Raw genomic sequence first — 56,836 nt, 5'->3', positions numbered from 1 at the left:
GACCTTCACCCTGTCCGAATACGCCAGCGGCAATATGGATGATGTGGCCGATGCCTGGGGCAAGCCGCTGGCCGCATACCAGGACATGCTGCGCCAGGTAGAAGGCTATCTGCCGGCGGTGCTGGACAAGGCACAACATAAGAAACCGTAATGTCGGGCCGGCTGCACGGTGATGATGCTGCGGTAACCGCGCCGCCAGCTGGGTTAGCTGGCTGGCCTGGCACCGGCGCCCGCTACTGCGCTGGCGCTCAGGCTTGTCGTGCCGCCGGCATGCCGGCTTCGGCCACCACGCCCCAGATGGCGAAGTCCTGCTCATAGCTGGGTTCGATCAGCGGGTAGTCCGGGTGGGCCGCCAGCAACTGCAGCCGGCTGCCACTGCGCTGCAGTCGCCGCACCAGCAGCTCGCCATCGACAGCGGCCACCACCAGGCAACCCTGCACCGGGCTGCCCTGGCCATCCACCGCCAGCAAACAGCCCGCCGCGATGCCGGCACCCGCCAGTGCCTGGTCTGGCATGGGCAGGCAAAACAGCTCGCTGCAGGCAGCGGCAGATGACACTGACGAGGGCAGGGCATGATGGGTGGCCGGGTGGGGGAGCATGGTGGTCATGGCGGTATTTTGAAATTGTACAAAATCAAATATAGCAGATGGCCAGCCGGACAGACAAGGCGGCCGTCCTGGGTATTTGGCGTGTTGTTGCAAATTTTCCTTGATACGGCAGGCTCTGGCTGGTTACCCTCAGGTTTTGTAGTCACCAGCCAACATTCCCGGCGCAGGAGCCATGCATGACCAAACAACAACTCATTGCCATCCTTTCCGAAAAAACCGGCAGCAGCAAAGTCGATGTACTGCGTTTCATGGACGCGCTGGAACAGACCATCCGCGAAGAACTGGTGAATGGCGGCGAACTGACCCTGGCCAGCACCGGCAAGTTCAAGGTGAAAGATACTGCGGCGCGTAATGGCCGCAACCCCAAGACCGGCGAGACCGTGCTGATTCCGGCCAAGCGCAAGGTGGTCTTTACCCCGATCAAGGCATTGAAGGACGCAGTGGCCAACTGACACTGCCCGATTTCCCGCAACTGCGGGATGGATTATCCAGGGACGCTGCGGCGTCCTTTTTTTATGCCTTCAGAATAAGTTTGCCAATGACTGGACTGTGCCGGAAATCTGTCCAATAAATAAAGAGCTGTAAGGCAAACTTGTCAACGACTGGCAGTTTTGCAATCCCTGGGATGAGTTTGGCGGCTTGCCTGCCAGTTAATGCCCGTTGATGACAGTATTCTTGAGGTTTTATTTTAAAATGCCCAATGAATTTGTAATGGTATTGACGAGCTTGGGTGAAGGTCGGAATATGGCGGCCTGCCTGTTGATTGTTTAATGTCTGCAAAAGCGCAACAGGCGGCAGTGTGCGGTTTTAAGCAATTATAAAAATAGGATCCTCCATGCGTACTCTACGTTCCAGAATGCTGGTGTTTGTATTGATGATGCTGGTGGCCATCTCGCTGCTGTTTTGCGGCGTGGCTTACTGGAAGATGAAGGAGGCCTTGCTGTCTTCCATCAGCGATCAAATCAGTCAGACCGCCAACAATAAAGTCAGCTTTATCACCGAATGGGTATCCACCCGCCAGAACATTGTCAGCTCGGCACTGCTGCACTTCACTGAAGGGGACATGAAGCCCATCCTCGACCAGTCGCAAGTGGCCGGCAAGCTGGATGACATGTATGTGGGTGAGCCCAGCAAGAAAATGACCCAGTTCACCGGGTCCACTCCGGTACCGCCGGGCTACGACCCGACCGGCCGTCCGTGGTATCTGGCAGCCAGCAACTCGCAGGATGCCATTGCCACGGCACCGTACATCGATGCTGCAACCAAGAAGCCCATCATCACCTTTGCCAAGGCGCTGCGTAATAACGGCCAGCTGGTGGCGGTGGCCGGTGGCGATGTATCGCTGCAGCGCGTGGCCGAGGAAGTGGTGTCGTCCAAGCTGCCGGGTGACGGCTTTGCCTTCCTGATTACCGCAGACGGTTCGGTGATTGCCCATCCGGTCAAGGATTCCGGCATGAAAAAAATCGGCGAAGTGATGCCCGGTTTTGATATGAACGGCATCAGCAAGGACGGTACCCTGCAAACGGTGAACATCAACGGCGAAGCCAGCATGACTGCGCTCTACCCGGTGGGCAAGACCGGCTGGCTGCTGGGTGTGGTGGTGCCGGTGGCTGCAGCCACGGTATCGGTCACCCATCTGATCGAGCTGATGATCGGCCTGTTGCTGGCCGGTGTGGTGGTGGTGGCACTGCTGGCCACTGTCGGCGTGTCCCGCATGTTGTCCGGCCTGACCGAGCTGCGCGATGCCATGCGCAATGTTGCCAGCGGCGATGGCGACCTCACCCTGCATCTGCCGGTGCACTCGCAGGATGAAGTGGGCCAGATTGCCGAGGCTTTCAACGCCTTCGTGCACAAGCTGCACGGCATGTTCGTGTCGGTTCGCAACGACGCCGAAGCCCTGGCACGCGACACGGCAGCCCTGCATCAGGCGGCCGAGAGCATTGCCTCCGATTCGCGTGTGCAGTCCAACGAGCTGTCGGCCACGGCGGCCACCATCGAGCAGATTACGGTCAGCATCAATCATATTGCCGACAATGCCGGTGAGACCGAAGTGCTGGTGGCCAGCACCCGCGAGAACTCGGAAGAGTCCTACCAGGCCATGGAGAAAGTGGCCAGCGAGGTGCAGTCCATCGTGCAGACCGTGGATGCCTTGCAAAACGCCATGGGCGACCTGTCTTCGCACTCCGAGCAGATTCGCGGCATCGTGGCGGTGATCCGTGACATTGCTGACCAGACCAACCTGCTGGCGCTGAATGCGGCCATCGAGGCGGCACGGGCCGGTGAACAGGGTCGTGGCTTTGCCGTGGTGGCGGATGAAGTACGCAAGCTGGCCGAGCGTACGGCTTCGGCCACGGTGGAAATCGCGCAGATGATCAATAGCGTGATGAGTCAGACCGAAGTGGCCATCGGCCATACCAGCAAGACCAATGAGCGGGTGGCCACCGGGGTGGCGCTGTCGCGTGAAGCGGCAGACAAGGTGGGCAAGATCAAGGCCAGCACCCACGATATCGCGGGGCGCATGTCGGAAATCACCAGCTCGACCAAGGAGCAGAGCACGGCTACCACCGTCATGGCGCAAAGTGCCGAACGCATCAATGCCAAGGCGCTGGAAAGCGATGAAAACGTGCAGCGCATTCTCAGCATCATCCAGGATCTGTCCCGCCGTGGCGGCGACCTGCGTGCGCTGGTGTCGCAGTTCAAGCTGTAAACGACGGGCAGTGTGGTTTGCTGCTGAACAAAACCCCCGCCACGGCGGGGGTTTTTCTTGCCGGCCTGCCTGGCATGACTCGGTAGTCATGTCCTTTTGCTGGTCACCCTTGATACCCGCTCGCCAGCTGCGGGAGCGGGCCGCCGCACCAGCGCAGTGACTGACGAAAAGTACAGTGTTTTGCTCGGAACTTTCAGCTTGCGACAAGGAAGTGTCAGCTGTCCGCCGCAGGAGGGAATGGCCAAGATAGCTGTCAGGGTGTGCTGAAGCTGTCTGACAATCTGTCTGGAGGTGTCGCGATGAAAGCCTATTTGCTGACTGTGGTGGAGCGGGATGGTCGTCGTTATACGCTGTGTGCGCTGGCTGGCAGTTGCGGCGAGGCCTGTCTTAATGTGCTGGAAATGCTGGGGCGGGTGGCCGGCATTAGCGGGAGGCGCATCAAGTGAGGGCCAGACTCTATCACTGGCTGGGTGGCGTCCTGCTGTCCAGCCTGTTCATCGCCGCCCTGGCACTGGCTCAGGCGCTGGAGTAGCCGGCCGGGCGCCCATGGCCGCGATGTTTATTCTTTGGCTGCGGCTGCGGCGGCACGCAGCTTGTCTTTCTTGCTCATGCGCTTGCCCTTGATGCCGCCATTGCTGTCGGGGTCGTGCCGGGCGGCGGGGCTGTTGTCCAGGGGCAGGCTTGGTGCAAAGCCCTCAATCTGCTCGCGCGGCAGCTGTTGCTGCTGACGTTTTTCGATCAGGCGGAAATGAGCAGCGTTGTCCGCAGAAACAAAGCTGATGGCAACACCGCTGGCGCCGGCACGGCCGGTGCGACCGATGCGGTGGGTGTAGTCGACTGCCGAGCGCGGCAGATCGTAATTCACCACCACCGGCAAGCCGGCAATGTCGATGCCGCGGGCGGCCAGGTCGGTGGCAATCAGCACTTGCAGCTGGCCGTTCTTGAGGTCGGCCAGTACCTGCCCGCGCTGGCTCTGGCTGCACTCGCCATACAAGGCCGCGGCCTTGATGCCGGCGCGCTGCAATTTGCCGGCCACGCGCTCGGCACTGTGGCGGCTGGCCACAAACACCAGTACCCGTTCCCAGTTTTCACTTTGCAGCAAATGACGCAGCAGCATGGTGCGCCGCTCGGCATCCACCTCGATGGCGCGTTGCCGGATGTCGGGTGCGCTGGTTTGGCTGAACGGGATGTCGATGCGCTGCGGCTGTTTGAGCAAGGCTTCGGCCAGCTGGCGTACGACCGGCGGGAAGGTGGCGGAGAACAGCAGGTTTTGCCGGTACGGTGGCAGCAGCGCCAGCAACTGCTTGATTTCCTCAGCAAAACCCAGATCCAGCAGGCGGTCGGCCTCATCCAGCACCAGGGTGCTGACACCCGACAGGCGCAGCGCATTGTGCTGCAGCAAATCCAGCAGCCGTCCCGGCGTGGCCACCACAATGTCGGCCCCGCCGCGCAAGGCCATCATCTGCGGATTGATCGACACCCCGCCATACACCACGGCCACCTTGATGGCCTGCGGCAGCTTGGCAGCCAGTGCGCGCAAGGTGGCGCCCACCTGTACCGCCAGTTCACGCGTGGGCAGCAGGATCAGGCTTTGCGTCTGGCGCGGAGAACCATGCTGGCCGGCCAGCCATTGCTGCAGCATGGGCAGGCAATAGGCAGCGGTTTTGCCAGAGCCGGTCTGGGCGGTGGCCAGCAGGTCGTGGCCTTGCAGAATGGCCGGAATGGCCGCTTGCTGGATGGCGGTGGGAGCGGCATAGCCTTGTGCGCTGGCGGAGGCGGCGAGGGCGGGCTGCAGGCCCAGGGAGGTGAATGGCATGTGTCGATGAAGCCCGGCAGAGGGTTGGGCGGCACCGCCGCCAGAGGCGCAGCAGTATCGTCCCGGCGGACGGCAGGGTCAAGGCTGCTGTCGATCGCTGCGGCGGGGCGGGGCAATTGCGAGTAAGATCGGGGCTTGCCACCAAGTAAAGCAATCTGCACATGCAAACAGAAGTCAAAGAGAAGCCCAGATACGCCATTGTGGCGTCAGTCCAGCTGCCGGATGTCAGCGATGTCGAATTCGAGGCCTCGCTCACCGAACTGAGCGAGCTGGCCAAGACCCTGGGTTTCCAGGTGGTGCATACCTTTGTTCAAAAGCGTAACAGCTTCGACCGCACCGCCTACCTGGGCGTGGGCAAGCTGGAAGAAATCCACATGTATGTCAATCGCGGCCTGCGCGCTGACGAACTGGAACAGGCACCGCCACAGCTGGACCCTTCCGCCATCGAGATCGACGTCTTGCTGGTGGATCATGAAATTTCCCCCTCGCAGGCACGCAATCTGGAACTGGCGGTTGGCTGCGAGGTGATGGACCGCACCATGGTCATCCTGGAGATTTTTCACCGCAATGCCCGCTCGCGTGCGGCCAAGGCGCAGGTGGAAATCGCCCGGCTGGGTTATATGGCGCCACGTTTGCGCGAAGCGGCCAAGCTGGCCGGGCCGCAAGGCCGCCAGCGTAGCGGCATGGGCGGGCGCGGTGCCGGCGAATCGCATACCGAGCTGGACCGGCGCAAGGTGCGCGACCGCATTGCCGAGCTGCAACGCGAAATCCTCGCCATGGAGCTGGAACGCAAGACCCAGCGCGCGCGCCGGCTGGAACGGCAGGGCCAGGGCCTGGCCGGGGTGTCGCTGGTGGGTTATACCAATGCCGGCAAATCCACGCTGATGCGGGCGCTGACCGGCAGCGAGGTGCTGGTGGCCAACAAGCTGTTTGCCACGCTGGATACCACGGTACGCGCCATTTACCCGGAAAGCGTGCCGCGGGTGCTGGTAAGCGACACCGTCGGTTTTATCAAGAACCTGCCACACGGTCTGGTGGCCTCGTTCAAGTCCACGCTGGAAGAGGCGCTGGATGCGGCGCTGTTGCTGCATGTGATCGACGCCAGCGATCCGGGCTTTGAACGCCAGCTGGAAGTGACCGACACGGTATTGCAGGAAATCGGTGCCGATGAAGTGCCGCGTATCCGCGTGTTCAACAAGATCGACCATGTCGGTGACGAAGCGGCCGCAGCCGCCTGGACCGCCGAGCTGCAACAGCGCTATCCCGGTTGCGTGGTGATGAGTGCGCGCCGGCCGGCCGACGTGGCGGCCTTGCGTGAGCGCATCGTGTCCTTCTTTCAGCAGGATCTGGTGGAAGATGAAGTGCTGCTGCCGTGGTCGGCCCAGCAATTGCGTGGCGAGCTGTTCAGCCAGTGCCAGGTACTGGAAGAGCGCGCCGAGGAAGAGGGCAGCTGGTTCCGCATACGGGGTGAGCCAGCGCAGTTGCGCCGGCTGCACGAGCAGCTGAATCCCGGCTCGCAAGGCCGGGAAAAGGAATACTGGGAAGTCTGACCGCCGGCCCGTCGTCGCATGAAAAACGCCATCCAGCCCGGATGGCGTTTTTCATGTACTCACGGCAGATTCCAGATCTGCAGCCGGCTTAGCCCGGCACCCCCAGGATCACGCTGGACGCCTTGAAGATGGCACAAGCCGGGCTGCCCAGTTGTAGCCCCAGCTGGCTGGCGCTGCCATTGGTGATGATGGCAGCGATGCTGCTGCCGGGGGCCAGTTCGATCACCACCTCGGTATTCACCGCGCCAGGCTGCAGCCGGCTGACCGTGCCGTGCAGCTGGTTGCGTGCCGACAGCCGCATGCCATCCTGGCCGCTGCCGACGATGACCGACGAAGCCTTGATCAGGGCAAAGGCGGTGGTGCCCGGAGCCAGCCCCAGGTTCTCGCTACTGTCATGGGTGACCACGGCCACCAGCCGCAGCCCGTCGGCCACTTCCAGCTCGACTTCGTCATTGACCGCGCCGGTACGGATGGCCACCACCTTGCCCAGAAACTGGTTGCGTGCACTGGTTTTCATGCTCATGCCTTTCAATAGCAGCAGATCGTCGGCCATGCTGCCGGCCTGACGCTGCAGATTACGCAGAAACTGCTGATGTTCCTGCGCGATGATCTGGTAATTGGCCACCAGTTGCCGGCCACGCGCCGTCAGCCGGGTGCCGCCGCCGCCCTTGCCACCGGACAGGCGCTCCACCAGCGGTTCGCCGGCCAGATTGTTCATGTGGTCGATGGCATCCCAGGCCGCCTTGTAACTGATACCGGTGGTGCGGGCTGCCTGGCTGATGGAGCCGCAGACATCAATTTGCGCCAGTAGGGCCAGATGTTGCGGGCTGCCAAACTTCTCGCCGGCCATGCTCAGCCACAGTGCGCCTTGCAGGGTGATGTCCTGTGGCTTCATGTCTGCTGCTCCGGCAGGGCGGGCAGGCAGGCTGCGTGTTCGTGGCAGCGCCCGCACTCCGGCGGCTTGAGCCCTGGCTGGCCCAGAAGCTCGCCCAGTTCGGCATACAAAAACCGCTTCCACTTGATGTCAGCCTGGTTGCGCGCATACAGCGGATACAGGTAGTACTGCAGCAGCTGGCTTACCTCATGCCGGCCGGACAAGCCCATGTCCTGCCACAGGTGACGGCTGCCCAGGCTGGCCACGGCCACCACATGGGCCAGCCAGCTGCCATGCAGCGGGTTCTCCGCTGCCGAACGGTTGGCCAGCAGCATGTCCAGCAGCGCACGGTGCAATGCGGGCTGCCGGGACAGCAGTTGCTGGTATTGCGCGTCGCTCAGCGCTTCCAGCTGGCCCAGTTCTGGCGCGCAGGCGGCCAGCACCTCCAGCAAGGCTGGCTGTGACAGGCCCAGCGTCCAGGCATAAAGCGGTAGTTCGCCATCCTGCGCATTGCGCAGCACGCCGAGCACGGCACGAGACAGCAGGCGGAAGGCTTGCTGCTGCTGGAAGTCATTCATGGACAATCTCCGTCAGGCCGGCGGGTGGCTCCACCAGCCGGCCATCCTGCAGATAAAGGGTTTGCTGGCCAAAGGCGCGCACGTCGGCAGCATCGTGGGTGATCAGCAGCATGGGAATGGACAGCCGTTGCAGCAGGTCGGCCAGCTCACCACGCAATTGCTGGCGCAGGGCCGGGTCCAGTGCCGAAAACGGCTCGTCCAGCAGCAGGGCGCGTGGCTCGGCCACCAGCGCGCGCGCCAGCGCGGTGCGCTGACGCTGGCCGCCAGACAGCGTGGCCGGCAGTTGATCGGCCAGCGCTTGCAGGCCGAAAGCCTCCAGCCAGTAATCGACCGCGGCCAGCTGACGCTTGCGCCCCGGGTTGAACCAGCCGCGTTGCAAACCAAAACCAATGTTCTGGCGCACGCTCAGGTGCGGAAACAGCGCGTAATCCTGAAACAGATAGCCCAGCTGTCTTTGTTGCGGGCTCAAGCAGATGCCTTGCGTGCTGTCGTACAGGCAGCGGCCATCCAGCCGGATATGGCCGGCATCCGGCCGGTGCAGGCCGGCAATGGCCTTGAGCAGCAGGCTTTTGCCCGCACCGGACGGCCCGTAAACCACCAGCTGCTGGCAACTGCTTTGCAATGCGATGTCCAGCGCAAAACTGCGGCTGCCGCTGCGCAAGGTGTGGCGGATGGCCAGATCAAAGCGGGGTGTTGTCATGTCAGCGCTCCGCCACCCGGCCCGGCGCCAGCTTGCCGGCCAGCAACAGCACCAGAACGCAGACCAGCGAAGTCACCAGCACCAGCCGGTTGGCGCTGTCGTCCTGTCCGGCCTGCACTGCTTCGTAAATGGCCACCGACAGGGTTTGTGTCTTGCCGGGAATGCTGCCCGCCACCATCAGCGTGGCACCGAATTCGCCCAGCGCGCGGGCAAAGGCCAGCAGCAGGCCGGCCAGAATGCCGCGCCAGGCCAAGGGCAGGGTGATGCGAAAGAAGATGCCGATTTCAGAAATGCCCAGCACGCGGCCGGCCTGCTCCAGCTGGCCGTCCACCGCTTCAAATGCCGCGCGGGCTGGTTTGTATACCAGGGGAAAAGCCACCAGCGCGGCGGCAATCACCGCGCCTTGCCAGGTAAAGATCAGGTTGATGCCAAACTGCGCCTGCAGCCAGCCGCCCAAGGGGCCGCGCCGGCCCAGCAAGGTCAGCAGGTAATAGCCCAGCACGGTGGGCGGCATCACCATGGGCAGGGTCAGCACGGTGTCCAGCAGATTGCGGCCGGGAAAGCGCCCGCGTGCCAGCAACAGGCCCACGCCCACGCCCAGCAGCAGGTTGAGCAGGGTGGCGCAGCCCGCCACCCGTAGCGACAGGCCCAGTGCGGTCCAGGCCGGATCAGTCATCCAGTCAGCCATGGTCAGGGCTTGTGGAAACCGTAGCGGCTCAGCACGGCTTGTGCCGCCGGCGACAGCAGATAATTGACAAAGCGTTGTGCCTCGGTGGCATTGGCTGCCGTGGCGGTACGGGCCACCGGGTAGCTGATGGTTTCATCCAGCGGCACGCTGAAAGCCACTTTCACCTTGTCCGGCATGATGGCGGCGTCGGTCTGATAGACAAAACCGGCTTCCACCTCGCCACGGGCCACGTAGTCCAGTGACTGGCGCACGTTCTGGGTATTGATGGCCTTGGCTGCTACCGCAGGCCACAGATGGGCGTTTTCCAGTGCGCGTTTGGCGTAACGGCCCACCGGTACGCTGGCCGGCACGCCCAGTGCCACATGCTTGATCCCGGCTTGCTGCAAATCGGCCAGCTGTTGCAGCTTCAACTGGCTGTCCGCCGGCACAATCACCACCAGTGCATTGCGGGCAAAGTCCTTGCGGTCCGCACTATTCACCAGCTTTTGCTTGACCGCGCTGTCCATGGTTTCCTGGTCGGCCGAGGCAAACACATCCACCGGGGCACCCTTGGCCATTTGCTGCAGCAGTGCGCCGGAAGCGGCAAAATTGAAGTTGACCTTGCTGCCCGGGTTTTTCGCTTCAAAGCCCTGGGCAATCTCCTTGAAGGCATTGGTCAGGCTGGCGGCGGCGGAGACGGTGATCTCCCCGGCCGCTGCCTGCTCGCCCAGCAGCAGGACGGTCAGCGTAAGGGTGAGGCCTAAAAGTTTGGTCAGCATCATGATTCCTTGGTATTGGCGTCCGGAAGCGTAATATACCGATATATATAGCGCTGGGAAAATAGTTCTGAAGTAGATGTTTCATCACATCCGAAGGCATATTTTCCGTCCTTCGGCATGTCACGGTAGCCGCGCAGCCCGGTGGACTGACAGCGTTGCGGCTAGAATGTGCCGATGCAACACCGACCCTTCCAACCCCTCCGCCAGCCCTGGCTGGCCAAACCAGTGCTAGCAATGCTTGCCGGTTTAGCGGGCGCGCTGGCTGCGCTACTGTTTCGTTTGCTGCTGGAGCAGGGCAGCATGCTGCTATGGGGAGGCAAGGGAGATGTGCTGGTACAGGCTGGCGTGCTGCCATGGTATGGCGTGTTGTTGCTAACCTGTGGCGGGGGGGCACTGGCCGGGGGCTTGCTGCAGCAAGCACAGCGGCGTTACCCCGATCAGCACGGTGATTACATGACCGTGCTGGCCAACGGCGGCCATCAACTCCGCCCCGGACGCAGTATGTGGCATGCCGCATCTGCTGCGGCCTCTATCATCAGCGGCTGCGCCATCGGTCGTGAGGGTGCCATGATTCAACTGGCTGCACAGGCGGGTAGTCAGCTGGGCGCATGCTTGCGGACCGATGCCGTGACCGCCACGCAAATGCTGGCGTGTGCCGCAGCTGCTGGCGTCGCGTTTGCCTACCAGTCTCCGCTGGCCGGTGCCTTGTTCATTGCGGAAATCGTGTTTCGTAGCTATAGCCCGCGCTTATTGTTGCCCATGTTACTGGCTTGTGGCGTAGCCTGGCTGTTGGAGCGCGCCCTGCCTGGCCCGGCCTTGCTGTATGCCTTGCCGCGCTTGCCGACTCTTTCGCTGCTGCAGGTTTTGCTATTGCTGCCGCTAGGACTGGTCTGCGGAGTATTCTGGTCCCTCATGCTGCTGGGGCTGGCGAGGGGGAGTAAACTGTTTCGGCCGCTGATGCCCTACATGGTATTGCGTCTGGCATTGGGCGGGCTGGCCTGCGGAGTGTTGGCCCTGTTGACGCCATATGTCCTGGGGAATGGCAGCAGCGTCATCCAGAATGCCTTGCATGCCTATTGGCCTGCACTGCTATTGCTGCAGGTGTTGCTGTGCAAGTTCCTGGCCATCATCCTGAGCAGTAGTTCCGGGGCGCAGGGGGGCTTGTTCACTCCTACCTTGTGCCTGGGGGCCTTGTTAGGTGGCTTGTATGCCTGTTTGCTTAATGTGTTCGGCGCTGACTTACCCTTGCAGGCCGCATTGGTGGCGGGAATGGCTGGTTTGCTGGCGGCCGCCATCCGCGCACCATTAACCGCCTGGGTGATGCTGCTGGAGATGACTGGCGACCCGCTGCTCGCCCTGCCTTTGGCCATGGTGGTGGCCAGTGCCTACTGGCTGGCTGGCCAACTGGGTAGCCACTCGCTGTACGCAGCGTCGCTGTATGGCCGCGGCTAACTGGGCTAAGCATCGCGCTGCATGGTGTCAATGCGGCGGCTGCCAATGTGTCAGCATCGCTGCCGCCTGCCTGTGCTGTTGACGGTCTGGCTCAATACAGTGCATCGCGCCGTGGTAGATCCGGCCCGCGACGCGAGCAGGTGATGGCCGCAGCACGGCTGGCAAACTGTAGCAGCGCGTTAATTTGAGCCTGATCCAGCCTGGCCAGTGCAGCCGGACTGGCCAGACCCTGCTCGGCCAGATAACACAGCAAGGCGGCCTGAAAGGTATCGCCAGCGCCCACGCTGTCCACCACATCTACCGGCTGTGCCGGTAGCGACCATTCACCATGCTGCGGACTGAATACCGTCACCCCTTCGCCGCCACGGGTCAGGATGAGCAGGCTGCACTGCCCGCCCAGCCAGCGGCGGGCAGCCTCTTCCAGTGGCAGGTCCGGGTAGAGCTGCTGCAGGTCTTCGTCGCTGACCTTGATGAGATGGGCATGATTTGCGTGAAAATCCAGCACGCTGCGCCAGCGGTTCAGGTCCGGCTCCACGTTCAGGCGGATATTCGGGTCCAGGCTGATCAGCCGCTGCTGGCTTTCCCGCGCCACCAGTTGTTGCAGGCTGTCGCCGGTGGGGTGGCTGACCAAGGCATAGGAGCCAACATGTATTCCCTGTACCGCATCGTCCAGTTGCGGCAGGTCGGCCTGGGTCAGGCTGGCCTCCGGGGACTTGTCACCATAGAAGCTGTATTGCGGCTTGCCTGCGGCATCCAGCCCCACCAGTGCCAGCGTGGTGGGCAGCTGGCGTCGCTGCAGGTGGCGGCAGTCCACGCCTTCTCGCTCCAGCACGGATAGCAACTGTCGGCCCAGGAAATCCTGTGAAACGCCGCTGAACAGGGCAGCGCGCTGACCCAGTCGCGCCAGGCCAATGGCGACATTGAAGGGCGAACCGCCCGGTACTGCCTGGTAACGCAGTTGCGGCCAGCTGTCGGCACTGGCGGGCTGATCGACAAAAAAGTCGAACAGCGCTTCTCCACAAACCAGAAACATGATGTTTTCCTGTATTAGTCAGTTGGCAAGGCTTGCAGCCACTGCGCCAGTTTTTCGGTATCGACGGCAAACAGGCGGATGCCTTCGGCCAGTTTTTCTGTTGCCATGGCGTCTTCATTCAGCGCAAAGCGGAAGCGGCTTTCGTCGATGGCATCGTCCAGCAGGCTGGCAGGCAGGGTGTCGTCGCCCAGGTCCATGTCAGCATGCAGTTGTGGCTGCAACACCCCGTCGGCCTGTTGCAACTGCTGCAGCAAATCCGGGCTGATGGTGAGCAGGTCGCAGCCAGCCAATGCCAGAATCTGCCCGGTGGAGCGGAAGCTGGCGCCCATCACCTCGGTGGCAAAACCATGCTGGCGCAGCAGGGCGTAAATGCGGCGTACCGAGCGCACGCCGGGGTCGTTGACGCCAGCATGGGCGGCTTCGTTCCAGCTGGCCCCGGCGGTTTTCTTGTACCAGTCGTAAATGCGGCCGACAAAGGGTGAAATCAGTTTGACTCCGGCTCGGGCGCAGGCGGCGGCCTGTACCGGGGCAAACAGCAGGGTCAGGTTGCAGTGGATGCCGTCACGCTGCAGCGCTGCCGCTGCCTGAATGCCTTCCCAGGTGGCGGCTATCTTGATCAGCACCCGCGAGCTGTCCACCCCGGCCGCCTGATACAAGGCAATCAACTGGCGCGCCTTGGCCTCGGTGGCGGCGCGGTCGAAGGACAGGCGGGCGTCCACTTCGGTGGACACCCGGCCCGGCACGCTGTCCAGAATGCGCAGGCCAAAGGCAATCAGCAGCGCGTCGATCTGCTGATCCATGGGTAACTGGCGCTTGTCGGCCAGTGTGTCCAGCACCAGTTGGCGATAAGCCGCTTGCTGGGCCGCCTTGAGAATCAGCGAAGGGTTGGTGGTGGCGTCCTGCGGTGCGTACTGGCCGATCAGCTGAAAGTCGCCAGTATCGGCCACCACGGTGGTGTATTGCTTGAGTTGTGCCAGCAAATTCATGCTCAGGCCTCTTGTTGCGGAGCCGGTCGGCTCCGGTAAATGTCACGGAATAATTGCAAACGGGCTTGCAGCGCCTGATGGCGCGCGCTATCCGGCTGATAGATGGCTTGCACTGGCGGGCGGGTACAGACGGTGGCGATATCACCGCCCGCAGCCAGCCAGCCCAGCCGGGCTGCGCCCAGTGCACCACCGGCCTCGCTGCCCACGTGGGTGACAATGTCCAGTTGCAGCGCATCGGCCAGCAATTGCGCCCAGAACGGGCTGCGTGCGCCGCCGCCCACCAGCGACAGCTGGCTGACCTGACTACCGGCGGCACGCAATGCGTCCAGCCCGTCCACCATACCGAAGCTGACGCCTTCCAGCACCGCATAGCCCAGCGCAGCACGGTCGTGCGCCTGGGTCAGGCCCCAGAACACGCCTGGCGCGAAAGGGTCGTTATGCGGGGTGCGTTCGCCGGACAGATAGGGCAGGAATACCGGAGCACTGGCGCGCGCCTCGTCCGGCATGGCTTCGATTTCCTGCAGCAGGCTGGCCTCATCCACGCTGGTGAGCTTGCAGAACCAGCGCAGGCAGCTGGCCGCAGCCAGCATCACGCTCATCTGGTTCCAGCGGCCGGGCAGCGCATGGCAAAAGGTATGCAAGGCTGAAGCCGGATTGGGGCGGAAGCTGTCGTCCACCACAAACATCACACCTGACGTACCCAGCGACAAAAAACCATCGCCCGGTTGCACCGCGCCAATGCCCACCGCGCTGGCCGCGCCATCACCGGCACCACCGGCCACGATGACACCATCTCCCAGGCCCCAGGCGGCGGCCACTTCCGGCAACAGCGTGCCGGCGGCTTGCAGGCCTTCCACCAGTTGCGGCATTTGTTCGCGGCGCATGCCGGAGGCGGCCAGCAATTCGTCCGACCAGTCACGCTGTGCCACATCCAGCCACAAGGTGCCGGAGGCATCCGAGGTATCGCACAGCTTGGCCCCGGTCATGCGCAGGCGCAGAAAGTCCTTGGGCAGCAGCACGGTGGCGATGGCGGCAAACAGCTCCGGCTCGTGGCGGGCCACCCACAGCAGCTTGGGCGCAGTAAAGCCCGGCATGGCCAGATTGCCGGCCAGTTGATGCAGGCGCGGCGCGGCAGCGGTCAGCGCCTGGCATTCGGCCACGCTGCGCAAGTCATTCCACAGAATGGCCGGGCGCAATACCTGGTTTTGCGCATCCAGCAGCACTGCACCATGCATCTGGCCGGACAGGCCGATGGCACGCACATGGGCAAAAGCCGCGCCGGCCTTGTCACGCAGCTTGGCAATGGCAAGCCCGGTGGCCTGCCACCAGTCTTCCGGCTGCTGCTCGGACCAGCCAGGCCGTGGCCGCGACACGCTCAGGCTTTCGCCCGCCACGGCCAGCAGGCCGCCAGCCTCATCCAGCAGGACTACTTTGACTTCCGAGGTGCCCAGATCAATTCCAAGATACATCGCTCTCTCCAGCGGATTATCCGAATCAGCCTGCCTGCATGCTGGCCAGCCACTGGTCGACTTTTTGCAGTGCCACGCGCAGCGGCGTTTCCAGTTGAGCGGTGCCAGCCAGACTACCCCACAGCATGGGGTCGGCGCAGAAGGCGGCTACCGGGTCGGCGGCGGTCAGCATCTGGCGGCAGGCTGCGGCGTCCATGATACCGTCCTGATAGGCGTATGGCAGCGTATTGGCTTGCCAGCGTTGCAGGAAGCGGAAGAACAGCGCCGGCAGCATGCAAGTGGCTGTTGGTACGGCACCGCGCGCTACGCATTGCTGCAAGGTGGGTGCGATGAAGCCCGGCACCTTGGAGAACCCATCAGCAGCCACACGCTGGTTGCTGTCGCGGATGTGCGGGTTGCCAAAACGCTCCAGCACGGTGTCGCGGTAGGCAGCCAGATCCAGCGGACTGGGCGACAGGCAGGGGATGACATCCTGGGTGACGTAATCAAACGCCATCTGGCGGATGGACGGCACGGCCGTGCTTTCATCAATGCTGGACAGGCCAATCAAGGTTCCGGCCCAGGCAATGCAGCTGTGGCTGGCGTTGAGGATGCGGATTTTGGCTTCTTCGTAGGGTAAAACCGATGCCACCATTTCCACGCCAACAGCCTCCAGCGCCGGGCGACCGGCAATGAAGTTGTCTTCCACCACCCACTGGATGAAGGATTCGCCCATGATGGCGCAGGGGTCGTGCTTGCCGGTGGCTGCGGCTACCCGGGCAATGATTTCCGGCGTGGGGCGCGGGGTGATGCGGTCCACCATGCAGTTGAGGCTGCTGGTATGGCTGTCCACCCAGGCTAGCAAGTCGGTTTCGCCACGCAGTTGCAAAAACTGCTTCAGCCCGCTGTGAAAGCGCTCGCCGTTATGGCGCAGGTTGTCACAGTTGAGCAGGGTGACTGGCGCACCGCTATCCGCCATGCGGGTGCGCAAAATGGCAGCGATGGCGCCATAGATGGTGTTAAGGCCGCCTTGCAGGTCGGCCGCCAGGTCGGCATTGGCGGTGTCCAGTTGCAGATGCTGGTCCAGGTAATAGCCGCCCTCGGTCACGGTGAAGGAAATCACCCGCGTGTTGCTGTCCGCCCCTGCGGCAATCAGCGCGGATAATTGGGCGTCCCAGGGAATGACGGCCTGAATGGCGTGGATTTCTTCATAACGATGCTCACCGGCCGGGGAGATGGTTTCCAGCGTGTACACGCCGTTTTGGGCGGCCAGTTGCTCCAGTAGCGGCGACATGTCAGCGCGGATATTGCCCAGCGCCAGCCGCCAGGCGGGCTGACCCTGTTTGGCCAGTTGGTCCAGATACCAGGCCTGATGGGCGCGATGGAAGGAACCGGCACCGATGTGCAGCCAGCCGGGCTGTTGTTGGGATGAAGTCATGATCTGTGCTTCCTGTGTTTGGCTTGATCAGGGCGCAGCCGTCCCCGCGCCCTTGCCGGGCAGGCAAGGGCGGTGCAGGGGCTGCAATGCTTGAAATCAGTGTTGCGTCGGCGGTGTGGTGCGTGGCATGGCCTCGCCCTGGCTGTCGAACAGGTGGCAGTGGTGCGGCTTGATGGAGAAGCCGATCTGGCTGCCATCGGCCACTTCCAGTGTGTCCGGGATGCGGCTGATCAAGGGTTCTTCGGCACTGGCGGAGGCGGCATAGATATAGGAGAAGTCACCCAGGCCCTCCACCGTGCTGACGGTGGCCTTGATGACCGGATGGTCGCTGTCCAGTTGCAGGTATTCCGGCCGCACGCCAATGCAGACCTTGTCACCGGGCTGGATGCCACGCGCAGCCACGCACACCTGTTGCAGGCCGCCGTTGTTGATCTGCACGGTGACGGTTTCAGCATCGATGGCGCTGACGGTGCCGTCGATGAAGTTCATCTTGGGCGAGCCGATAAAGCCCGCCACAAAACGGTTGGCCGGGTGGTGGTACAGGGTTTTCGGGCTGCCCACCTGCTCGATGCGTCCGGCGGACAGCACCACGATCTTGTCGGCCAGCGTCATGGCTTCCACCTGGTCGTGGGTGACGTAGATCATGGTGGTTTTCAGATCCTGATGCAGGCGGGAGAACTCCAGCCGCATTTTCACCCGCAGCGCGGCGTCCAGATTGGACAGCGGCTCGTCAAACAGGAACACCTTGGGCTCGCGGGTGATGGCGCGGCCAATGGCCACCCGTTGGCGCTGGCCGCCGGACAAGGCCTTGGGTTTGCGGTCCAGCAGGTGGTCGATATGCAGGATGCTGGCTGCCTTGCGTACCGCAGCGTCGATTTCGCTTTTGGATTTGCCCGCAAGCTTCAGGCCGAAGGCCATATTGTCGTACAGGCTCATATGCGGATAGAGCGCATAGGACTGGAACACCATGGCGATGCCGCGCTTGGCCGGTGGCACGGTGTTCATGCGGTCGTCGCCAATCAGCAAATCGCCGCCGCTGATGTCTTCCAGCCCGGCAATCATGCGCAGCAGGGTGGATTTGCCGCAGCCGCTGGGGCCGACAAACACCACGAATTCTCCATCCTGAATGTCCAGATTGATGTCGCGCATCACTTCCGGGTTGTCGCCATAGCGCTTGCTGACATTACGCAGGTTGACGCTTGCCATATTCATTCTCCTCGGGCGGCTGGGGTCGCCGCTTTTGTCATTGTTGGTGGTGTTGGCACAGCAGGGCCACCAGCTGGGGCAGGCGCTGCATGTCATCAAAAGTAGTGCAGGCCCCGCAGGCCAGCAGCTTGTCGGCCTGGCCGTCGGCCACATGCCCGGCACCGGTAAAGCCCAGTACCGTCATGCCGGCTGCCACGGCAGCGCGTACGCCGGTGACGCTGTCTTCCACCACCAGGCAGTGCTGTGGCGCCACGCCAAAAGCCTGGCTGGCGGCCAGATACAGCGCCGGGTCCGGCTTGGCCGCGCCCACTTCATCGGCGCAGAAAACCCGGTTTTCAAACAGCGGGGTCAGGCCGGTTTTGTTCAGCGCAGCACGTACCCGGTGCCCGGCGCTATTGCTGACCACCGCCCGCGGCAGCGGCACGGCGGCCATGGCGGCGGCCACGCCGGGTATCAATTGCAGGCGTTCGGCCACTTCGCCTTCCACCGTGTCACGCAGTTGTTCGATGTCTGACGCCGACATGGACAGCGGATGGTGACGGGCGATGTCGGCCAGCAGTGCATCCAGCGTCAGGCCAAGGCGCGGCAGGATGGCGGCGGCCACGTCGATGCCGGGCAGGCTGGTGGCCAGTTCGCGCTGCAACACTTCAAAGGCGATGGCTTCGGTGTCCAGCAGCACGCCGTCGCAGTCGCTGATCAGATGGGTGAAGGTCTGGCTCACTTGACCGCTCCGAAGGTAAGGCCGCGTACCAGCTGCTTTTGTGCCAGCCAGCCCAGCACCATGATGGGTGCGACCGCCAGCAGGGAGGCAGCAGACAGCTTGGCCCAGAACAAGCCCTCCGGGCTGGAGTAGGAGGCAATGAACACCGTCAGCGGCGCGGCATGCGAGCTGGACAGGTTGATACTCCAGAAAGCCTCGTTCCACGACAGGATCAGCAACAGCAGGCCGGTGGAAGCCAGGCCGGGCAAGGACATCGGCAACAGCAGGTGGAAGATTTCCTGCCAGGTATTGGCCCCGTCAATGCGTGCGGCTTCCAGGATTTCCTTCGGTACTTCGCAGAAGTAGGTAAAGGCCATCCACACCGCGATGGGCAGGTTGATCAGGGTATAGATGATGATCAGCCCGCTGACGGTATCCAAGAGCCCGCTGTTCTTCCACAGCAGGTAGACCGGCAGCAGTACGCCCACCGACGGCATCATCTTGGTGGACATCATCCACAGCAGGATTTTCTGGGTACGCGGACCAGGGAAGAAGGCCATGCTGTAGGCCGCCGGAATAGCGACCAGCAGGCTCAGCACGGTAACGCCCAGCGAGATGGCGATGGAGTTGCCGGCAAAGGACAGGTAGTCGCTGCGGGCAAACACCTCGCGGAAGCTTTGCAGCGTAGGCTGGAAAATCACGCTCAGCTGGTAGGCCTGCTCCTCGGTCTTGAAGGCGGTGATCATCATCCAGAAGATGGGGAAGAACACCAGGATGGCCAGGCTCCAGGCCACGGCGGTGGTGATGCCATAACGCAGGCGGCTGTGGGCGACGCTCATTGCTCGTTCTCCCCTTTGAGGTTGCTGGCCAGCATGCGCACCAGGAATACCGACACGATATTGGCCAGTACCACGGCCAGAATGCCGCCGGTGGACGCCATGCCCACGTCAAACTGTTGCAGGCCCATGGAGTAGATCAAAAAGGACAGAGTGGTGGTGGCCGTACCCGGACCACCCGCGGTGGTGGTGTAGATTTCGGCAAAAATCGACAGCAAAAAGATGGTTTCAATCATCACCACCACGCCGATGGCACGCTTGAGGTGCGGCAGCACGATGTAAAAGAACATGGAGAAGGGGCCGGCACCGTCAATTTGCGCTGCTTCCTTTTGTTCCGGGTCCAGTGACTGGATGGCTGTCAGCAGAATCAGGAAGGCAAACGGCAGCCATTGCCAGCTGACAATCATGATGATGGAAAACATCGGGTACTGGCCCAGCCAGTCAATCGGCTGCAAGCCCAGCGCATGCATGGCAGCGGCCAGCAGGCCGTATACCGGGTGCAGCAGCATGTTCTTCCAGATCAGCGCACTGACCGTGGGCATGACAAAGAAGGGTGCAATTACCAGCAGGCGGGCAATGCCACGGCCAAAGAATTCCTGGTCGAACAACACCGCCAGCAATACGCCGCCAACAACAGAAATCAGCAGCACCGCACCGGTCAGCAGCAGGGTATTGAAGATGGACGGCAGGAAGGACGGGTCGCTCCACAAAAAGCGGTAGTTATCCAGCCCGACAAAGCCGGATTCGTCCGGGCTGAGCAGGTTGTAACGGGTGACCGAGAAATAGATGGTCATCAGCAGCGGCACCACCGACCACAGCAACAGGCTGAGGACAGCGGGGGACAACAGCCAGCGCTGTGCCCAGACGGATTTGCGTGCGCTACCGGCAGCGGCAGCGGCATGGGGCTGGCCGCTGTCAACAGCGGGCAGTGCCTCGCGGGTGGGGGAGTTCATCAATACTGCTCCAGCAAAACGGGAATGACAGGCAGGGCTGGCCAGACACGGGCGACAGGGCTGCACCCGGACTGGCCATGACTGCGCTTACTTCTGGTAACCACCTTGCACCACGGCGCGGTTGGCGGCGGCCTGACCGGCCTTCAGCGCCGCATCCACGGTGGTGTTGCCAGCCAGTGCGCCGGAGATGGACTGACCCACCACGGTGCCGAAGGACTGGAATTCCGGAATGCCGACAAACTGGATGCCGCTATACGGCACTTTCTTCAGCGTGGCATCGGTGGGGTTGGCCGACTGGATGGCATTCAGCACAAAGCTGGCAAACGGAGCGGCCTTCTGGTATTCCGGCTGCTTGTAGGTGGAGATACGGGTGCCCGGCGGAACAGAGGTCCAGCCCAGGTCCTTGGCCACCAGCTTGATGTAGTCCTTGGAGGTGGCCCATTGCACAAACTGCTTGGCAGCGGCTTCCTGACGGGAGGACTTGGGAATGGCCAGCGACCACGACCACAACCAGCTGCTGCCCTTGGGCGTTACGCCTGTGGGGGCCATGGCAAAGCCCACCTTGTCAGCCACTTGCGATTCCTTGGGGTTGAACAGCATGCCGGCTGCCACGGTGGCGTCAATCCACATGCCGCACTTGCCGCTGGCAAACAGCGTCAGGTTTTCGTTAAAGCCGTTGGTGCTGGCACCGGGCGGGCCATACTTTTGCAACAGGTCCACATAGAAGCCGACCGACTTCTTCCACTCCGGGCTGTCGATGGTGGGATGCCACTTCTCGTCAAACCAGCGGCCGCCATTGGTGTTGATCAGGGTGGACAGGAAGGCCATGTTCTCGCCCCAGCCGGCCTTGCCGCGCAGGCAGATGCCATACACCCCGCCTTTTTCCTTCAGTACCTTGGCGTAGTCGGCAATCTGGGTGTAAGTGGGCTTTTCCGGCATGCTCAGGCCCAGCTTGCTGAACAGGTCCTTGCGGTAGAAAGTCATCGAACTTTCTACATAGAAGGGCAGTGCATACAGCTTGCCGCCGTAGGACAGGCCGTCACGTGCGGTTTTCACCACATCGTTCAGGTCGTAGTCGGCCGACAGTTTGTCCATCGGGTACAGCCAGCCCTTCTTGGCCCAGATCGGCGCTTCGTATGTGCCAATCATCATCACGTCGAACTTGCCGCTATTGGTGGCAATATCGGTGGTGACGCGCTGGCGCAGCACGTTTTCTTCCAGCACCACCCAGTTGAGCTTGATGTCGGGGTTTTGTTGCTCGAACGCCGGGGCCAGTTTTTTCAGCTCGATCATGTCCGGGTTGTTGAGCGCGGCAATGGTCAGCGTGGTGGCTGCCGTAGCGGACAGGGAAGCCAGCGCCAGGCTGCCGGCAAGGACAATCTGGCGCAAACGGGACGGGCGTTGGTATTGCTGATGCATGATGTCTGTCTCCTCTTTATTTTTTCAGTACAGCAAGGTTGCACTACAGCGGGGGAAAGTCCGCAAGCGGACGGAAAATCAGTATCGCCAGGCGCGAGGGCTCAGCTCATCCAGTTGCCACCGTCCACGTTCAGCGTCTGGGCGGTGATGTAATCGGAATCGGCCGAAGCCAGGAACAGGGCGGCACCAGTCAGGTCCTCCGGCAGGCCCATGCGGCCCAGCGGCACGGCTTCGCCCACCAGGCGTTTTTTCTCGCCAGGCTGGCGGCCTTCGTAGCGGGCAAACAGCGCGTCGACATCCTTCCACATCGGCGTATCCACCACGCCGGGGGCAATGCCGTTGACATTGATGCCATGCGGAGCGAGTGCCAGCGCGGCAGACTGGGTATAGCTGATGACCGCAGCCTTGGTGGCGCAGTAGTGAGCCACCAGCGCCTCGCCACGACGACCGGCCTGGGAGGACAGGTTGATGATCTTGCCACCGCGACCTTGTTCCACCATCTGGCGTGCCACGGCTTGCAGCAGGAAGAACATGCCCTTGACGTTGACCGCAAACAGCCGGTCGAAGCTGTCCCAGGATTCGTCCAGCAAGGGGTGCATGTCGAAGATGGCTGCGTTGTTGTACAGGATGTCGATGCCGCCAAAGCGTTCTATGGCAGTGCTGACGATGGCGGCGATATCTTCGCGCCGGGTGACGTCGGCTTGCAGCAAGGCCACGTGTTGTGGGTGTTCCTGTTGCAATGCCTGGAGTTCGTCGTTGAGTTTCAGGTCCACCAGCAGGCAGCTGGCACCTTCTTGCAGATAGCGGCGGGCGACGGCAATGCCGATGCCGCTGGCGGCCCCGGTGAGGATGGCCGTTTTGTTGGCGAGTTTCACTGTGTTGTCTCCGTTGCAGGCTTGATGTTTTGCCTTTAGAGCAAATGCCCTTATTGTGGGCAAATATTCGATAATTTGAAATTTACTGTCAAGCGCTTTTTTTAAAAGCAAGTTGATGCTGCATAGCACCATGATTTGCCTGAATATTTTGCTGCGCTGCACATAAGGGCTGACAGACCTGTCAGGCTTGCCTTGCGCCGGGGCCAAGTGGTTTGTCGCCTGCTGTTGCGTCCAGTGCGGTATGGCAGGACAGTGGTCGCCGCTCACACAGTGCTTGACGCCGGGGGCGGGGGCGGTGGTACAACGCCACACAGTGAGGGCTGGGCCCGACAGGAAAACCGGCAGGAGGGGAGATGGCCAAACAACAGGACAAGCTGGATCAGGCAGCAAGAGCAGCCTGGTTGTATTACGTGGCAGGCAAGAACCAGAACGAAGTGGCCGAGCAGCTGAATGTGTCACGCCAGGTGGCGCAACGGCTGCTGGCTTCGGCAGTGGAGGGCGGTCTGGTCAAGGTATCGGTACAGCACCCGGTGGCGGATTGTCTGGAATTGGCTGCCGCCTTGCAGGCCAGATTCGGCCTGAGCTTGTGCGAAGTGGTGCCCAAGGACATGGATTCACCCGCTGAGTTACAACACAAGCTGGCGGTGGCCGGGGCGCAAATCTTCCAGCGCTACCTCACCCAGGATAAGCCGATGGTGGTGGCACTGGGCTCGGGCCGTACCCTCAAGGCCATCATCGACGAACTGCCGCCGCTGGATTGCCCGCAACACCGTTTGGTATCGCTGATTGGCACCATTGCGCATGACGGTTCATCCAACCGTTACGACGTGGCCTTGCCCGCCTCGCAAAAAACCCAGAGCAAGTATTTCCTGCTACCTGCGCCCTTGTATGCCGATAGCGCGAACGACCGCGCCTTGTGGTGCAACCACCGGCTATACCATGTGGTGGAAGGGCTGGCGGCACAGGCTGATGTGGCGTTCATCGGTATTGGCAGCATTGGCGAACACTGCGCCTTGCAGGAAGACGGCTTTCTGACGCCGGACGAGGTCCGCGCCTTGATGACGCAGAATGCCGTGGCTGAAATCATTGGCCGGCCCATCGACAAGCAGGGCCAGCTGGCCGCTGCCGACATCCAGCAGCGCGTTACCAGCCTGCCATTGCAGCATGCTCCGCAACGCCCGGTGATTGCCTTTGCCGGCGGGGAAAGCAAGGCTGCCGCCATTCTGGCGGTGTTGCGCGGTCAGTGGCTGTCCGGGCTGGTGACGGATGAAGGTTGCGCCCGGCAGATACTGGCCTGGACCGACCAGGCTGCGTCAGGGCGGTAGCACAGCACAGATTGGCTGCGGCATGGCCGCATATCGACCGTTCTGGCATGGAGACCTCCCTAGAATGGTGGGCAGCAAGACAGACAACACCTGTCGTGTCAGCCCATTACCGGAGCAATCGCCATGTACTTTACCCATGCCATCACCCGCCTGCCTGCCGACACCGTTGCCGCCGGGCTGACCACGGCCAGCCTTGGTGCGCCGGATGCCGCGCTCACCCGCCAGCAGTTTCGTGAATACATCGACATCCTGCTGCAACTTGGCCTGACCGTCACCACGCTGCCGGCCTTGCCGGATTTCCCCGATGCGCATTTTGTCGAGGACGTGGCGGTGATGATGCCGGAGCTGGCCATCATCACCCATCCGGGTGCAGCGTCGCGGCGTGGTGAAGTGCACAGCATTGCTCCGCTGGTATCGCGTTTTCGCCATGCGGTGTGGCTGGGTGAGGGCGAGCACATGGATGGCGGCGATGTGCTGATGGTGGACAAGCGTTTCTTCATCGGCCTGTCCAGCCGCACCAATGAGGCAGGCATCAGCCGCTTTGCCCGCGAAGTGGAAAAATTCGGCTACAGCGTGCAGGCAGTGCCGGTGGCCTCCGGCCTGCATCTGAAATCGGTAGTGAATTATGTCGGGCCCAATACCGTGCTACTGTCAGCAAGCGCGGCGGACGAACCGGCCTTCCGCGATTTTCGCCATATCGTGCTGGACCCGGCCGAGGAATACGCCGGCAACACCATGTGGATCAACAACACCCTGATCACACCCAGCGGCTATCCGCATACCTTGCGTCAGCTACAGCAGCTGGACCTGCCCATCATCCAGACTGATACCAGTGAAATCCGCAAGATGGACGGCGGACTCACCTGCCTGTCCTTGCGCTTCTGACGGTGACGCTATTCCGGGCTGCGGCCATCGCGCTTGATGGTTTGCAGCTCGGTAGTGGTCAGGATTTTCTCGATGCGAAACGCCGTGCTGGCCAGCCAGGCGTCGGCCAGTTGGCGGTATTCGTCAATATGCTGGCAGGCAATGCGCAGTAAAAAATCCACCGTTCCGCTCACCATCCAGCCATCCTGCACTTGCGGGGTGCGCTGGATTTCGGCAATGAAGGCTTGCTGGGAAACCAGATGGTCGGCTAGCGTCACCTGCGCCAGAATCACCAGTGGCGGTGTGCTGCGCGGCAGGTCGACGATGGCGCTGTAGCCCTTGATGATGCCGGCCTTCTCCAGACGGCGCACCCGCTCCAGACAAGGACGCGGGGTCAGGTTTACCTGCTCGGACAGGCGCTGGAAGGGCAGGCGGCCATCGCGTTGCAGGATGTCGAGGATTTTCAGATCAATGCGATCCAGGCCGTTCTTGTCTGTCATGGGGAACAAGGCTTCATGGGGAGGTGACACAAGAGCGCATTGCAGCGCTGCCAGCGCTGGCTTGTCAAGAATAATGCCGACGGCAAAAAATCCTTGTGCATCGCAGCAGGCGGGGATAGGATCGTCTCTGCCCCTCATGGGCAACGTCGCTCGGACGGTTCCGGGCGCTTACGTGAAAGGCTCACATGGCTTCCTCTGCAGGCAAGCGCCGCTTTGCGCGCATCGATCGTCTCCCTCCTTACGTTTTCAATATCACCGCCGAACTGAAACTGGCTGCCAGGCAGCGCGGCGAGGACATCATCGACCTGAGCATGGGCAACCCCGATGGTGCCACCCCGCCGCATATCGTGGCCAAGCTCAACGAAGTGTCGCAACGCCCGGATACCCACGGCTATTCGGCCTCCAAGGGTATTCCACGCCTGCGTCGCGCCATTTCGCGCTGGTACAAGGACCGCTACGAGGTGGACATCGATCCCAATAGCGAGGCGATTGTCACCATCGGCTCCAAGGAGGGCCTGGCCCACCTGATGCTGGCCACGCTGGATGGCGGCGATACCGTGCTGGTGCCGGACCCCAGCTACCCCATCCACATTTACGGCGCGGTAATTGCCGGGGCGCAAATCCGTTCGGTGCCGCTGGTGCCGGGCATCGACTTTTTTGCCGAGCTGGAAAAAGCCATCCGCGGCAGCTACCCCAAGCCCAAGATGATGGTGCTGGGTTTTCCGTCGAATCCCACTGCGCAGTGCGTGGAGCTGGATTTCTTCGAAAAAGTGATTGCCCTGGCCAAGAAGCACGACATCTTCGTGGTGCATGACCTGGCCTATGCCGACATCGTGTTTGATGGCTGGAAAGCGCCGTCCATCATGCAGGTGCCGGGTGCCAAGGATATCGCCGTCGAATTCTTTACCCTGAGCAAGAGCTATAACATGGCCGGCTGGCGCATCGGTTTCATGGTGGGCAACCCGGACCTGGTGGCGGCGCTGGCGCGCATGAAGAGCTACCACGATTACGGCACTTTCACTCCGCTGCAAGTGGCCGCCATTGCCGCGCTGGAAGGCGACCAGCAATGCGTACGTGAGATTGCCGAAAAATACCAGCAGCGCCGCGACGTGTTGGTGAAGGGGCTGAACGAGATTGGCTGGGAAGTGGAATGCCCCAAGGCTTCCATGTATATCTGGGCGCGCATTCCGGAGCAGTGGCGCGAACTGGGTTCGCTGGAGTTCGCCCGCCTGATGCTGGAAAAGGCCAAGGTGTGTGTGTCACCGGGTATTGGTTTTGGTGACCAGGGTGATGAGTACGTGCGCTTTGCGCTGATCGAGAACGAAGCGCGTATCCGGCAGGCCCTGCGTGGCATCAAGGCCATGTTCAAGGATGCGCAGGCCGGCGCCTGAACATCCAGCAAGGACCGAGCTGGCCGGCACTGCCGGCCAGCTTTTTTTTGCGCGATATTCCAAGCCGCAACAGTCCTCTTGCCAACATCGCGGCCACTCAGGGCTGCGCCGCTTTGTCCTGTTGATGGAACAGCGTCCATTCCTCGACTACCCGGCCATCTGTCAGCTGGCACAGGGAATATTCATTGCCGGCATTGTCTTTTTGCGGCAGCAAGCGGCCACCCTGTTTGATGCAATACAGCGCGGCCGGATTGGCCATGCCCGCCATGGCTGGCGGCGGCGTGGTCGGTGGCCTGGCACAGGCGGCCAGCAACAGGCCGAGCAAGGCGAAAGCAGGGGTGTGCAGGCGCGGGATGGCGGACATGCGGCTCTCCGGGGTTGTTTCAGGGAATGCCGCCAGTATAGCGGCGCTACGGCCAAGCCGGCGGTGGCGAGGGCGTGACAGAATGGCGAGCGGCTTGTGCTGCTCAGGCGGCCTGGGTGTCGTGGCGGCAGCTGTCTGGCCGGATTGACCGAATATGATAAGGCGATAATCAATTCATGCGCTTATTCATTAAACATTTTTTCTGTTTTAAGCCATGACTTTCTTTATTTGCCGCTGATTTATTGCTTATTTTCTGGACGAAAACACCCGGATGGCATGATACTGGAGGGGTGCATAAGCCTCTGCCTGGCGCAGTAGGCGGCAGTATTCACCGAATGATCGTAGAACCAAGCAGGAAAAATAGTTGGACGCCAAAATACCCAATATCGAGGCAATGCTGGAACTGGCATTTCAATTGGTGCTGTGCCAGTTGGAGGCAGATGTCTTTCGTGCCAAGCAGGACATCCGCGAAATGGTCATACCGCTCAAGATATTGCTGTTGAAAGATATCGAAGAAGAAGATACCCAACCCTGCACGCTGGATGATTTCTGAAGCAGCGTGATCATACTGCGCCTGCTTGCTGCAGGCGTATCCTGCCGCGTCATTCCCCCCGTTCCAGCCAGTCCGGCTGTCTCTGGCAAATCACCGAGTCTGTTCCTGCACGCTTGCCCTGAGGCAATACCATCCGCGCTGGTATTGCCGCCCGCCATTCATGCCTGTGCCGTGCTTCCAGCCCTCCGTTACCGGCACGATCACTGCGCACATGGTCTGCCATCGCCAGTTGCAGCGTTGGCGGCCCGCTACCAAAAAAAACAGCCTCCTGGTAGGAGGCTGGTGCATGCCAGAACTGGGTGGCTGCGCAAACGGAGGGTAAAACTTCAGGCGGCCTGGGTACGGCTGCGCCAGCAGTGGCGTACCTCCTGCCGGTACAGGGCCAGTGTCGCCAGCAGACCGCAGGCAGCGGCCAGCATCATCCAGTAAGCCGGTGCCGCCTTGTCGCCGCTGGCATCGATCAATGCCGTGCTGATCAGCGGAGTGAAGCCGCCAAAAATCGCGGTGGCCAGGCTGTAGGCCAGTGAAAAGCCCACGGTACGCACATGTGCCGGCATGATTTCGGTAAGGGCCACCACGGTGGCGCCGTTATAGCTGGCATACAGGAAGGACAACCACAGTTCCACGGTCAGCATGCGGGCGAAGCTGGGGCTGGCCACCAGCCAGCTCAGGGCAGGGTAGGCGCTGAGCATGGTCAGTGCGCTGAAACCCAGCATCAGCGGCCAGCGGCCGATGCGGTCGGACAGGCTCGCCATGATGGGCAGCCAGATGAAATTGGACAGCCCGACAAAGAAGGTCACCAGCAGGCTTTCGTTTTCAGTCAGCTTCAGCACGCTTTTGCCAAAGGTGGGGGTGTACACGGTAATCAGATAGAAGGACACCGTGGTCATCACCACCAGCAGCATGCCGGCTGCAATCAGCCGCCAGTTGTCGGCAATCGAGCGCAATATCTGGGCAAAGCTGGGATGCTGCTTGTGTGCCAGAAAGGCCTCGGTTTCCTGCAGCGAGCGGCGAATCATGAACAGGAAGGGAATGATCAGGCAGCCGATGAAAAACGGAATGCGCCATCCCCATTGGTCGATTTGCTGGGCTGGCAGTAGCTTGTGCAAGCCATAGCCCAGCACCGCAGCAAACATGATGGCCACTTGCTGGCTGGCCGATTGCCAGCTGACAAAAAAGCCCTTGCGTCCCGGCGTGGCCATCTCTGCCAGATAGACCGATACCCCGCCCAGCTCCACACCGGCGGAAAAACCCTGCAGCAAGCGGCCGATCAGCACCAGCACCGGGGCCAGCAGGCCGATGGTGGCATAGCCGGGGACAAAGGCGATCAGTGCCGTGCCGCAGGCCATGATGGCCAGGGTCAGGATCAGACCCTTGCGCCGGCCAATGCGGTCGATATAGCTGCCGAGGATGATGGCACCGACCGGACGGGCCAGAAAGCCCGCGCCAAAGGTGGCAAATGCCAGAATCAGCGAGGCATACAGATTGCCCGCCGGGAAAAAGGTCTTGGCAATGTAGGTGGCGTAAAAGCCGTACAGAAAGAAATCGAACATTTCCAGAAAGTTGCCGCTGGTGACGCGCAGCACCATGGACAGGCTGGATTGTTGGCGGGTGTGCTGCATGATCAGCCTCCTTGTTGTGCGGTGGTGGCGGTCGGGCTCAGCCCGGTCTGGCGTATGCTTTCGGCCGCCTGCGGCGATGCCAGAAAGCGGATGAACTGGCGGGCCAGGCTGGCGTGGCGGCTGTCTTGCACGGCGGCGGCGGAGTAGTCGGTGACCAGCTGCGCCTGCTCAGGCAGCAAGCCGACAATGTCGATGCCGCGCACCGGAATCAGCTCGCTCAGTTGCTGAAAGCCCAGCTGGGCCTCGCCCCGCGCCACCACCATGCCCACCGGTTCGGCGGGAATCATGCGGCTGCGCGTCTTGATGGCCTCGGCCACACCCAGACGCTGGAACAACACGGTCGACAGGAATACACCGCTGGCGCTGTCGGAATAGGCCAGAGACTTGCTGTCGAGCAGGGTTTGCCGCAGTGCCGGCAAGCTGCTGATATCGGGATGCGGGCTGCCGGCCTTGACCGCCAGCGCAATGCGCGAGCTGGCCAGCAGGGTGGCGCTGTCCGCTGCCAGCTGGCCGCTGGCAAGCAGTTTTCGCAGCGAGTTGCCCACCATCACCACCACATCGACCGGCTCGCCGCGCGCCAGGCGCTGGGGAATGGCCTGCGGGGTGTCGCCCATGGAGGGGCCCCAGTCCAGCAGCAGATGGTGGCCAGTTTGTTGTTCGAAGCGGGGGGCCAGTGTTTTCAGCGCGGCGGCAAAGCCACCGGAACTGACCACGCGCAGCTCATCCGCAGCTGCCGTGCCACACAGGCCGCCCAGCAGCAGCAGGCTGATGGCGCAGCGGCGCCATCCCGTTGTCGGTGCATGCATTCGTCTCTCCTGTTGTTGTGTTTTATCGTTTGACGAATAATGCACGGGACGCATTAAATAGTTAATTGCAATTAATTCATGGATTAATAAATGGCGCGCATCAATTTCGAGCTCAATGAGTTGCAGGCCTTTATCGCGGTGGCGGACAAGTCCAGCTTCAAGGCCGCCGCCGAAGCGCTGTATCTGTCCCAGCCCGCCCTGAGCCGGCGCATCGACAGGCTGGAGCAGGCCCTGCAGGTACGGTTGCTGGAGCGCACCACGCGCAGCGTACGGCTGACCGGGGAGGGCGTGCATTTCCTGCAGCACGCCCAGGCGGTGGTGGAAGAGCTGGAGGCCGCCATGCACGGCCTGGGCCAGCGCCAGCAATTGCGCTGCGGCATGCTGACCATCGCCAGCATTCCATCGGTAGCCCAGCAATTGCTGCCGGAGGTGCTGGCCGCGTTTGCCCGTGCGCATCCGCAACACCGCTTGCGGGTCCTGGATGAAAATGCGCAGGAGGTACTGGCCTGCGTGCTGGATGGCCGGGCCGATCTCGGCATCAACTTTGTCGGCGGGGAAGATCCGGGCATCGACTTCCTGCCCTTGCTGACCGAGCGCTACCTGCTGGTGGTGCGTCGCGATCATCCCCTGGCATCCCGCAGCCGTGTCCGCCTGCAGGAGCTGGCAGGCGAAAAGCTGGTTTCGGTCTCGCCGCACAGCAGCAACCGTCTGCTGCTGGATCATCAACTGGCCGCGCTGGCCGAGCGGCCGCAGATCTACTACGAGGCAAACCACCTGTCCGGGGTCTATGGCATGGTGCTGGCCGGCATGGGGCCGGTGATCGTGCCCGAGCTGAGCCTGACCCAGGCGCAAAGGCATATGCTGGTCGGCATTGAAATCAGCGAGCCGGCCTTGTCGCGCACCCTGGGGCTGATCCAGCGCAAGGGCAGCCACAATTCCCCCCTGATGCAGCAACTGATCGACCAGCTGCGGAGGGCCTTTCAGCAAGGACAGCCACAAGGCGTGGCCGACTGATCGCTGACTTGTCCCGGGGGCGCTGATGCACTGATCTGCCCCGCTTGTTGCGGGTTTGCCGCCAGGCGGCAGGTCCGCACTTTGCAATAAAACACCGCCTTTCCATCATTCACTGCGCGATGGTTCATTGCGATTGCCGACGCTGGCAATCTTGTTGCTATCCGGCACAATTTTCTGCAATCGGCACAAAACGAGTGCTAATCATTTTCGATTGATAATTGTCAATTTTATTAAGAATTTACTGCATCGAAATAACATTTTCATATTATGATGCCACGGCAAAATTAGACCAATGTGCTAACACGCTTGCCGCCCGTCGTGCGGACCAGCATCCAGGCACACACACACATACCCTGGCCATCATCATGTCAAAACAATTCAACGCTTTTACCAGCAGGCTCAGCATTGCCGCCAAGCTCAACCTGGTGTTATCCCTGTTGTTGCTGGTGGTACTCGGACTGGCCGGCATCTGGCTGACCCACTGGCAAGGCCAGCGCATGGAGCAGCAACAGCAACAGGAAATGCGCCAGGCCAACCGCCAGGTCATCGACATGATGGATGCCTACGCGGCGCAGCTGGAACGCTCGGCCGCGCTGGCCGAATCCGCCTTGCGGGCCAGCCTGCCCGGACAGCCGGTACTGAGTGGCGAACGGATGGATACCGGCGGCAAAGCCTTGCCGGTGCTGCGCATGGGCGAGCATGTCATCAATAACAGCACGCTGGAGGTGGATCGCTTCACCCGCGCCACCGGCTCGCTGGCCACCATCTTCGTCAAGGATGGCAGCGAGTGGATTCGTGTTGCCACCTCGGTCAAGAAAGAAGACGGCAGCCGCGCCGTCGGCACCCCGCTGAGCCACGACTCGCCAGCCTATGCCAGTCTGAATGCCGGCCATGCCTATACCGGACCGGTACAGCTGTTTGGTCGCGATTTCATGACCTTGTATTCGCCGCTGCAGAACGAGGCCGGCCAGGTGGTGGGCGCCTTGTTTGTCGGTGAGGAGTTCACCGCCAGCCTGGCTGCGCTGCGCCAGAAAATCATGTCGGTGCGCTTTGGCGAATCCGGCTACATCTATGCTTTCGACGCCCGCAACGAACCGGGCCGCATGATGATTCACCCGCAGGCCCAGGGCAAGAATCTGCTGGACTTCAAGGACAAGGACGGCGTCGCCTTCAACCGCATCATGCTGGAACAGAAGCAGGGCGTGCTGCATTACCACTGGGCCAAGCCGGACAGCAACGAGCCGGTGCGTCCCAAGATCGCCGTATTCGATACCTTCGAGCGCTGGGGCTGGATTGTTGCCGCCAGCAGCTATGAAGACGAGTTTGCTGCCCAGTTGCAAGCCATGCGCTGGCGTCTGGCCGTCGGCATCATCGTGATGATCGGCCTGCTGCTGGCCGCCACCTTCTGGGCCAGCCGCCTGTGGGTGACCCGACCGCTGGCCCAGGCGGTGGAGGTCATCCGTCGCGTGGCCGCCGGCGACCTGACCGTACGCATCCAGGCTGCGAGCCAGGACGAGGTGGGCGAATTGCTGCTGGCCGCCGATGCCATGAGCAGCCATCTGCGCGAGATGATTGCTGATGTCGAACGCAGCCTGGCCTCGCTGTCGGTACAGGCCAGATCGCTGGTCAGCATCTCTGAGGACGTTTCCACCGCCTCCGGTGAGCAGAATGCCGCGGCCAGCACCATGGCGGCCTGCGTGGAAGAAATGAGCAGCAGCATCAACCAGGTGGCGCGCCATGCCGATCTGGCCCGGCAAATGGCGGTCGATGCCAGCGTGCAGTCGCAATCCGGTGCGCAGGTGGTGGCACAGGCCACCAATACCATGGGGCAGATCGCCCTTGCGGTAAAACAGGCTGGCGGCACCGTGCGCCAGCTGGACGGCTTGTCCGAACGCATTGCCGAAGTGGTGACGGTGATTCGCGATATCGCCGACCAGACCAATCTGCTGGCACTGAATGCCGCCATCGAGGCGGCGCGGGCCGGCGAGGCCGGACGCGGTTTTGCCGTGGTGGCCGACGAGGTGCGCAAGCTGGCCGAGCGGACCACCCAGTCCACGCTGCAGATTACTGATACCGTGAGCAAGATTCAGGACGGTGCCCGCATGGCGGTGGAGCATATGGAAGCCGGCGCGCAGCAGGTGGATGCCGGGGTCAGCAGTGCCAGCCAGGCGGCCAGCAGCCTGCAGGACATCCAGGCCGGCGCGGCACAGGTGGGGGACGCCGTCAGCGGCATTTCCGATGCACTGGGTGAGCAGGATGCCGCCAGCCGCGATATCGCGCTCAATGTGGAAAAAATCGCCCAACAGGCCGATGGCAACCATGGCAAGGCCCGCGCCGCCGCCCAGGCCGCGGCCACCCTGGTGGGCCTGGCAGAAGCATTGCGCGCCAGCATCAGCCGTTTCAAGCTGTAGCACGGCCTGTCCGTAAGCCGGGCGGATTGTTGCCGGCTAGGGTATTCTGGGCGCTATAAACAAAACAGGGCGGTGAGCAACACCGCCGGCGCCGGGGACTAGCCGACATCATGAACCAGACCGTATCTGCGCTGGACGGGCTGCTGCACGAGGCAGGGCCTTTGCTGTTGGGGCTGTGCAGCAATGCCCTGATCGGGGTGTACGTCATTCAGGACGACCGCTTCGTCTTCGTCAATCCCAGGCTGGCCGAGCTGTTCGGCTACAGCCAGCAGCAACTGTGCAGCGGCATGGGGCCGCGCGAGCTGACCGCCCCGCGCGACCATGACATGGTGCGCCGGGAAATCCATCGCCGCATCGAAGGCGACAGCCACAGCAGCCACTATGCTTTCCGCGGGGTGCGGCAGGACGGCAGCGAGCTGGATGTAGAGGTGTTTGGCGTCAGTACCCGCTTTGGCGCGCGTCCGGCCATCATCGGCATGCTGCTGGATGTGTCCGAACGCACGGCGGCGGAGCGCGCGGTCCAGGATCAGCTGCAATTCATCACCCGTCTGATCGATACCATTCCCAATCCGGTGTTCTACAAGGACGAAACCGGCCGCTACATCGGCTGCAACAGCGCCTTCGAGCAATATCTGGGCAAGGCGCGCAGCGAGCTGATCGGCCGTACCGTATTCGATATATCCCCGCCCGACCTGGCCGCCCGCTACCAGGCAGCAGACCAGGCGCTGTTTGATGACCGCGGCACCCAGGTATACGAAACCCAGGTGGTGTATGGCGATGGCAGCCGGCATGAGGTGATGTTCTACAAGGCGACCTTCGACAAGGCCGACGGCAGCCTGGGCGGGCTGGTCGGCCTGATGCTGGATATCAGCGAACGCAAGCGCATGGAGCAGGCCATCTGGCACGAGGCCAACTACGACGCCCTGACCGGCCTGCCCAATTTGCGGCTGTTGCGTGACATTCTGGCCAAAGAACTGGAGCGGGCGCGCCGCAAGAACAGCAATCTGGCACTGCTGTTTATCGATCTGGACCGTTTCAAGGAAGTCAACGACACCCTGGGTCACCTCATGGGTGACCAGTTGCTGAAACAGGCGGCCGAGCGCATCCGTGCGGTGGTGCGCAGTAGTGACACGGTTTCGCGCCAGGGCGGGGATGAATTCGTGGTCATCCTGCCCGACATCAGCGACGCCCAGGCCGCCGCGCTGGTGGCCGGCAAAATCATCCGCCTGCTGGGCCTGCCTTTCCTGCTGGGCAGCAATCAGGTTTATGTCTCGGCCAGCATCGGCATTGCACTGTGTCCGGATGACAGCACGCAGCTGGAAACCCTGGTCAGCTTTGCCGATCAGGCCATGTATGCCGCCAAGGCGGCCGGGCGCAATGGCTTCAGCTTTTTCACGCCATCCTTGCAGGTCGAGGCACAACGCCGCCAGCAAGTGGGCAACAGCCTGCGCCATGCGCTGCGCGACAACCATTTTGAAGCGTATTACCAGCCGATCATCGCGCTGGACAGCGGCCGGGCGGTCAAGGCGGAAGCCCTGCTGCGCTGGCGCCATCCCGAGCAGGGGGTGCTGTTGCCTGGCGATTTCATCGCGGTGGCCGAGGAAATCGGCATGATCGGCGATATCGGCAATCTGGTGTTCCAGCAGACGCTGGAACTACTGGAGGCTTGGCCTGGGGGACAGGTCAGCATCAATATCTCACCCCGTCAGTTCATCAGTGGCGACTGCCGCCACTGGCTGCAGGAAATAGCCGCGCGGCAGCTGCCAGCGGGCTGTCTGGCAGTGGAAATCACCGAAGGCTTGCTGCTGGACGAGCGGCCGCTGGTGGTCAATACCCTGCTGGGCTTTCACCAGGCCGGGGTGGAAGTCAGCATCGACGACTTTGGCACCGGCTACTCGGCCATGTCCTATCTGAAAAAATTCAATATCGATTATCTGAAGATAGACCGCAGCTTTATCGCCGGCCTGGCCCGCGATAATACTGACCACGCCATTGCCGAAGCCGTCATCGCCATGGCCCACAAGCTGGGCATGCGGGTGATTGCCGAAGGGGTGGAGACCGAGGCGCAGCGCCAGCTGCTGCTGGAAGCGGGCTGCGACTATGCCCAGGGCTATCTGTTTGCCCGGCCCATGCCACGCCAGGACTTTATCGATTTCATTCGCAGCAGCCAGTGCCGAGTGGCCGCTGGCGGCAATGACTAGCCACTGGCGATTTCGTAAAACTCGATCGGCAGCTGATCCGGATCCTGGCAAAAGAAAAAGCGCTGACCGGTCAGCTCATCCAGGCGGATTTCCTCGCAAGCGACTTGCTGACGCAGCAGCAGCGCCCGCACACCCTCCACATCATCCGTACTCAAGGCCAGATGGCGCAGGCCGCAGGCTTCCGGCCGGCTGAGCCGCGGCGGCGCTGCGGGAAAACTGAACAACTCCAGCTGGCTGCCATCCGGCAATTGCAGGTTCAGCTTCCACGACTGGCGCTCGGCACGCCAGCTCTCGCTAATGATGGGCAGGCCGAGTATGCGGTGGTAAAAGTCGCGGGCACGGGGATAGTCGGCAGTAATCAGCGCGACATGGTGCAGGCCGCGCAGCGGCAGGGGGGAGTCTGGCATGCTTGATAGAGAATTTATATTGAAAATCTAATTTCAATCAATTGGACGAATAATACCGGGGCCGGCACAATGGCGCCACTGACTGACACTCAGCACCACAGGGGCTGGTTCTGCTTGCGGAACCTCTCCTGCCGTTAACAGGCAATCAACACCTGACGCCTGTTGGCGACCCTCCCGCTTTCGGTGGTTTCGGGCCTTGACGCCACCGAATGCTCTTGTGACCGGCCCCACCCTGTGGTGGCCGGTCTTTTTTTGCGTCCTGCCTTGCGTCAGGGAAGCATGGCGCAGCAGCCGGTGCCGGCCATCTGCTGCTAGCGGCGATCTTCCAGCAGGGTTTTCAGCCAGTGGCTGCGCTGCTGCCAGATGATGGGAGCCTGCAGCAGCAAGTGGGCGGTGGCGAGGATGTTCAGCACGGCAGTGCCCAGCAGCAGGTAGGAAATATTGTCGAACTGCCTGAGTACCAGCACGCTGGCCAGCGCAGCGGCCACCATGTAGAAGCCATTGATGATGTTGTTGGCGGCAATGGCCTGCGAGCGGAAGCTGTCCGGGCTGGATAGCTGCAGCCAGGTATATAGCGGCACGGTAAAGAAGCCACCAAAGAAACCCAGCATGGCCACATCCAGCATATGGCGCCAGCTGCTGAGCTGGCCAAGGAAATCCGGCAGCGTCAGCAGGGTGCCGTGGTAATGCGACATGGCACCCAGTGCCAGATCACCGCCAAACAGCGTCATGCCGGCGCTGCCCAGCAACACCAGCCCAAGCTGCAACTGACCGTGCGACAGCTTGGCGCAGATCACCGAACCCAGGCCGATGCCGATGGAAAACAGGGCCAGCATCACGGTGTAGACATCGGCATTGCCGCCCAGGTGCAGGCGGGTAAAGGTGGGCAGCTGGGTGGTGTAGACCGCGCCCATCAGCCAGAACCAGGAAATGCCGAGAATGGCGCTGCGTACATCGCGAATGCGCCAGGCCTGGCCGACCAGCCGCACCGAGTCGCCGATGAAATTGAAAGACAGTTTCAGATGCGGCGCGCCGGGCGGCGCAGCCGGCATGCGGCGGCTGAACAGCCAGCCGCACACGGCGGTGCCCAGCAACAAGCTGACGGTGAGCCACGGGCCGCCCTGGGTCATCAGGCTGCCGATGATCTGGCCGATCAGGATGGCCAGGAAAGTACCCATCTCGATCATGCCATTGCCGCCCACCAGCTCGTGTTCGTCCAGGTATTGCGGCAGTACCGAATACTTGAGCGGGCCAAAAAACGCCGAATGGCAGCCCATCAGGAACAGCGCCGACATCAGCAGGCCGGCACTGTGCATAAAGAAACCAGCGCCAGCCAGCAGCATGATGCCGATTTCGGCCAGCTTGATCCAGCGGGCGATGACGGCCTTGTCGAAGCGTTCGGAAATCTTGCCGGCGGTGGCGGAGAACAGGAAAAAGGGCAGGATGAACACCCCGGCCGCCATATTCACCAGCAGTTCCGGTGACAGGCCGTTCAGGCTGAGGCCATGGTAGCTGATCAGCACCACGATGGCGGTTTTCAGCAGATTGTCATTGAATGCGCCCAGGAATTGCGTGCCGAACAAGGGCAGAAAGCGGCGGGAGCCAAAGAAACTGAAGTCTGTTTTCACGGTGTGTCAGCACGAAAAGGCGGGAAAGGCATGCTAACTGATCCGAAACGGCCTGTCAGCCTTGCTCCACCCTGGATGCGGCCGGCTTTTCCGTGGTGCCGGCGGGGCCAGCCTCGGCCTTTTGCTGTGCCGGACGGTCGTCGTCCATCAGGATGCGGTGGGCCGGGCCTTCCATGTCGTCAAACTGACCGGAGCGGGTGGCCCACCAGAACACCACGGCGATGACAAAAGCCAGCACGATGCTGAGCGGGATGAGCAGGTAAAGACTTTCCATCAGGATTTCCGTTTGACGAGTCGCAGGGCATTGCTCACCACGATGAGCGAGCTGGCGGCCATCCCCAGGCTGGCCAGCCACGGAGTGACGTGGCCGGTCATGGCCAGGGGCAGCGCCAGCAGATTATACCCGGCTGCCCACCACAGGTTTTGCCTGATTACTGCCAGTGTCTTGCGTGTCAGCGACAGGGCTGTCGGAATCAGCGCCAGCTGGTCCCCCATCAGCACCATGTCGCCGCTGGCGCGGGCCACGTCGGTGCCGCCACCCATGGCCAGCGACACATCGGCGCGCGCCAGTACCGGCGCATCATTGATGCCATCGCCCACCATCAGCACCCGCTTGCCGGCCTGCTGCAACTGGCCGACAAAAGCCAGCTTGTCTTCCGGCGTGGCACGGGCATGCCAGTCGCTGATGCCCAGGCTGTCGGCCAGGCTGTGCACGGCACCCGCGCCATCGCCACTGAGCAGGTGAATGGCAATGCCACGCTGGCGCAGGGCCTGCACCATGGCGGCGGCATCATCGCGCACGGTGTCGCCGATGGCGAATACCGCCTGCGCGGCCTGCCGGTTTGCCAGCACCACCAGGGTGCAGTCGGCATGCCAGTCCTGCGCCAGCACAAGCGGCGTTGCCAGCCACTCATTGATGAATTCGACCGAACCCAGCCGCCAGCTCTGGCCGGCGATAACCCCTTCCACGCCCTTGCCCGGCGTGCTGTCCAGCCGTTCGGTGGCCGGTAGCGGCAGGTCGGCTGCCGCCAGTTTCAGCGCCTGTGCCACCGGGTGCTCCGATGCCTGCTCCAGCGCGGCAGCGATGGCCAGCGTGGCGGCATCGTCCAGCCCGGCCAGTGTCTGCTGCGCGCGCAGGCGCATGTCGCCATGGGTCAGGGTGCCGGTCTTGTCAAACACGGCGTCACTGACCTTGGCCAGGGTTTCCAGGGCATGGCCGCGCGTGGTCAGCACGCCCAGCGCGGCCAGGTGGCCGGTAGCGGCGGTCAGCGCGGCCGGCGTGGCCAGTGACAGCGCGCACGGGCAGGAGATCACCAGCACCGCCACCATGATCCACAGTGCGCGGGCCGGCTCGATAAAGTGCCAGGCGATATAGCTGCCGGCAGCCGCCAGCAGCAGCAGGGCGACAAACCAGCTGGCAAAGCGGTCGGCCGCCACGGCCAGGCGCGGCTTTTCCGCCAGCGCCTTGTCCAGCAGCCGCACAATGCCGGCCAGCCGGGTTTCCTGGCCAGTCTGGCTGATGCGGACAAACAGCGGGCTGCTGGTATTGACGCTGCCGGCCACCACGGCGTCGCCGGCTTGCTTGCTGACCGGGCGGCTCTCGCCGCTGATCAGCGCCTCATTCGCCGCGCTATGACCATCCAGCACCAGACCATCGCCGGGAATGGTTTCGCCCGGCTTCACCAGAATCACATCGCCGGGATTGAGCATGGCTACCGTGGTTTCCACCGTGTCGCGGCTGGCCGGCCAGTCATTGGCACGGTGGGCAAAGGCCGGTATCAGCCGCACCAGGCTTTCGGTGGCCTCGCCGGCCTTGCGCCGGGCAATGCTTTCCAGATAGCGCCCGCCCAGCAGCAAAAAGACGAACATCGATACCGAGTCGAAATACACGCCGTGCGGAATCTTGTTGATCAACGCCCACAGGCTGGCGAAAAAGGCGGTGAAAATGCCGATGGTGACCGGCGTATCCATGCCGACGCGGCCGGTTTTCAGGTCGCGCCAGGTGTTCTGGTAGAAGGGCACGGCGGAGTACAGCATCACCGGCAGGGTCAGGATCAGGCTGGCCCAGTGCAGCAGCCACAGGAAGTCCGGGTCGATGTCGCCATCCGGCGCCAGGTATACCGGCACGGCATACATCATTACCTGCATCATCGACAGGCCGGCCGCCCATAGCCGGCTGATGGCCTGCTTGCGCTGCTTCTGTGCCAGCGCTTCCTGGCGTTCGGCATCATAAGGATGGGCGCGATAGCCGATGGCCGTGATGGCCTGCAGTATCTGCGACAGCCGGATGCGGCTGTTGTCCCAGCTGACCCGTGCGCGGTGGCTGGTATAGTTGATGTCCACGGCCAGCACACCCGGCAGCTGGCGGATGTGCTGCTCGTTCAGCCAGACACAGGCGGCGCAGGTGATGCCTTCCAGCATCAGCGCCGCTTCACGCGTTTGTCCGCTCGTGACATGGACAAAGCTTTTCTGCAATTCTTCCGAGTCGTACAGCTGAATCTGCTGCAAAATATCGGCCGGCAATACCTCGCCCTGGCGCGCGCCCTGCGTGCGGTGAGCGTAGTAGTCGGACAGCCCGGAGTCGATGATGGTCTGCGCCACCGCCTGGCAGCCGGCGCAACAGGTGGCTTCGGTTTTTTCGCGATAACGCACCGGAAAATCGACATTCTCGGGGACGGGCAGGCCGCAATGGAAGCAGTGATCAGTCATGGCGCGCCATTGTAAACAATACTCGGACGCATTGCTTGATCTGGCTCAGTTTCATGACGGGTGAAATTCGCTAAAGAGCAGGCAGTACAAGGAAAGGCAAAGCAAGATGATGCAGGCGATTTTACAAAGCGCACCGGGTGGTGCTGACACCCTTTATCCGGGGGAGACCACCAGGCCACAGCGCCAGGCCGGCCAGCTGCTGCTGCAGGTGATGGCTGCGGGGGTGAATCGGGCCGATATCGTGCAGCGCAGCGGGCATTATCCGCCGCCGCCCGGCGCCAGCAATATCCTGGGGCTGGAAGTGGCCGGGGTGGTGGTCGAGGCTGATGCCGGCAGCCGCTTTCGCGAAGGCGATGCGGTATTCGGCCTGATTGCCGGTGGCGGCTATGCCGAATATGCGGTGCTGGACGAGGCGCTGGCCATTGCCAAACCGGATGCCATGTCCTGGGTGGAGGCGGCCAGCCTGCCCGAGGTATGGATGACTGCCTGGTTAAACCTGGTGCAGGTCGGCAAGGTGCAGGCCGGGGATAAGGTGCTGATTCATGCCGGCGCCAGCGGTGTCGGTGCCACGGCCATCCAGCTGGCGCGCTGGCTGGGGGCGCATCCCTTTGCCAGCGCCGGCAGTGCGGACAAGCTGGCCTTCTGTCAGCGACTGGGGGCGGAACAGGTCTTCAATTACAAGCAGTTGCCGGCCTTCTCGGCCCAGGTCAAGGAGTGGGGCGGGGTGGACATGATTCTCGACCCGGTCGGCGCATCTTATCTGGCAGAAAACATGGCCAGCCTGAAGCAGGATGGCCGGCTGGTGAATATCGGCCTGATGGGTGGCAGCAAGAGCGAACTCAATCTGGGCCTGCTGCTGGTCAAGCGTCTGTCGCTGATCGGCTCCACCCTGCGTTCCCAGCCGCTGGCGGCCAAGGCCGTACTGGCGCAGGCGCTGGAGCGGGAAATCCTGCCGGCCCTGCAGGCCGGACAGCTGCAACTGACCCTGGACAGCAGCTACCCCTGGCAGCAGGCGGCGGAGGCACATGCCCACATGGAAGCCAATGCCAATCTGGGCAAGGTGGTCTTGACCTTCTTTCCTGTAATGACGGCGTAATCCGTCGCCCGTACATTGTGCGGCGTGGGAGGTGCTCTGCCTCTGACTGGTATGGATGGGATTAGGGGACGATGCGGCTATCGTTCCCCTTTTTTTGTCTGCAAAAAAGCCCGCCTCTGGCGAGAACGGGCCTTGGGTCCTGCTAACTGCGGGTAACCTTATTCGGCGGCGCTGGTAGCCGGCAAGGGCGACAGCGCTTCGATCAGCGCGACTTCCTGGGCGTAGGACAGCGTCTTCATCTTGCCCAGCAGCGCCTCGCCATCCAGCTTGAAATGCTGGTCCAGTTCCTCGTCTATCATGCAGGCTTCCACCGCCAGCCAGACGCCGCGGCAGGATGCCGCCTCTTCGAAGCGCACGTTTTGCAGTACATGGGCAATCAGTTGCAGCTCGGCATCTGCAAACAGGCGCGACAGGGTGGCCTGTTCGCGGCGGACGATTTCCGCATAACGGTCGCAAATCTGCTGTACCCGGCTTTCGTCGCCGTAATGGTGTGTCTCGGCTGCGCCGGTCAGTGCGCTGTGATCAAACCAGGCCTCGATCAGTGGGCGCAGGGTGGGCAGGTCTTCATTCCATACCCGGTGCAGCGCATCGCGGAAGCGGGCGTTGTCGGTGAAGGACAGCTCGTCAAAAGGCATGGCCGGCATCACCTGCTCATCCAGCGTGCGGCTGTCTATCCAGATGCGGCCTTCCTCGTCGCGACGCACCACGCCACGCCAGACGGCCTGTTCTTCGGTGGCCAGATTGTCGACATGGATTTCCACATAGGGCAGCGGCAGTGGCTGGCCCTCGTCCTCGCTCACCAGGCGCAGGGTGATGTCAAACAGGCCGTGCTTGAACACTTCCAGCAGCTGCAGCCCGTCGGCATGGCCGGCCAGGATAAAGCGGTCAGCCGTTTCGTATACCGCCACATCGGTGGGGTGTTGCGCCGGCTTGGTCAGCTTGGCCGACAGCTCGTCGGCCAACTGGTTGGCGTCGTTGTGCTGCACATCGAAGCCGGTGCGATAGCCTTCATGTTCATGCCACAGGGCGTCCCAGTCATACATGGTCGACTCCTCAATATCGGGGTTTGCAAGGGGAAATGGCGCGCAGTGTAACCAAATCATCATGCCTTGTCGCGATAATGCTTTGGGTTAAGCCTGTGCTACGTGATAGAATCGTACGATTTTTCCGCTTCAACCGACCGAATTCCGAAACATGACACGACAGATTCGTAATATTGCCATTATTGCCCACGTGGACCATGGCAAAACCACCCTCGTTGACCAGTTGCTGCGCCAGTCCGGCACCTTCCGCGAGAACCAGCAGGTAGATGAACGCGTAATGGACAGCAACGATCTTGAAAAAGAGCGTGGCATTACCATTCTGGCCAAGAACACCGCCATCGACTATGAAGGCGTGCACATCAATATCGTGGACACCCCGGGACACGCCGACTTCGGTGGCGAAGTGGAACGTGTACTGGGCATGGTGGACGGCGTGCTGCTGCTGGTCGACGCCGTGGAAGGCCCGATGCCGCAAACCCGTTTCGTGACCAAGAAAGCCCTGGCCCTGGGCCTGCGTCCGATCGTGGTGATCAACAAGGTAGACCGTCCGGGCGCACGTCCGGACTGGGTGGTAGACCAGACTTTCGACCTGTTCGACAAGCTGGGCGCCACCGACGAACAACTGGACTTCCCCATCATCTATGCTTCCGGCCTGAACGGCTTTGCCAAGCTGGAACTGGATCAGGAATCCGACAATATGCGTCCGCTGTTCGACACCGTGCTCAAGCACGTGCCGCTGCCGAACGGTAGCGCAGACGCTCCGCTGCAACTGCAGGTGTCCGCTCTCGACTACTCCACCTACACCGGCCGTCTGGGCCTGGGTCGTATCCTGAATGGCCGCATCAAGCCGGGTCAGCAGGTGGTGGTGATGAACCACGAAGAACAGGTTGCCGCTGGCCGTATCAACCAGCTGCTGGGCTTCAAGGGCCTGGAGCGCGTGGAAGTGGCTGAAGCCGAAGCCGGCGACATCGTGATCATTTCCGGTATCGAAGACATCGGTATCGGCGTCACCATCTGTGACAAGGATCAGCCGGCTGGTCTGCCGGTACTGTCGGTGGACGAACCGACCCTGACCATGGACTTCATGGTGAACTCCTCGCCGCTGGCCGGCACCGAGGGCAAGTTCGTGACCAGCCGTCAGATCCGTGACCGTCTGAACAAGGAACTGCTGACCAACGTGGCGCTGCGCGTTGAAGAAACCGAAGACTCCGACGTATTCCGCGTGTCCGGTCGTGGTGAATTGCACCTGACCATCCTGCTGGAAAACATGCGTCGTGAAGGCTTTGAAATGGCCGTGGCCAAGCCGCGCGTGGTGTTCAAGGAGATCAACGGCGAGAAGTGCGAGCCGTACGAAAACCTGACCATCGACCTGGAAGATGATCACCAGGGTGGCATCATGGAAGAAATCGGTCGTCGTCGCGGCGAACTGACCAATATGGAATCCGACGGCATGGGTCGTACCCGCCTGGAATACCATATCCCGGCGCGCGGCCTGATCGGCTTCCAGTCCGATTTCATGACCATGACCCGTGGTACCGGCCTGATGAGCCACGTATTTGACGACTACGCACCGGTGAAGCCGGACATGCCGGGTCGCCACAATGGCGTACTGATCTCCCAGGAAAACGGTGAAGCCGTGGCTTACGCACTGTGGAAGCTGGAAGATCGCGGCCGCATGTTCGTATCCCCGGGCGACAAGCTGTATGAAGGCATGATCATCGGCATTCACAGCCGTGACAACGACCTGGTGGTCAACCCGGTCAAGGGCAAGCAGCTGACCAACGTGCGCGCCTCCGGCACTGACGAAGCGGTTCGCCTGACCACGCCGATGAAGATGACGCTGGAATCGGCAGTTGAATTCATCGACGATGACGAACTGGTGGAAATCACGCCGAAGTCCATCCGCATCCGCAAGCGCTACCTGCAAGAGCACGAGCGTCGCAAGATGAACAAGCAAGCTTCCTGATCTTTCAGCGGAGTGACAAAAGGCAGCCAATGGCTGCCTTTTTTTGCAACTGACTTTATATGTAAGTAAATATTTAGTTGACTAGGGGTTATTTGATAGATATAAATCGAAATGCGAGGTTCCCGCCTCGTATCTATCCCCGCTAAACGTTGATCCCGGCCTGTGCCGGGATTTTTTTGTCTGTCGCCTACAGGGTCAGCGCACCGGGGACGGCGTGGCTGGCGGGGGCTGCGGGCGTCATCCTGACATCCATCGCAAGCAGCAGGCAGAGCCTGATGGCACGGATCACCGCGATATTGACATCATCCCGGCTGAGCGCCAGTGCGGCATCCTGTGCAGGGTGGTCATGCAGAATGCTTTCGCGCCGCCCCTGCAGGGTGTCCAGCAGCGGGTCCTCCACATAGGCGAGCAAGCTGTTTTCCTGCGGAAAAAGCAGCTTCAGCCACAAGCGCAGCCGCTCCACGCCGCGGATATTGTTTTCTTCCAGCAGGATGCTGCCCAGTTTGTGCTGTATGGCAAAGTCGTGCCGTTGCAGCACTTCGCTGCGAAACAGCTTGTCACGATGAATGGGCTTGAGCTGCTCCAGTGCATCCAGCAGCAGCAGCGGCTGACGGTTACAGCTCTGCTCGATGAAGTCGCGCAGCAATGCTTCGATGATGTCCCAGGCCAGTGCGGCGGCCAGCGCATTGAGCCGCTGGAACACCGCGCCACCATGCTGGCTTTCGATAAAGCCAAACACCTTGCGCATTTCCTGTTCCAGCTGATTGAGTCCGTCCTCGCTGCGAATCAGCTCGGCAAAGGCCAGCTCCCCCAGCTGTTCACTCAGCCGGGCAGCCTGGCTGGCATAGACCATGTCAAAGGGTAGGCACAACATCGACTTGATGGCAAAGATCCGCTCCAGCGCACCCAGGCACAGCTGGCGCAGTGGCGGATCAGGACAGCGGCGGATGATGGCTTGCAGCTTGAGCTGCAGTTGGGAAAACGAAGCGGCACTGCTATAGGTCACGCTGTCTTTCATTGCCTCACTCATCTGCACCATGCCCGCTGGTATTCGGATATTTGTTTAAATTGTTTTAATTATTGCAGGATGGATGAGACTTGATTTGCCGGTCTGCGTCAAGTCAGCGCAACCCCAGCCCTGGCTTGCCCATGGTGCGGCTATTCCACCAGCAGCATATTGGCGCGTATCCAGCCGCTATCCGCGGCTTCGAAGTGCCACCATTCGCTGGCAATGCCGTGGAAACCGGCTTGTTGCATGCAAGCACGCAGCAACAGGCGTCGCTGCAGCTGCGGCTGGGTCAGCAGGCCGGCCTGCAACATCTGCCTTTCCTGGGCGGGTTGTGCCAGCAGGGAAAAGTCATCAAAGCGGGTGCCCATGTCCTGCTCCTGGCCATGCTCGTCCTCCAGCGTGACATCCACCGCCATGCCAAAGCTGTGGATGGAGCCGCGTGCCGGGTCGGCTACATAGATATGCTGCGGCGTGCCCTTCACCCGCTCCCACAGCAGGCGCTGCACCCGTCCGGGCCGCAATGCATCCAGCACCCGCAAGCGCCAGCCCGGCCGTTCTTCTTGCAGGATGCTCGCGGCGCGGGCGAGCTGGCTGGCGGCCTGGCGGTGCAGCAGGCCGCCATCGAAATCGCCATACAGCTTGTGCCCGATGAAGTTGTCCGCGCTGGCATAGCGCAAATCCAGCAGGATGCCCGGCATCTGGTGGATTGAGATGTATTCCGGATGATTGAGTACGTCTTCCAGCTGGATGGTGGTCAGGGGCATGGGGGGATTCCGGTTGAGCGGGGCAGGTGGCGGCAGATGGCCGGCATGTTGACGGCATGACGGATTGTATCTTCCACCAGCGGGCAGAACCAGGCAATGCGCCGCGGTTGCGGATGGGCCGGGCCGTCATTGTTTGGCTCGGTGGCCGGCTCCATGGCTGTGCTTTCGGTTATCATGCGGGCTTTGCTGGCTGGCAATGCCGCAAGCACGGCATGAGGGAGAGAATGATGAAGCTGCACACGCTGTTTCTGCTGGCGGGTCTGGGCACAGCAGCCCTGCCGGCACTGGCTGCCAAGCCCCTGGTGTTCTGCGCCGAAACGGCACCGGAAGGCTTTGATCCGGCACTATGGGATAGCGCATCTACTTATAATGTGACCCGGCAGATTTTCCAGGGACTGGTTGCATTCAAGCGCGGCGGGGTGGACATCATGCCGGCACTGGCCAGCAAATGGGAAATATCGGCAGACGGTCTGAGCTATACCTTTCACTTGCGCAAGGGCGTGAGGTTTCAGCACACCGACTACTTCAACCCGACCCGCCCCTTTTCGGCCGATGATGTGGTGTTCACCGTGCAGCGCTGGATCAGGCCCGAACTGCCTTTCAACACAGCATTCAAGACCCAGTTGCTGGGGCCGGCCAATTACGGCATTGCCCAGTCGCTGGCCAGCGTGCAGAAGCTAGACCCCTACACGGTGCGGCTGCAGCTGAAAGAGCGCAACGCCACCTTTCTGAGTTTTCTGGCCATGGGTTTTGCCGGCATGCAGTCGGCCGAATATGCCGAACAGCTGTTGCGGCAGAACCGTGCCGCCGACATCAACCAGCTGCCTGTCGGCACCGGGCCCTACCAGTTCAAGAGCTACGCCAAGGACTCGGCGGTGCGCCTGCAGGCCAATGCCGACTACTGGGGGCGGCCGCAACTTACCCGCAGCCTGGTTTTTGCCATCGTCACCGATCCGCAAGTGCGCATCCAGAAGCTGAAGAACAATGAATGCCAGCTGGCCGCCGCAGTGCGCGAAGCCGATCTGGACAGCCTGCAGGCCGACCGCAACATCAAGGTGGACAGCACCGGCGCGATGAATATTTCCTATCTGGCCTACAATCTGAAACGGCCGCAGCTGGCCAGTCGCGATGTGCGGGTGGCACTGGACATCGCCATTGATCGCGACGCCCTGTTCAAGGCGCTGTTTCCCAGGGGAGGCGCCACGCAGGCGGTCAATCCTTTCCCGCCGGCGGTGTGGGGCTGGAATGGCAAGATCCGCAATGAGTACAATCCGGCACGCGCACGGCAGCTGCTGGCCAGGGCAGGCTATCCGGATGGTTTCAGCATCAATCTGTGGGCCTTGCCGGTGCAGAGGCCAACCAACCCCAATGGCAAGCTGATGGCGCAAATGATCCAGCAAGACTGGGCCAGGATAGGGGTCAGGGCCACGATCCAGAGTTACGAGTGGGGCGAGTATCTGAAACGGGCAGGGCAGGGCGAGCATGATGTCTATATGAGCGGCCTGACCAGCGACTCCGGCGATCCGGACGACTTTCTGTGGACCGCGCTCTCCTGCAGTGTCAGCAAGAATGGCCAGCGCTTCTGCAATCAGGAATTTGACCAGCTGCTGTTAAAAGCCCGCCAGACCAACGACCGCAAGCAGCGCACGGCCTACTATCTGAAAGCGCAGGAAATTTTCAAACGCGAGCGACCGTGGATCACCATGGCGCATTCACGCATTTATATTCCGATGCGCAAGGAAGTACAGGGCTTTGTGATGAATCCGAACGGCTCGTTCGGCTTTGAGGATGTCTATGTGAAATAGGCCGCCCCTGGCTGGCAGCGGGATTATCCCCGCTGCCAGCCAAGTTCTGGCTTGTTGACTGCCTTGGCAGTCTGCTCCCGCTTGCACGCATCTTCCCCGATGTGTTCGCACACCGTTGCCGGCACCTTCCCCAAGGCTTGCCCGGCAGGTTTCACAGCAATTCAGACGGCTGGCATATCTTTGCCTGCTCGCTGTATCTGTTAGTCCTATCTTACTTGTTTCCTGGATGCGTCCAAGAAAATACACGTCAAATTAGTGAAAATACCTAAGTAAACATACTTAGTGTTGCACTTATGTCATTATTAATAATTAAATAATTTAAAATTACCCAGTTATTTGATTTAAAAGCTGCTATTTTCTGACGAAAATGCTGCCCATCAATCAATGAGCCTCCCGGCTTTACCAAAATTTACCTGCATATTGGCAAGCATACAGTCGCGTATGTATTTAAAATAAGCCAACTGAATGACTGGGCAGGCAGACCCGGCACAGTGCAGTTCTTCATCTTCCTTCAAGCCCTGGAATGTTTATGCACATCAAGCAAGCATCACCCGCTCTCAAGCTTGTCGCCGCCTTGCTGCTGTCGGCTGCACTGAGCAGCTGCGGCAAGTCGCAAAACGCCGGCATGCCGGCTGCCGGCCCGGCCAGCGTCGGCATCATCACCCTGCAAGCACAGGACACCATACTCAGCCGCGAGCTGCCGGCACGGATTTCCGCCTTTACCGTGGCCGAAATCCGCCCGCAAGTCGGCGGCATCATCCAGAAGCGGCTGTTTACCGAAGGCAGCGAGGTCAAGGCCGGACAGGTGCTGTACCAGATCAATCCGGAAACCTACCAGGCGGCCTACCAGACTGCCCAGGCCAGCCAGGCCAAGGCCGAGGCGACCCTGGCCTCGGCCGAGCTGAAGGCCAGGCGCTATGCGCAGCTGGCAGAAATCAAGGCCATCAGCAGCCAGGACAATGACGATGCGCATGCTGCCTTGCTGCAGGCGCGCGCCGACCTGGCCACGGCCAAGGCGGCCGTGGAAACCGCCCGCATCAATCTGGCTTATACCCGCATCACCGCGCCGGTCAGCGGCCGTATCGGCAAGTCCAGCGTCACCGCCGGTGCGCTGGTGACGGCCAACCAGACCACGGCCCTCGCCACCGTACAGCAGCTCTCCACTGCCTATGTCGACATGACCCAGTCCAGCACCGAGCTGCTGCACCTGCGCCGTGACTTTGCCAAGGGCGCACTGCACAGCCAGCCGGGCAAGGCCAAGGTGAAGCTGATCCTGGAAGATGGCAGCGAATATGCCAAAGAAGGTGAGCTACAGTTTTCCGATGTCACGGTGGATGCCAGCACCGGCATGGTGACCTTGCGCGCCACCTTTGATAACCCGAATGGCGAGCTGTTGCCGGGCATGTTTGTCCGTGCGCGGCTGGAGCAGGGTGTACGCCAGCATGCCTTGCTGTTGCCGCAGCAGGCCGTTACCCGTAACCAGAAGGGCGAGGCCGTGGTGATGGTGGTGGGTCCGGACAACAAGGTGAGCGCCCGCATCATCAAGACCAGCCAGACCGTGGGTAATAAATGGCTGGTGGACAGCGGCCTGCAAGGGGGCGAGCGCATCGTGGTGGAAGGTCTGATGAAGGTGCAGGATGGCGCCGTCGTCAAGGCGGAACCCCTCGCTGCCACTGCTTCTGCCGCCAAGTAAACCGGGAAAAGAGTCATGTCGAAATTTTTTATTGACCGGCCGATCTTCGCCTGGGTGATCGCCATCGTGATCATGCTGGCCGGCTTGCTGTCGATTCGCAGCCTGCCGGTGTCACAGTACCCGGCCATCGCGCCGCCGCAGATTGCCATCAACGCCACCTATCCCGGTGCTTCGGCCAAAACCGTGGAAGACAGCGTGACCCAGGTGATCGAGCAGAAGATGCAGGGCATCGACCACCTGCGTTATATGAACTCCACCAGTGACGACACCGGTGCGGTCACCATCACCATGACCTTCGATGCCGGTACCAATCCGGATACCGCCCAGGTCCAGGTGCAAAACAAGCTGCAGTCTGCCATGGCGGCCTTGCCCACCGTAGTGCAGCAGCAGGGCATTACCGTCACCAAGTCGGCACGTAACTTCCTGATGGTGGTGGGTTTTGTCTCGGAAGACGGCAGCATGAACGGCACCGACCTCGGTGACTATGTGGCCAGCAATCTGCAGGACACCCTGAGCCGGGTCAATGGCGTGGGCGAAGTGTCGCTGTTTGGTTCGCAGTATTCGATGCGCATCTGGCTGGACCCCAACAAGCTCAACAGCTACCAGTTGACCACCGGCGATGTCACCACCGCCATTACCGCGCAAAACGCCCAGGTATCGGCCGGCCAGCTGGGCGGCCTGCCGGCCAGGCCGGGCCAGCAGCTGAACGCCACCATCGTGGCGCAGACGCGGCTGTCCAGCCCGGAGCAGTTTGGCAACATCCTGCTGAAGGTGAATGCCGATGGTTCGCGCGTGCTGCTGAAAAACGTGGCGCGCATCGAACTGGGTGCCGAAACCTATCGCACCAAGGCCCTGTTCAATGGCAAGCCGGCAACCGGCGTGGCCATCAAGCTGGCCAGCGGTGCCAATGCGCTGGATACCGCCCAGGCCGTGCGCAACAAGGTGACCGAGCTGTCCGCCTACTTCCCCAAGGGGGTGAAGGCGGTGTATCCGTATGACACGACGCCGTTTGTAAAAATCTCCATCGAAGAAGTGGTCAAGACTCTGGTGGAAGCCATCGCCCTGGTGTTTGTGGTGATGTATGTGTTCCTGCAAAACTTCCGCGCCACGCTGATTCCCACCATTGCCGTGCCGGTGGTGCTGCTGGGTACTTTTGGCGTGATGGCGGCCACCGGCTTTTCCATCAATACCCTGACCATGTTCGGCCTGGTGCTGGCCATCGGCCTGCTGGTGGATGATGCCATCGTGGTGGTGGAAAACGTGGAACGGGTGATGAGCGAGGAGGGCTTGCCGCCGCGCGAAGCCACGCGCAAATCCATGGGGCAGATTACCGGCGCACTGATCGGCATTGCCCTGGTGCTGGCGGCGGTATTCGTGCCGATGGCTTTCTTTGGCGGTTCTACTGGCGTCATCTACCGCCAGTTCTCCATTACCGTGGTGTCGTCGATGGCGCTGTCGGTGCTGGTGGCACTGGTACTGACCCCGGCGCTGTGTGCCACCCTGCTCAAGCCGGTAGAGAAGGGCCATGGTGTCGGCCATGAATACACCGGCGTGTTTGGCTGGTTCAACCGCACTTTCGACCGCAATAGCGAGCGTTACCAAGGCATTGTTGGCCGCATGCTGAAAAAATCGCTGCGCTACATGGTGATTTATATCGGCATCATCATCGCCATGGCGGTGTTGTTCATGCGCTTGCCCACTTCCTTCCTGCCGGAAGAAGACCAGGGCATCCTGTTTACCCAGGTGCAATTGCCACCGGGTGCCACCCAGGAACGTACCGATGCCGTCTTGCTGCAGGTGCAAAAGCATTTCCTGGCGGATCCGGCGGTCAATTCGCTGTTTACTGTCTCCGGCTTCGGTTTTGCCGGTAGCGGCCAGAACATGGGCCTGGGCTTTGTCCAGCTCAAGCCCTGGGATGAGCGCAACCGGCCAGACCTCAGCGTGAAGGCGGTGTCCGGCCGTGCCATGGCTGCCTTCAGCCAGATCCGCGACGCGATGATCTTTGCCTTTGCGCCTCCGGCCGTGATGGAACTGGGTAATGCCTCCGGCTTCGACCTGCAACTGCAAGACCGTGCCGGTCTGGGACATGACAAGCTGATGGCTGCGCGTAACCAGCTGCTGGGCATGGCGGCCAAGAACCCGCTATTGATGGCGGTGCGTCCCAATGGCCTGAGCGACAACCCGCAATACCTGCTGGATGTCGACCACGAAAAGGCCAATGCGCTGGGGGTGTCGGTGGCCGACATCAACAGCACGCTCAGCACGGCGGTCGGTTCCACCTATGTCAACGATTTCATCGACCGCGGCCGTATCAAGAAGGTCTATCTGCAGGGTGATGCGCCTTACCGCATGTCGCCGGAAGACCTGGGCAACTGGTATGTGCGCAACAGCGGCGGCAGCATGGTGCCATTCTCGGCCTTTGCCAGCTCGCACTGGGGCTTTGGCTCGCCACGACTGGAGCGTTACAACGGCCAGTCGTCGGTGGAAATCCAGGGCTCTCCTGCTCCTGGTGTCAGTACCGGCACCGCGATGAGCGAGATGGAAAACATGATCAAGCAGCTGCCGGCCGGCATCGGCTACGAATGGACCGGCCTGTCCTATGAAGAGCGCCTGTCCGGCTCGCAAGCGCCGGCGCTGTACGCCATTTCGCTGCTGATTGTTTTCCTGTGCCTGGCGGCACTGTATGAAAGCTGGTCGATTCCCTTCTCGGTGATGATGGTGGTGCCGCTGGGGGTGATCGGTGCCTTGCTGGCAGCCAGCCTGCGTGGCCTGTCCAATGACGTGTATTTCCAGGTGGGGCTGCTCACCACCATTGGCCTGGCTTCCAAGAATGCCATTCTGATCGTGGAATTTGCCAAGGAGCAGCAGGAGCATGGCCAGGAGCTGATTGCCGCCACCATGGAAGCGGTACGCATGCGCCTGCGCCCCATCCTGATGACCTCGCTGGCCTTCATTCTCGGCATCTTGCCGCTGGTGATCAGCCATGGCGCGGGCTCTGGCAGTCAGAACGCCATCGGCACCGGGGTGATGGGCGGCATGATCTCCGCCACCGTGCTGGCGATTTTCCTGGTTCCGGTATTCTTCGTGGTCATCCGTCGGCGCTTCCCGCCCAGGAAACGGGCGGATGAGCTGCATGGCATCAGCAAGGAGGGCCTGTAATGTCCCGATTCATCAAACTGTGCAGCCTGTCGCTGTTGGCGACTGCACTGGCGGGCTGCTCGCTGATTCCGCAATATCAGCAGCCCGCGTCGCCGGTAGCGGCGCAATGGCCGAGCGGCCCGGCCTATCTGGGCGTGCCTGCCAGCACGGCGGGCAGCATCCCGGCTGATCAGCTGGCCTGGCAGCAGTTTTTCAGCGATCCGGCCATGCGGCAGCTGATCACACTGGCGCTGCAGAATAACCGCGACCTGCGCGTGGCGGCACTGAATATCGAAGCGGCGCGCGCGCAGTACCAGATTGAAAAAGCCAATCTGTTTCCTGCGGTCAGTGCCAGCGGCAGCGGCAATAATCAGCGGATTTCTGCCAATGCCAGCAGCACCGGCAGTGCCTATACCAGTCACAGCTACAGCGCCGGCATTGGCTTCAGCGCTTACGAGCTGGATGTGTTCGGCCGCCTGTCCAGCCTGAAACAACAGGCGCTGGAAAACTATTTCTCGCTGGAGGAAACCCGGCGCAGCACGCAGATTTCGCTGGTGGCCGAAGTGGCCAATGCCTATCTGACCCTGCTGGCCGACCGGCAGCACCTGCAAGTGGCGCAACAAACGCTCAAGTCGCAGCAGGCTTCCTACGAACTGACCCGGCGCAAGCTGGAGGTGGGCGCGGCAACCGAGCTGGACCTGAGCGATGCCGACACCACCGTACAGACGGCACTGGCCGACCAGGCCAGCTATCAGCGACAGCTGGCACAGGATGAAAACGCACTGACCCTGCTGGTGGGCAGCAGCATTCCGGCGGACATCCTGCAAGGTGGCGATCTGGAAACCCAGGGCCGGCTTGCCGATGTACCGGCCGGCCTGCCGTCCGCGCTGCTGCAGCGCCGTCCGGATATTCTGGCGGCAGAGCACGACCTGAAAGCGGCCAATGCCAATATCGGCGCGGCGCGCGCCAGGTTTTTTCCCAGCATCAGCCTGACCGCCAGTGCCGGTGCCAGCTCCAGCAATCTGTCCGATCTGTTCAAGGCCGGCAGTGGCAGCTGGTCGTTCAGCCCCTCGCTCAATCTGCCCATCTTCAATGCCGGCAGCCTGAGCGCCAATCTCGAGTCAGCCAAAGTGGCGCGGGATATCGCGGTGGCCAAGTACGAAAAGGCCATTCAGACCGCCTTTGGCGAGGTGGCGGATGCGCTGGCGGTGCGTGGCACGGTGGGTACCCAGCTGCGCGCGCAGCAGGCGCTGGCACAGGCCAGCCAGCGCAGCCTGCAGCTGTCCGAGGCCCGCTTCAAGGTGGGGGTGGATAGCTACCTCACCTTGCTGGTGGCCCAGCGCAGCCTGTATGCTGCGCAGCAAAACCTGATCAGCACCCGTTTGTCGCAGGCGTCCAACCTGGTGACCTTGTACAAGGTGCTGGGTGGTGGCTGGCAAGCGCCGGATCAGGCTGGCTAAGCCAAGACCGCCATGCCCTGCGGCGTGGCGGTTGCAGACCCTATTCCAAAGGCCGGGCGATGCACCCGGCCATGATTCCGGTGATGACAAGATGGCACGCAAGACCAAAGAAGAAGCAGACAAGACCCGGCAGCTGCTGCTGGATGCTGCCGAGCAGCTGTTCTGGGAGCAGGGCGTCAGCAAGACCACACTGGCGGGTATCGCCGAACATGCCGGGCTGACTCGTGGCGCCATCTACTGGCACTTTGATAACAAGTCAGACCTGTTCAACGCCATGTGCGAGCGGGCCTTTCCCCGCTTCGAGGAAATGATGCAGGCGCTGCTGGCCGAGGACTATTGCCCGGAGCTGAGTCCGGCGCAGCGTTTGTGGCAACACTGCTGTGAAGTGCTGCAGCTGGTGGCCACCAGTCCGCGCATTGCCCGCGTGGTGGGCATCATCAACCTGCGCTGCGAATTTGTCGGCGAAATGCAAAACTCCTATCTGCTGGATCGCACCTGGCTGAGGGACAAGGTCGGCAATCTGCACGCCATGCTGACGCAAGCAGCGGAAAAAGGGCAGGTCAGGCCGGGTATCGATCTTGCCTGTGCCTCCGGCTGCCTCCATTCGATGATTTGCGGCCTGGTCGACAGCTGGATGATCAACCCGCAAGTGGTCGATCTGGAAAGACATTGCGAACAGCTGCTGACGCCATTCTTTGCCGGCGTGTTTGTCGCCGATTGCTGGCTACCGGCCGCACGGTAAGCCGCAGTATCTGATTTTCCCTTTGCAGCAATACTGGCTACACTGTCATGGTCATGCCCTGCCTGTCTTGTCAGCCAGGCTGTCGGCATGCTGGCCATCATTAGCGGGGGCTCGGCCAGACAGTCGTTTCAGTCAGAGAGTGAATCATGTTCAAAAAAATATTCGGTGGCTTGCTCGGGCGGGGAGAGACGGCAGCAGACAGCCTGCCAGCGCAGCCGCAAACCGTGGTCGAAGAGGATGTTGCCGTCCAGGCCGCTCCCTTCAGCCTGCCGCAGACACTGGGCTTTGTTTCGCACCAGCCCATTCAGGATCAGTCGCAACGCATTGTCGCCTACGAATTTGCCGTCAAGGACAGTGTGGCGGTGTCCCGGCCGGCCGCCAGTCGCCGCAGTTTCGACCAGTTGCTGTTCAATACCTTGAAAAACATGAATATCTTCCGCCTGCTGGCTTACCGGCGGGCATTCATTCATGTGTCACTGGCCTCGCTGGATGATTTGCTGCAGCAGCAACTGCCAGCCGCCAGCGCCATTTATCTGCTGGAGCTGCAGGATGGAGAACAGCTGGCCGATACCCTGATGCCACAGCTGGATGCGCTGCGGGCCGCCGGCCTGCGCTTTGCCGTGGAGCCGGCACGCTACGGCACGGCTCCGGTCGCGCTGGCGCTGTACCAGCGCGTGGATTACATGGTGCTGGACTTTGCCGCGCCCAATACCCGGGCATTGTTCCCCTTGCTGGAGCAATTGCCGCAACGTTATCCGCAAATGCGCTGGCTGGCGCGCAATATCAATACGGCCGAAGAACTGGCGCTATGCCGCCACTCGCCCAATAGCGACCGTTTTGCACTGTTCCATGGTTCTTATCTGTCGGTGGCGCAAAGCCGGGTCAGTCAGAAAGAAGCCGCCAGCCAGGGCAGGGTGCTGGAAATCATGCGCCTGCTGCGTGCTAATGCGCCGGTGGCCGAGATAGAGGCCCAGTTCAAGCTGGATTCCTTACTGCTGTTCAAGCTGCTGCGCTTTGTCAATTCGCCGGTGAACGGCCTGTCGCGCAAGATCCAGACCATCGACGAGGGGCTGATGCTGTTGGGACGCAGCGCCTTGTTCAAGTGGTTGTCATTGCTGCTGTTCAGCTCGGATGGCGACAGCGGGGCAACCCTGTCCTTGCTGGAAAAGTCCTTGATCCGTGCCCATTTCATGGAGGAGCTGGGCATCATTCGTGGCAACAAGCTGGAAGCCGAGCACCTGTTTCTGACCGGCATGTTTTCCCTGCTGGGTGATTTGCTCAATCTGCCGCTGGCCGAGGCGCTGGAGCCGCTCGACCTGCCCTTTATGATTTCGGATGCCCTGCTGCAGCACAAAGGGCTGTTTGCCGCCCCCTTGCAGCTGGCGATGGCTTGCGAGCAGGACGATGGCGAAGGCATTGCCGAGCTGGCCGGGCAACTGGAGATCGAGCTTGACCAGGTGAGCAGCGTATATATGGAAGCGGTGGTGTGGGCGCAAGAGGTGCTGAGCGAAAGCGAAGTGCAGAGCAATGTGGAGGGGGTGTAGCGCCCTATCCAGCGGAGCTGGCCTCGTTGTAGTTGTAAGGGGTGGGGCAGGGCAGTTGGCATGCTTGCTGCCCACCGCCCGCAATCCGCTACTGCTCGCGTGAGCGCTTGCCGGGCTTGCTCCAGTTGACGGTGGCCTGATGCCGGTCATCATCTT

Annotated in this window: 49 protein-coding genes (1 of these 49 cut by a window edge); 20 read left to right on the top strand and 29 right to left on the bottom strand. The window is 61.6% G+C overall.

Annotated features, from left to right (window positions below):
* Positions 1 to 248: 248 nt before the first annotated feature.
* The gene (locus JHD64_RS07075; protein ID WP_199052753.1) at positions 249 to 608 is read right to left on the bottom strand and encodes a LexA family transcriptional regulator; all 360 of its coding nucleotides are present in this window, start codon (positions 606 to 608) and stop codon (positions 249 to 251) included.
* 176 nt (positions 609 to 784) lie between these two features.
* On the opposite strand from JHD64_RS07075, the gene JHD64_RS07070 reads away from it, so the two are divergent.
* The 3 genes from JHD64_RS07070 (at position 785) to JHD64_RS07060 (ending at position 3,761) form a co-directional block, all read left to right on the top strand.
* Positions 785 to 1,060 carry an HU family DNA-binding protein gene (locus tag JHD64_RS07070; RefSeq protein WP_059286330.1) on the top strand — a complete coding sequence of 92 codons (276 nt, stop codon included), beginning with the start codon at positions 785 to 787 and terminating at the stop codon, positions 1,058 to 1,060.
* Between the two features lie 383 nt (positions 1,061 to 1,443).
* A complete protein-coding gene (locus JHD64_RS07065; protein ID WP_059286329.1) occupies positions 1,444 to 3,315 on the top strand; it encodes a methyl-accepting chemotaxis protein in 1,872 nt (623 codons plus the stop codon).
* A 299-nt stretch (positions 3,316 to 3,614) separates the two neighbouring features.
* Positions 3,615 to 3,761, top strand: a complete 147-nt coding sequence (locus JHD64_RS07060; protein ID WP_158527672.1) for a hypothetical protein — start codon at positions 3,615 to 3,617, stop codon at positions 3,759 to 3,761.
* A gap of 113 nt (positions 3,762 to 3,874) precedes the next feature.
* Here JHD64_RS07060 and JHD64_RS07055 read toward each other — a convergent pair whose 3' ends face one another.
* A complete protein-coding gene (locus JHD64_RS07055; protein WP_199052752.1) occupies positions 3,875 to 5,131 on the bottom strand; it encodes a DEAD/DEAH box helicase in 1,257 nt (418 codons plus the stop codon).
* A 161-nt stretch (positions 5,132 to 5,292) separates the two neighbouring features.
* On the opposite strand from JHD64_RS07055, the gene hflX reads away from it, so the two are divergent.
* Positions 5,293 to 6,681 carry a GTPase HflX gene (gene hflX, locus JHD64_RS07050; RefSeq protein ID WP_199052751.1) on the top strand — a complete coding sequence of 463 codons (1,389 nt, stop codon included), beginning with the start codon at positions 5,293 to 5,295 and terminating at the stop codon, positions 6,679 to 6,681.
* A gap of 88 nt (positions 6,682 to 6,769) precedes the next feature.
* On the opposite strand, the gene JHD64_RS07045 is transcribed toward hflX, so the two are convergent.
* The 5 genes from JHD64_RS07045 to modA are packed head-to-tail and all read right to left on the bottom strand — an operon-like array spanning position 6,770 to position 10,282.
* Positions 6,770 to 7,576, bottom strand: a complete 807-nt coding sequence (locus JHD64_RS07045) for a TOBE domain-containing protein (protein WP_199052750.1) — start codon at positions 7,574 to 7,576, stop codon at positions 6,770 to 6,772.
* The gene (locus tag JHD64_RS07040) at positions 7,573 to 8,133 is read right to left on the bottom strand and encodes a nitrogen fixation protein NifQ (protein ID WP_199052749.1); all 561 of its coding nucleotides are present in this window, start codon (positions 8,131 to 8,133) and stop codon (positions 7,573 to 7,575) included. Before JHD64_RS07040 ends, JHD64_RS07045 begins: the two co-directional genes overlap by 4 nt.
* The gene (locus JHD64_RS07035) at positions 8,126 to 8,833 is read right to left on the bottom strand and encodes an ATP-binding cassette domain-containing protein (RefSeq protein WP_199052748.1); all 708 of its coding nucleotides are present in this window, start codon (positions 8,831 to 8,833) and stop codon (positions 8,126 to 8,128) included. The genes JHD64_RS07040 and JHD64_RS07035 overlap by 8 nt, the downstream gene beginning before the upstream one ends.
* 1 nt (position 8,834) lies before the next feature.
* Positions 8,835 to 9,521: a molybdate ABC transporter permease subunit gene (gene modB, locus JHD64_RS07030; protein WP_199052747.1), complete on the bottom strand. Its 687-nt coding sequence runs from the start codon at positions 9,519 to 9,521 to the stop codon at positions 8,835 to 8,837.
* Positions 9,522 to 9,523: 2 nt separating this feature from the next.
* Positions 9,524 to 10,282 (bottom strand): molybdate ABC transporter substrate-binding protein, encoded by a 759-nt coding sequence (modA, locus tag JHD64_RS07025; protein ID WP_199052746.1) that lies wholly within the window; start codon positions 10,280 to 10,282, stop codon positions 9,524 to 9,526.
* A gap of 231 nt (positions 10,283 to 10,513) precedes the next feature.
* On the opposite strand from modA, the gene JHD64_RS07020 reads away from it, so the two are divergent.
* On the top strand, positions 10,514 to 11,731 hold the full coding sequence (locus tag JHD64_RS07020; protein WP_199052745.1) for a chloride channel protein: 1,218 nt from the start codon (positions 10,514 to 10,516) through the stop codon (positions 11,729 to 11,731).
* A gap of 91 nt (positions 11,732 to 11,822) precedes the next feature.
* Here the strand turns inward: JHD64_RS07020 and JHD64_RS07015 are convergent, their stop codons facing one another.
* From JHD64_RS07015 to JHD64_RS06970, 10 genes are all read right to left on the bottom strand, one after another.
* Positions 11,823 to 12,764 (bottom strand): carbohydrate kinase, encoded by a 942-nt coding sequence (locus JHD64_RS07015; RefSeq protein WP_199052744.1) that lies wholly within the window; start codon positions 12,762 to 12,764, stop codon positions 11,823 to 11,825.
* Between the two features lie 14 nt (positions 12,765 to 12,778).
* Complete coding sequence (gene tal / locus JHD64_RS07010) at positions 12,779 to 13,750, bottom strand: transaldolase (protein WP_199052743.1); 972 nt, start codon at positions 13,748 to 13,750, stop codon at positions 12,779 to 12,781.
* 2 nt (positions 13,751 to 13,752) lie between these two features.
* Positions 13,753 to 15,219, bottom strand: a complete 1,467-nt coding sequence (xylB, locus tag JHD64_RS07005; protein ID WP_199052742.1) for a xylulokinase — start codon at positions 15,217 to 15,219, stop codon at positions 13,753 to 13,755.
* 25 nt (positions 15,220 to 15,244) lie between these two features.
* Positions 15,245 to 16,636 (bottom strand): D-arabinitol 4-dehydrogenase, encoded by a 1,392-nt coding sequence (dalD, locus tag JHD64_RS07000; protein ID WP_199052741.1) that lies wholly within the window; start codon positions 16,634 to 16,636, stop codon positions 15,245 to 15,247.
* 96 nt (positions 16,637 to 16,732) lie between these two features.
* Positions 16,733 to 17,842, bottom strand: coding sequence for an ABC transporter ATP-binding protein (locus JHD64_RS06995; RefSeq protein WP_103525925.1), 1,110 nt, complete (start codon positions 17,840 to 17,842; stop codon positions 16,733 to 16,735).
* A gap of 37 nt (positions 17,843 to 17,879) precedes the next feature.
* Positions 17,880 to 18,563, bottom strand: a complete 684-nt coding sequence (locus JHD64_RS06990) for an HAD-IA family hydrolase (RefSeq protein WP_199052740.1) — start codon at positions 18,561 to 18,563, stop codon at positions 17,880 to 17,882.
* Positions 18,560 to 19,381, bottom strand: coding sequence for a carbohydrate ABC transporter permease (locus JHD64_RS06985; protein ID WP_199052739.1), 822 nt, complete (start codon positions 19,379 to 19,381; stop codon positions 18,560 to 18,562). Before JHD64_RS06985 ends, JHD64_RS06990 begins: the two co-directional genes overlap by 4 nt.
* Positions 19,378 to 20,331 carry a carbohydrate ABC transporter permease gene (locus JHD64_RS06980; protein WP_199052738.1) on the bottom strand — a complete coding sequence of 318 codons (954 nt, stop codon included), beginning with the start codon at positions 20,329 to 20,331 and terminating at the stop codon, positions 19,378 to 19,380. The genes JHD64_RS06985 and JHD64_RS06980 overlap by 4 nt, the downstream gene beginning before the upstream one ends.
* 87 nt (positions 20,332 to 20,418) lie before the next feature.
* Positions 20,419 to 21,750 carry a sugar ABC transporter substrate-binding protein gene (locus JHD64_RS06975; protein ID WP_199052737.1) on the bottom strand — a complete coding sequence of 444 codons (1,332 nt, stop codon included), beginning with the start codon at positions 21,748 to 21,750 and terminating at the stop codon, positions 20,419 to 20,421.
* A 101-nt stretch (positions 21,751 to 21,851) separates the two neighbouring features.
* Positions 21,852 to 22,625: an L-iditol 2-dehydrogenase gene (locus JHD64_RS06970; RefSeq protein WP_199052736.1), complete on the bottom strand. Its 774-nt coding sequence runs from the start codon at positions 22,623 to 22,625 to the stop codon at positions 21,852 to 21,854.
* 353 nt (positions 22,626 to 22,978) lie between these two features.
* Between JHD64_RS06970 and JHD64_RS06965 the strand changes: the two genes are divergently transcribed.
* Positions 22,979 to 23,950 carry a sugar-binding transcriptional regulator gene (locus JHD64_RS06965; RefSeq protein ID WP_199052735.1) on the top strand — a complete coding sequence of 324 codons (972 nt, stop codon included), beginning with the start codon at positions 22,979 to 22,981 and terminating at the stop codon, positions 23,948 to 23,950.
* Between the two features lie 123 nt (positions 23,951 to 24,073).
* Positions 24,074 to 24,835, top strand: coding sequence for a dimethylarginine dimethylaminohydrolase family protein (locus JHD64_RS06960; RefSeq protein WP_199052734.1), 762 nt, complete (start codon positions 24,074 to 24,076; stop codon positions 24,833 to 24,835).
* Between the two features lie 8 nt (positions 24,836 to 24,843).
* Here the strand turns inward: JHD64_RS06960 and JHD64_RS06955 are convergent, their stop codons facing one another.
* Complete coding sequence (locus tag JHD64_RS06955; protein ID WP_370540939.1) at positions 24,844 to 25,344, bottom strand: Lrp/AsnC family transcriptional regulator; 501 nt, start codon at positions 25,342 to 25,344, stop codon at positions 24,844 to 24,846.
* A gap of 155 nt (positions 25,345 to 25,499) precedes the next feature.
* Here JHD64_RS06955 and alaC point away from each other — a divergent pair, with 155 nt between their 5' ends.
* Positions 25,500 to 26,705 carry an alanine transaminase gene (gene alaC / locus JHD64_RS06950; protein ID WP_199052733.1) on the top strand — a complete coding sequence of 402 codons (1,206 nt, stop codon included), beginning with the start codon at positions 25,500 to 25,502 and terminating at the stop codon, positions 26,703 to 26,705.
* A 97-nt stretch (positions 26,706 to 26,802) separates the two neighbouring features.
* Here alaC and JHD64_RS06945 read toward each other — a convergent pair whose 3' ends face one another.
* Positions 26,803 to 27,069, bottom strand: coding sequence for a DUF333 domain-containing protein (locus JHD64_RS06945; protein ID WP_199052732.1), 267 nt, complete (start codon positions 27,067 to 27,069; stop codon positions 26,803 to 26,805).
* A gap of 364 nt (positions 27,070 to 27,433) precedes the next feature.
* On the opposite strand from JHD64_RS06945, the gene JHD64_RS06940 reads away from it, so the two are divergent.
* Entirely contained in the window at positions 27,434 to 27,622 is a 189-nt protein-coding gene (locus tag JHD64_RS06940; RefSeq protein WP_059286141.1) for a hypothetical protein, read from the top strand.
* Positions 27,623 to 27,948: 326 nt separating this feature from the next.
* Here JHD64_RS06940 and JHD64_RS06935 read toward each other — a convergent pair whose 3' ends face one another.
* Both JHD64_RS06935 and JHD64_RS06930 read right to left on the bottom strand, forming a co-directional pair.
* The gene (locus JHD64_RS06935) at positions 27,949 to 29,244 is read right to left on the bottom strand and encodes an MFS transporter (RefSeq protein ID WP_199052731.1); all 1,296 of its coding nucleotides are present in this window, start codon (positions 29,242 to 29,244) and stop codon (positions 27,949 to 27,951) included.
* A 2-nt stretch (positions 29,245 to 29,246) separates the two neighbouring features.
* On the bottom strand, positions 29,247 to 30,050 hold the full coding sequence (locus JHD64_RS06930; protein WP_199052730.1) for a substrate-binding domain-containing protein: 804 nt from the start codon (positions 30,048 to 30,050) through the stop codon (positions 29,247 to 29,249).
* Between the two features lie 90 nt (positions 30,051 to 30,140).
* On the opposite strand from JHD64_RS06930, the gene JHD64_RS06925 reads away from it, so the two are divergent.
* The 3 genes from JHD64_RS06925 (at position 30,141) to JHD64_RS06915 (ending at position 35,676) form a co-directional block, all read left to right on the top strand.
* The gene (locus tag JHD64_RS06925; RefSeq protein ID WP_199052728.1) at positions 30,141 to 31,064 is read left to right on the top strand and encodes a LysR family transcriptional regulator; all 924 of its coding nucleotides are present in this window, start codon (positions 30,141 to 30,143) and stop codon (positions 31,062 to 31,064) included.
* 365 nt (positions 31,065 to 31,429) lie between these two features.
* Positions 31,430 to 33,475 carry a methyl-accepting chemotaxis protein gene (locus tag JHD64_RS06920; RefSeq protein WP_199052727.1) on the top strand — a complete coding sequence of 682 codons (2,046 nt, stop codon included), beginning with the start codon at positions 31,430 to 31,432 and terminating at the stop codon, positions 33,473 to 33,475.
* A gap of 110 nt (positions 33,476 to 33,585) precedes the next feature.
* Positions 33,586 to 35,676 (top strand): bifunctional diguanylate cyclase/phosphodiesterase, encoded by a 2,091-nt coding sequence (locus JHD64_RS06915; RefSeq protein ID WP_199052726.1) that lies wholly within the window; start codon positions 33,586 to 33,588, stop codon positions 35,674 to 35,676.
* Here the strand turns inward: JHD64_RS06915 and JHD64_RS06910 are convergent.
* The 4 genes from JHD64_RS06910 to JHD64_RS06895 all read right to left on the bottom strand — a co-directional run bounded on the left by JHD64_RS06910 (position 35,673) and on the right by JHD64_RS06895 (position 40,420).
* Entirely contained in the window at positions 35,673 to 36,083 is a 411-nt protein-coding gene (locus tag JHD64_RS06910) for a VOC family protein (RefSeq protein ID WP_059287473.1), read from the bottom strand. The two genes, JHD64_RS06915 and JHD64_RS06910, sit on opposite strands and share 4 nt — an antisense overlap.
* Before the next feature lie 311 nt (positions 36,084 to 36,394).
* Positions 36,395 to 37,711, bottom strand: coding sequence for an MFS transporter (locus tag JHD64_RS06905; protein WP_199052724.1), 1,317 nt, complete (start codon positions 37,709 to 37,711; stop codon positions 36,395 to 36,397).
* A 55-nt stretch (positions 37,712 to 37,766) separates the two neighbouring features.
* Positions 37,767 to 37,985, bottom strand: a complete 219-nt coding sequence (gene ccoS / locus JHD64_RS06900; RefSeq protein ID WP_199052723.1) for a cbb3-type cytochrome oxidase assembly protein CcoS — start codon at positions 37,983 to 37,985, stop codon at positions 37,767 to 37,769.
* Positions 37,985 to 40,420 (bottom strand): heavy metal translocating P-type ATPase, encoded by a 2,436-nt coding sequence (locus JHD64_RS06895; protein WP_199052722.1) that lies wholly within the window; start codon positions 40,418 to 40,420, stop codon positions 37,985 to 37,987. The genes ccoS and JHD64_RS06895 overlap by 1 nt, the downstream gene beginning before the upstream one ends.
* A 106-nt stretch (positions 40,421 to 40,526) precedes the next feature.
* On the opposite strand from JHD64_RS06895, the gene JHD64_RS06890 reads away from it, so the two are divergent.
* Positions 40,527 to 41,516 (top strand): NAD(P)H-quinone oxidoreductase, encoded by a 990-nt coding sequence (locus tag JHD64_RS06890; protein WP_233170373.1) that lies wholly within the window; start codon positions 40,527 to 40,529, stop codon positions 41,514 to 41,516.
* 158 nt (positions 41,517 to 41,674) lie between these two features.
* On the opposite strand, the gene JHD64_RS06885 is transcribed toward JHD64_RS06890, so the two are convergent.
* Positions 41,675 to 42,559: a hypothetical protein gene (locus tag JHD64_RS06885; RefSeq protein WP_199052721.1), complete on the bottom strand. Its 885-nt coding sequence runs from the start codon at positions 42,557 to 42,559 to the stop codon at positions 41,675 to 41,677.
* Between the two features lie 151 nt (positions 42,560 to 42,710).
* On the opposite strand from JHD64_RS06885, the gene typA reads away from it, so the two are divergent.
* Positions 42,711 to 44,525 carry a translational GTPase TypA gene (gene typA / locus JHD64_RS06880; RefSeq protein WP_059285947.1) on the top strand — a complete coding sequence of 605 codons (1,815 nt, stop codon included), beginning with the start codon at positions 42,711 to 42,713 and terminating at the stop codon, positions 44,523 to 44,525.
* Positions 44,526 to 44,712: 187 nt separating this feature from the next.
* Here the strand turns inward: typA and JHD64_RS06875 are convergent, their stop codons facing one another.
* Positions 44,713 to 45,543, bottom strand: a complete 831-nt coding sequence (locus JHD64_RS06875) for a hypothetical protein (RefSeq protein WP_199052720.1) — start codon at positions 45,541 to 45,543, stop codon at positions 44,713 to 44,715.
* Between the two features lie 140 nt (positions 45,544 to 45,683).
* Complete coding sequence (locus tag JHD64_RS06870) at positions 45,684 to 46,298, bottom strand: M15 family metallopeptidase (protein ID WP_059285945.1); 615 nt, start codon at positions 46,296 to 46,298, stop codon at positions 45,684 to 45,686.
* A 224-nt stretch (positions 46,299 to 46,522) separates the two neighbouring features.
* On the opposite strand from JHD64_RS06870, the gene JHD64_RS06865 reads away from it, so the two are divergent.
* The 6 genes from JHD64_RS06865 to JHD64_RS06840 all read left to right on the top strand — a co-directional run bounded on the left by JHD64_RS06865 (position 46,523) and on the right by JHD64_RS06840 (position 56,680).
* A complete protein-coding gene (locus tag JHD64_RS06865) occupies positions 46,523 to 48,103 on the top strand; it encodes an ABC transporter substrate-binding protein (protein WP_199052719.1) in 1,581 nt (526 codons plus the stop codon).
* A 529-nt stretch (positions 48,104 to 48,632) separates the two neighbouring features.
* Positions 48,633 to 49,796 carry an efflux RND transporter periplasmic adaptor subunit gene (locus JHD64_RS06860; protein ID WP_199052718.1) on the top strand — a complete coding sequence of 388 codons (1,164 nt, stop codon included), beginning with the start codon at positions 48,633 to 48,635 and terminating at the stop codon, positions 49,794 to 49,796.
* 15 nt (positions 49,797 to 49,811) lie between these two features.
* Positions 49,812 to 52,955, top strand: coding sequence for an efflux RND transporter permease subunit (locus tag JHD64_RS06855; RefSeq protein ID WP_199052716.1), 3,144 nt, complete (start codon positions 49,812 to 49,814; stop codon positions 52,953 to 52,955).
* Positions 52,955 to 54,394, top strand: coding sequence for an AdeC/AdeK/OprM family multidrug efflux complex outer membrane factor (gene adeC / locus JHD64_RS06850; RefSeq protein WP_199052715.1), 1,440 nt, complete (start codon positions 52,955 to 52,957; stop codon positions 54,392 to 54,394). Before JHD64_RS06855 ends, adeC begins: the two co-directional genes overlap by 1 nt.
* A gap of 91 nt (positions 54,395 to 54,485) precedes the next feature.
* Positions 54,486 to 55,136: a TetR family transcriptional regulator gene (locus tag JHD64_RS06845; RefSeq protein ID WP_146215896.1), complete on the top strand. Its 651-nt coding sequence runs from the start codon at positions 54,486 to 54,488 to the stop codon at positions 55,134 to 55,136.
* Between the two features lie 146 nt (positions 55,137 to 55,282).
* Positions 55,283 to 56,680, top strand: coding sequence for an EAL and HDOD domain-containing protein (locus JHD64_RS06840; protein ID WP_199052713.1), 1,398 nt, complete (start codon positions 55,283 to 55,285; stop codon positions 56,678 to 56,680).
* An 88-nt stretch (positions 56,681 to 56,768) separates the two neighbouring features.
* Here JHD64_RS06840 and JHD64_RS06835 read toward each other — a convergent pair whose 3' ends face one another.
* Positions 56,769 to 56,836 carry the 3' end of a tyrosine-type recombinase/integrase gene (locus JHD64_RS06835; RefSeq protein ID WP_233170372.1) on the bottom strand. Its footprint extends 1,105 nt past the window's final position, so only the last 68 of its 1,173 coding nucleotides appear in the window; the start codon falls outside the window, past its right edge — the gene reads right to left on this strand; the stop codon is at positions 56,769 to 56,771.

Source organism: Aquitalea sp. ASV15 (assembly GCF_016429115.1).
Lineage (GTDB): Bacteria > Pseudomonadota > Gammaproteobacteria > Burkholderiales > Chromobacteriaceae > Aquitalea > Aquitalea magnusonii.
The sequence above is the reverse complement of the archived record's forward strand: the minus strand, read 5'-3'. Positions and strand labels throughout refer to the sequence as shown.

Bases quoted from the DNA above. Each gene is read 5' to 3' on its own strand.
- JHD64_RS07075 (WP_199052753.1), bottom strand. From the start codon at position 608: ATGACCACCATGCTCCCCCACCCGGCCACCCATCATGCCCTGCCCTCG.
- JHD64_RS07070 (WP_059286330.1), top strand. From the start codon at position 785: ATGACCAAACAACAACTCATTGCCATCCTTTCCGAAAAAACCGGCAGC.
- JHD64_RS07065 (WP_059286329.1), top strand. From the start codon at position 1,444: ATGCGTACTCTACGTTCCAGAATGCTGGTGTTTGTATTGATGATGCTG.
- JHD64_RS07060 (WP_158527672.1), top strand. From the start codon at position 3,615: ATGAAAGCCTATTTGCTGACTGTGGTGGAGCGGGATGGTCGTCGTTAT.
- JHD64_RS07055 (WP_199052752.1), bottom strand. From the start codon at position 5,131: ATGCCATTCACCTCCCTGGGCCTGCAGCCCGCCCTCGCCGCCTCCGCC.
- hflX (WP_199052751.1), top strand. From the start codon at position 5,293: ATGCAAACAGAAGTCAAAGAGAAGCCCAGATACGCCATTGTGGCGTCA.
- JHD64_RS07045 (WP_199052750.1), bottom strand. From the start codon at position 7,576: ATGAAGCCACAGGACATCACCCTGCAAGGCGCACTGTGGCTGAGCATG.
- JHD64_RS07040 (WP_199052749.1), bottom strand. From the start codon at position 8,133: ATGAATGACTTCCAGCAGCAGCAAGCCTTCCGCCTGCTGTCTCGTGCC.
- JHD64_RS07035 (WP_199052748.1), bottom strand. From the start codon at position 8,833: ATGACAACACCCCGCTTTGATCTGGCCATCCGCCACACCTTGCGCAGC.
- modB (WP_199052747.1), bottom strand. From the start codon at position 9,521: ATGGCTGACTGGATGACTGATCCGGCCTGGACCGCACTGGGCCTGTCG.
- modA (WP_199052746.1), bottom strand. From the start codon at position 10,282: ATGATGCTGACCAAACTTTTAGGCCTCACCCTTACGCTGACCGTCCTG.
- JHD64_RS07020 (WP_199052745.1), top strand. From the start codon at position 10,514: ATGCTTGCCGGTTTAGCGGGCGCGCTGGCTGCGCTACTGTTTCGTTTG.
- JHD64_RS07015 (WP_199052744.1), bottom strand. From the start codon at position 12,764: ATGTTTCTGGTTTGTGGAGAAGCGCTGTTCGACTTTTTTGTCGATCAG.
- tal (WP_199052743.1), bottom strand. From the start codon at position 13,750: ATGAATTTGCTGGCACAACTCAAGCAATACACCACCGTGGTGGCCGAT.
- xylB (WP_199052742.1), bottom strand. From the start codon at position 15,219: ATGTATCTTGGAATTGATCTGGGCACCTCGGAAGTCAAAGTAGTCCTG.
- dalD (WP_199052741.1), bottom strand. From the start codon at position 16,636: ATGACTTCATCCCAACAACAGCCCGGCTGGCTGCACATCGGTGCCGGT.
- JHD64_RS06995 (WP_103525925.1), bottom strand. From the start codon at position 17,842: ATGGCAAGCGTCAACCTGCGTAATGTCAGCAAGCGCTATGGCGACAAC.
- JHD64_RS06985 (WP_199052739.1), bottom strand. From the start codon at position 19,381: ATGAGCGTCGCCCACAGCCGCCTGCGTTATGGCATCACCACCGCCGTG.
- JHD64_RS06980 (WP_199052738.1), bottom strand. From the start codon at position 20,331: ATGAACTCCCCCACCCGCGAGGCACTGCCCGCTGTTGACAGCGGCCAG.
- JHD64_RS06975 (WP_199052737.1), bottom strand. From the start codon at position 21,750: ATGCATCAGCAATACCAACGCCCGTCCCGTTTGCGCCAGATTGTCCTT.
- JHD64_RS06965 (WP_199052735.1), top strand. From the start codon at position 22,979: ATGGCCAAACAACAGGACAAGCTGGATCAGGCAGCAAGAGCAGCCTGG.
- JHD64_RS06960 (WP_199052734.1), top strand. From the start codon at position 24,074: ATGTACTTTACCCATGCCATCACCCGCCTGCCTGCCGACACCGTTGCC.
- alaC (WP_199052733.1), top strand. From the start codon at position 25,500: ATGGCTTCCTCTGCAGGCAAGCGCCGCTTTGCGCGCATCGATCGTCTC.
- JHD64_RS06945 (WP_199052732.1), bottom strand. From the start codon at position 27,069: ATGTCCGCCATCCCGCGCCTGCACACCCCTGCTTTCGCCTTGCTCGGC.
- JHD64_RS06935 (WP_199052731.1), bottom strand. From the start codon at position 29,244: ATGCAGCACACCCGCCAACAATCCAGCCTGTCCATGGTGCTGCGCGTC.
- JHD64_RS06930 (WP_199052730.1), bottom strand. From the start codon at position 30,050: ATGCATGCACCGACAACGGGATGGCGCCGCTGCGCCATCAGCCTGCTG.
- JHD64_RS06925 (WP_199052728.1), top strand. From the start codon at position 30,141: ATGGCGCGCATCAATTTCGAGCTCAATGAGTTGCAGGCCTTTATCGCG.
- JHD64_RS06920 (WP_199052727.1), top strand. From the start codon at position 31,430: ATGTCAAAACAATTCAACGCTTTTACCAGCAGGCTCAGCATTGCCGCC.
- JHD64_RS06915 (WP_199052726.1), top strand. From the start codon at position 33,586: ATGAACCAGACCGTATCTGCGCTGGACGGGCTGCTGCACGAGGCAGGG.
- JHD64_RS06910 (WP_059287473.1), bottom strand. From the start codon at position 36,083: ATGCCAGACTCCCCCCTGCCGCTGCGCGGCCTGCACCATGTCGCGCTG.
- ccoS (WP_199052723.1), bottom strand. From the start codon at position 37,985: ATGGAAAGTCTTTACCTGCTCATCCCGCTCAGCATCGTGCTGGCTTTT.
- JHD64_RS06895 (WP_199052722.1), bottom strand. From the start codon at position 40,420: ATGACTGATCACTGCTTCCATTGCGGCCTGCCCGTCCCCGAGAATGTC.
- JHD64_RS06890 (WP_233170373.1), top strand. From the start codon at position 40,527: ATGATGCAGGCGATTTTACAAAGCGCACCGGGTGGTGCTGACACCCTT.
- JHD64_RS06885 (WP_199052721.1), bottom strand. From the start codon at position 42,559: ATGTATGACTGGGACGCCCTGTGGCATGAACATGAAGGCTATCGCACC.
- typA (WP_059285947.1), top strand. From the start codon at position 42,711: ATGACACGACAGATTCGTAATATTGCCATTATTGCCCACGTGGACCAT.
- JHD64_RS06875 (WP_199052720.1), bottom strand. From the start codon at position 45,543: ATGAAAGACAGCGTGACCTATAGCAGTGCCGCTTCGTTTTCCCAACTG.
- JHD64_RS06870 (WP_059285945.1), bottom strand. From the start codon at position 46,298: ATGCCCCTGACCACCATCCAGCTGGAAGACGTACTCAATCATCCGGAA.
- JHD64_RS06865 (WP_199052719.1), top strand. From the start codon at position 46,523: ATGATGAAGCTGCACACGCTGTTTCTGCTGGCGGGTCTGGGCACAGCA.
- JHD64_RS06860 (WP_199052718.1), top strand. From the start codon at position 48,633: ATGCACATCAAGCAAGCATCACCCGCTCTCAAGCTTGTCGCCGCCTTG.
- JHD64_RS06855 (WP_199052716.1), top strand. From the start codon at position 49,812: ATGTCGAAATTTTTTATTGACCGGCCGATCTTCGCCTGGGTGATCGCC.
- adeC (WP_199052715.1), top strand. From the start codon at position 52,955: ATGTCCCGATTCATCAAACTGTGCAGCCTGTCGCTGTTGGCGACTGCA.
- JHD64_RS06845 (WP_146215896.1), top strand. From the start codon at position 54,486: ATGGCACGCAAGACCAAAGAAGAAGCAGACAAGACCCGGCAGCTGCTG.
- JHD64_RS06840 (WP_199052713.1), top strand. From the start codon at position 55,283: ATGTTCAAAAAAATATTCGGTGGCTTGCTCGGGCGGGGAGAGACGGCA.